This is a genomic window from Afipia dichlorophenoxyacetatis (assembly GCF_055386385.1).
Genome location: NZ_AP029250.1, coordinates 5,337,991 through 5,395,146 on the forward strand (window position 1 = coordinate 5,337,991; position 57,156 = coordinate 5,395,146).

General features: G+C 60.2%; 53 protein-coding genes (2 of these 53 cut by a window edge). 23 read left to right on the forward strand and 30 right to left on the reverse strand.

Annotated elements, in window-relative coordinates; all coding sequences use genetic code 11:
- The 6 genes from ACZ5C3_RS25020 to uvrC all read right to left on the reverse strand — a co-directional run.
- On the reverse strand, positions 1-783 hold the 5' portion of the coding sequence (locus ACZ5C3_RS25020; RefSeq protein ID WP_464033824.1) for an MATE family efflux transporter. 615 nt of this gene lie to the left of the window's left edge; only the first 783 of its 1,398 coding nucleotides appear in the window; its start codon is at positions 781-783; its stop codon lies beyond the left edge, outside the window.
- A 94-nt stretch (positions 784-877) separates the two neighbouring features.
- Positions 878-1,891: a 50S ribosomal protein L3 N(5)-glutamine methyltransferase gene (prmB, locus tag ACZ5C3_RS25025; RefSeq protein WP_464033825.1), complete on the reverse strand. Its 1,014-nt coding sequence runs from the start codon at positions 1,889-1,891 to the stop codon at positions 878-880.
- Between the two features lie 24 nt (positions 1,892-1,915).
- A complete protein-coding gene (locus ACZ5C3_RS25030; RefSeq protein ID WP_464033826.1) occupies positions 1,916-2,380 on the reverse strand; it encodes a molybdenum cofactor biosynthesis protein MoaE in 465 nt (154 codons plus the stop codon).
- Between the two features lie 7 nt (positions 2,381-2,387).
- Complete coding sequence (moaD, locus tag ACZ5C3_RS25035; RefSeq protein WP_464033827.1) at positions 2,388-2,639, reverse strand: molybdopterin converting factor subunit 1; 252 nt, start codon at positions 2,637-2,639, stop codon at positions 2,388-2,390.
- A complete protein-coding gene (gene pgsA, locus ACZ5C3_RS25040; protein WP_464033828.1) occupies positions 2,636-3,250 on the reverse strand; it encodes a CDP-diacylglycerol--glycerol-3-phosphate 3-phosphatidyltransferase in 615 nt (204 codons plus the stop codon). The genes moaD and pgsA overlap by 4 nt, the downstream gene beginning before the upstream one ends.
- A gap of 273 nt (positions 3,251-3,523) precedes the next feature.
- Positions 3,524-5,608 carry an excinuclease ABC subunit UvrC gene (gene uvrC, locus ACZ5C3_RS25045; RefSeq protein WP_464033829.1) on the reverse strand — a complete coding sequence of 695 codons (2,085 nt, stop codon included), beginning with the start codon at positions 5,606-5,608 and terminating at the stop codon, positions 3,524-3,526.
- Between the two features lie 322 nt (positions 5,609-5,930).
- Here uvrC and ACZ5C3_RS25050 point away from each other — a divergent pair, with 322 nt between their 5' ends.
- The gene (locus tag ACZ5C3_RS25050) at positions 5,931-6,560 is read left to right on the forward strand and encodes an outer membrane protein (RefSeq protein WP_464033830.1); all 630 of its coding nucleotides are present in this window, start codon (positions 5,931-5,933) and stop codon (positions 6,558-6,560) included.
- A 181-nt stretch (positions 6,561-6,741) separates the two neighbouring features.
- Here the strand turns inward: ACZ5C3_RS25050 and ACZ5C3_RS25055 are convergent, their stop codons facing one another.
- The 4 genes from ACZ5C3_RS25055 to ACZ5C3_RS25070 all read right to left on the reverse strand — a co-directional run bounded on the left by ACZ5C3_RS25055 (position 6,742) and on the right by ACZ5C3_RS25070 (position 9,641).
- Entirely contained in the window at positions 6,742-6,957 is a 216-nt protein-coding gene (locus ACZ5C3_RS25055; RefSeq protein ID WP_424628048.1) for a cold-shock protein, read from the reverse strand.
- Positions 6,958-7,230: 273 nt separating this feature from the next.
- The gene (locus ACZ5C3_RS25060) at positions 7,231-8,094 is read right to left on the reverse strand and encodes a 23S rRNA (adenine(2030)-N(6))-methyltransferase RlmJ (RefSeq protein WP_464033831.1); all 864 of its coding nucleotides are present in this window, start codon (positions 8,092-8,094) and stop codon (positions 7,231-7,233) included.
- 161 nt (positions 8,095-8,255) lie between these two features.
- Entirely contained in the window at positions 8,256-9,026 is a 771-nt protein-coding gene (locus ACZ5C3_RS25065) for a ribonuclease T2 family protein (protein WP_464033832.1), read from the reverse strand.
- A gap of 144 nt (positions 9,027-9,170) precedes the next feature.
- A complete protein-coding gene (locus ACZ5C3_RS25070) occupies positions 9,171-9,641 on the reverse strand; it encodes a hypothetical protein (RefSeq protein WP_464033833.1) in 471 nt (156 codons plus the stop codon).
- Positions 9,642-9,906: 265 nt separating this feature from the next.
- Here ACZ5C3_RS25070 and ACZ5C3_RS25075 point away from each other — a divergent pair, with 265 nt between their 5' ends.
- Positions 9,907-10,224, forward strand: coding sequence for a hypothetical protein (locus ACZ5C3_RS25075; RefSeq protein ID WP_464033834.1), 318 nt, complete (start codon positions 9,907-9,909; stop codon positions 10,222-10,224).
- A gap of 70 nt (positions 10,225-10,294) precedes the next feature.
- A complete protein-coding gene (locus ACZ5C3_RS25080; protein WP_464038430.1) occupies positions 10,295-10,795 on the forward strand; it encodes a DUF3617 domain-containing protein in 501 nt (166 codons plus the stop codon).
- A 59-nt stretch (positions 10,796-10,854) separates the two neighbouring features.
- Here ACZ5C3_RS25080 and ACZ5C3_RS25085 read toward each other — a convergent pair whose 3' ends face one another.
- The 4 genes from ACZ5C3_RS25085 to hisS form a co-directional block, all read right to left on the reverse strand.
- A complete protein-coding gene (locus ACZ5C3_RS25085; protein ID WP_464033835.1) occupies positions 10,855-11,076 on the reverse strand; it encodes a hypothetical protein in 222 nt (73 codons plus the stop codon).
- A 100-nt stretch (positions 11,077-11,176) separates the two neighbouring features.
- Positions 11,177-11,542 (reverse strand): thioesterase family protein, encoded by a 366-nt coding sequence (locus ACZ5C3_RS25090; protein WP_464038431.1) that lies wholly within the window; start codon positions 11,540-11,542, stop codon positions 11,177-11,179.
- Between the two features lie 47 nt (positions 11,543-11,589).
- Positions 11,590-11,784 carry a 2-hydroxymuconate tautomerase gene (locus ACZ5C3_RS25095; RefSeq protein ID WP_464033836.1) on the reverse strand — a complete coding sequence of 65 codons (195 nt, stop codon included), beginning with the start codon at positions 11,782-11,784 and terminating at the stop codon, positions 11,590-11,592.
- 209 nt (positions 11,785-11,993) lie between these two features.
- The gene (gene hisS, locus ACZ5C3_RS25100) at positions 11,994-13,526 is read right to left on the reverse strand and encodes a histidine--tRNA ligase (protein ID WP_464033837.1); all 1,533 of its coding nucleotides are present in this window, start codon (positions 13,524-13,526) and stop codon (positions 11,994-11,996) included.
- Positions 13,527-13,820: 294 nt separating this feature from the next.
- Between hisS and aptA the strand changes: the two genes are divergently transcribed.
- From aptA to ACZ5C3_RS25115, 3 genes are all read left to right on the forward strand, one after another.
- Complete coding sequence (gene aptA / locus ACZ5C3_RS25105; RefSeq protein ID WP_464033838.1) at positions 13,821-15,164, forward strand: omega-aminotransferase AptA; 1,344 nt, start codon at positions 13,821-13,823, stop codon at positions 15,162-15,164.
- A 222-nt stretch (positions 15,165-15,386) separates the two neighbouring features.
- Positions 15,387-16,835, forward strand: a complete 1,449-nt coding sequence (locus tag ACZ5C3_RS25110; protein WP_464033839.1) for an EAL domain-containing protein — start codon at positions 15,387-15,389, stop codon at positions 16,833-16,835.
- A 9-nt stretch (positions 16,836-16,844) separates the two neighbouring features.
- Entirely contained in the window at positions 16,845-17,720 is an 876-nt protein-coding gene (locus tag ACZ5C3_RS25115; RefSeq protein WP_464033840.1) for a TIGR01459 family HAD-type hydrolase, read from the forward strand.
- A 123-nt stretch (positions 17,721-17,843) separates the two neighbouring features.
- Here ACZ5C3_RS25115 and ACZ5C3_RS25120 read toward each other — a convergent pair whose 3' ends face one another.
- The gene (locus ACZ5C3_RS25120; RefSeq protein WP_464033841.1) at positions 17,844-18,239 is read right to left on the reverse strand and encodes a response regulator; all 396 of its coding nucleotides are present in this window, start codon (positions 18,237-18,239) and stop codon (positions 17,844-17,846) included.
- Between the two features lie 231 nt (positions 18,240-18,470).
- Between ACZ5C3_RS25120 and ACZ5C3_RS25125 the strand changes: the two genes are divergently transcribed.
- The 7 genes from ACZ5C3_RS25125 (at position 18,471) to ACZ5C3_RS25155 (ending at position 27,398) form a co-directional block, all read left to right on the forward strand.
- Positions 18,471-19,445, forward strand: a complete 975-nt coding sequence (locus tag ACZ5C3_RS25125; protein ID WP_464033842.1) for a bifunctional riboflavin kinase/FAD synthetase — start codon at positions 18,471-18,473, stop codon at positions 19,443-19,445.
- A complete protein-coding gene (locus ACZ5C3_RS25130; RefSeq protein WP_464038432.1) occupies positions 19,442-20,002 on the forward strand; it encodes a sugar O-acetyltransferase in 561 nt (186 codons plus the stop codon). Before ACZ5C3_RS25125 ends, ACZ5C3_RS25130 begins: the two co-directional genes overlap by 4 nt.
- A 74-nt stretch (positions 20,003-20,076) precedes the next feature.
- Complete coding sequence (gene ileS, locus ACZ5C3_RS25135; RefSeq protein ID WP_464033843.1) at positions 20,077-23,052, forward strand: isoleucine--tRNA ligase; 2,976 nt, start codon at positions 20,077-20,079, stop codon at positions 23,050-23,052.
- A 104-nt stretch (positions 23,053-23,156) separates the two neighbouring features.
- Positions 23,157-23,657, forward strand: coding sequence for a signal peptidase II (gene lspA / locus ACZ5C3_RS25140; protein ID WP_464033844.1), 501 nt, complete (start codon positions 23,157-23,159; stop codon positions 23,655-23,657).
- An 86-nt stretch (positions 23,658-23,743) separates the two neighbouring features.
- Positions 23,744-24,502, forward strand: a complete 759-nt coding sequence (locus ACZ5C3_RS25145) for a hypothetical protein (RefSeq protein ID WP_464033845.1) — start codon at positions 23,744-23,746, stop codon at positions 24,500-24,502.
- 137 nt (positions 24,503-24,639) lie between these two features.
- Positions 24,640-26,034, forward strand: coding sequence for a M16 family metallopeptidase (locus ACZ5C3_RS25150; RefSeq protein ID WP_464044346.1), 1,395 nt, complete (start codon positions 24,640-24,642; stop codon positions 26,032-26,034).
- Positions 26,031-27,398: a M16 family metallopeptidase gene (locus ACZ5C3_RS25155; RefSeq protein ID WP_464033846.1), complete on the forward strand. Its 1,368-nt coding sequence runs from the start codon at positions 26,031-26,033 to the stop codon at positions 27,396-27,398. The genes ACZ5C3_RS25150 and ACZ5C3_RS25155 overlap by 4 nt, the downstream gene beginning before the upstream one ends.
- Positions 27,399-27,402: 4 nt before the next feature.
- On the opposite strand, the gene ACZ5C3_RS25160 is transcribed toward ACZ5C3_RS25155, so the two are convergent.
- The gene (locus tag ACZ5C3_RS25160; protein WP_464033847.1) at positions 27,403-28,035 is read right to left on the reverse strand and encodes a LysE family translocator; all 633 of its coding nucleotides are present in this window, start codon (positions 28,033-28,035) and stop codon (positions 27,403-27,405) included.
- Positions 28,036-28,259: 224 nt separating this feature from the next.
- On the opposite strand from ACZ5C3_RS25160, the gene ACZ5C3_RS25165 reads away from it, so the two are divergent.
- Complete coding sequence (locus ACZ5C3_RS25165; RefSeq protein ID WP_464033848.1) at positions 28,260-28,700, forward strand: GNAT family N-acetyltransferase; 441 nt, start codon at positions 28,260-28,262, stop codon at positions 28,698-28,700.
- A 3-nt stretch (positions 28,701-28,703) separates the two neighbouring features.
- Here the strand turns inward: ACZ5C3_RS25165 and ACZ5C3_RS25170 are convergent, their stop codons facing one another.
- On the reverse strand, positions 28,704-29,651 hold the full coding sequence (locus ACZ5C3_RS25170) for an alpha/beta fold hydrolase (protein ID WP_464033849.1): 948 nt from the start codon (positions 29,649-29,651) through the stop codon (positions 28,704-28,706).
- 283 nt (positions 29,652-29,934) lie between these two features.
- Between ACZ5C3_RS25170 and ACZ5C3_RS25175 the strand changes: the two genes are divergently transcribed.
- The gene (locus ACZ5C3_RS25175; protein WP_464033850.1) at positions 29,935-30,402 is read left to right on the forward strand and encodes an Hsp20 family protein; all 468 of its coding nucleotides are present in this window, start codon (positions 29,935-29,937) and stop codon (positions 30,400-30,402) included.
- A gap of 91 nt (positions 30,403-30,493) precedes the next feature.
- Positions 30,494-30,901 (forward strand): hypothetical protein, encoded by a 408-nt coding sequence (locus tag ACZ5C3_RS25180; RefSeq protein ID WP_464033851.1) that lies wholly within the window; start codon positions 30,494-30,496, stop codon positions 30,899-30,901.
- Between the two features lie 44 nt (positions 30,902-30,945).
- Here the strand turns inward: ACZ5C3_RS25180 and ACZ5C3_RS25185 are convergent, their stop codons facing one another.
- Positions 30,946-31,821 carry a hypothetical protein gene (locus ACZ5C3_RS25185; protein ID WP_464033852.1) on the reverse strand — a complete coding sequence of 292 codons (876 nt, stop codon included), beginning with the start codon at positions 31,819-31,821 and terminating at the stop codon, positions 30,946-30,948.
- A 447-nt stretch (positions 31,822-32,268) separates the two neighbouring features.
- On the opposite strand from ACZ5C3_RS25185, the gene gltB reads away from it, so the two are divergent.
- Both gltB and ACZ5C3_RS25195 read left to right on the forward strand, forming a co-directional pair.
- Complete coding sequence (gene gltB, locus ACZ5C3_RS25190; protein ID WP_464033853.1) at positions 32,269-36,990, forward strand: glutamate synthase large subunit; 4,722 nt, start codon at positions 32,269-32,271, stop codon at positions 36,988-36,990.
- A gap of 43 nt (positions 36,991-37,033) precedes the next feature.
- Entirely contained in the window at positions 37,034-38,491 is a 1,458-nt protein-coding gene (locus tag ACZ5C3_RS25195; protein ID WP_464033854.1) for a glutamate synthase subunit beta, read from the forward strand.
- A 53-nt stretch (positions 38,492-38,544) separates the two neighbouring features.
- On the opposite strand, the gene ACZ5C3_RS25200 is transcribed toward ACZ5C3_RS25195, so the two are convergent.
- The 5 genes from ACZ5C3_RS25200 to ACZ5C3_RS25220 form a co-directional block, all read right to left on the reverse strand.
- The gene (locus ACZ5C3_RS25200; RefSeq protein WP_464033855.1) at positions 38,545-38,715 is read right to left on the reverse strand and encodes a hypothetical protein; all 171 of its coding nucleotides are present in this window, start codon (positions 38,713-38,715) and stop codon (positions 38,545-38,547) included.
- A 166-nt stretch (positions 38,716-38,881) separates the two neighbouring features.
- Positions 38,882-39,268: a DUF1236 domain-containing protein gene (locus ACZ5C3_RS25205; RefSeq protein ID WP_464033856.1), complete on the reverse strand. Its 387-nt coding sequence runs from the start codon at positions 39,266-39,268 to the stop codon at positions 38,882-38,884.
- A 128-nt stretch (positions 39,269-39,396) separates the two neighbouring features.
- Complete coding sequence (locus ACZ5C3_RS25210; protein ID WP_464033857.1) at positions 39,397-41,082, reverse strand: SGNH/GDSL hydrolase family protein; 1,686 nt, start codon at positions 41,080-41,082, stop codon at positions 39,397-39,399.
- A 189-nt stretch (positions 41,083-41,271) separates the two neighbouring features.
- Positions 41,272-42,675 carry a lytic murein transglycosylase gene (locus ACZ5C3_RS25215; RefSeq protein WP_464033858.1) on the reverse strand — a complete coding sequence of 468 codons (1,404 nt, stop codon included), beginning with the start codon at positions 42,673-42,675 and terminating at the stop codon, positions 41,272-41,274.
- A gap of 155 nt (positions 42,676-42,830) precedes the next feature.
- Complete coding sequence (locus ACZ5C3_RS25220) at positions 42,831-43,856, reverse strand: aldo/keto reductase (protein ID WP_464033859.1); 1,026 nt, start codon at positions 43,854-43,856, stop codon at positions 42,831-42,833.
- 330 nt (positions 43,857-44,186) lie between these two features.
- On the opposite strand from ACZ5C3_RS25220, the gene galU reads away from it, so the two are divergent.
- Complete coding sequence (galU, locus tag ACZ5C3_RS25225; protein WP_464033860.1) at positions 44,187-45,059, forward strand: UTP--glucose-1-phosphate uridylyltransferase GalU; 873 nt, start codon at positions 44,187-44,189, stop codon at positions 45,057-45,059.
- A gap of 187 nt (positions 45,060-45,246) precedes the next feature.
- The gene (locus ACZ5C3_RS25230) at positions 45,247-46,236 is read left to right on the forward strand and encodes a DUF4118 domain-containing protein (protein WP_464033861.1); all 990 of its coding nucleotides are present in this window, start codon (positions 45,247-45,249) and stop codon (positions 46,234-46,236) included.
- A 10-nt stretch (positions 46,237-46,246) separates the two neighbouring features.
- On the opposite strand, the gene ACZ5C3_RS25235 is transcribed toward ACZ5C3_RS25230, so the two are convergent.
- Positions 46,247-47,833: an outer membrane beta-barrel protein gene (locus ACZ5C3_RS25235; protein ID WP_464033862.1), complete on the reverse strand. Its 1,587-nt coding sequence runs from the start codon at positions 47,831-47,833 to the stop codon at positions 46,247-46,249.
- A gap of 338 nt (positions 47,834-48,171) precedes the next feature.
- Between ACZ5C3_RS25235 and ACZ5C3_RS25240 the strand changes: the two genes are divergently transcribed.
- Positions 48,172-49,182: a KpsF/GutQ family sugar-phosphate isomerase gene (locus tag ACZ5C3_RS25240; RefSeq protein ID WP_464033863.1), complete on the forward strand. Its 1,011-nt coding sequence runs from the start codon at positions 48,172-48,174 to the stop codon at positions 49,180-49,182.
- 13 nt (positions 49,183-49,195) lie between these two features.
- Here the strand turns inward: ACZ5C3_RS25240 and ACZ5C3_RS25245 are convergent, their stop codons facing one another.
- The 6 genes from ACZ5C3_RS25245 to ACZ5C3_RS25270 form a co-directional block, all read right to left on the reverse strand.
- Entirely contained in the window at positions 49,196-49,639 is a 444-nt protein-coding gene (locus tag ACZ5C3_RS25245) for an NfeD family protein (protein WP_464033864.1), read from the reverse strand.
- Between the two features lie 14 nt (positions 49,640-49,653).
- Positions 49,654-50,637 carry an SPFH domain-containing protein gene (locus ACZ5C3_RS25250; RefSeq protein WP_464044347.1) on the reverse strand — a complete coding sequence of 328 codons (984 nt, stop codon included), beginning with the start codon at positions 50,635-50,637 and terminating at the stop codon, positions 49,654-49,656.
- A 161-nt stretch (positions 50,638-50,798) separates the two neighbouring features.
- Entirely contained in the window at positions 50,799-51,836 is a 1,038-nt protein-coding gene (gene hemH, locus ACZ5C3_RS25255) for a ferrochelatase (protein ID WP_464033865.1), read from the reverse strand.
- A 118-nt stretch (positions 51,837-51,954) separates the two neighbouring features.
- On the reverse strand, positions 51,955-53,148 hold the full coding sequence (locus ACZ5C3_RS25260; protein ID WP_464044348.1) for a nickel/cobalt transporter: 1,194 nt from the start codon (positions 53,146-53,148) through the stop codon (positions 51,955-51,957).
- The gene (locus ACZ5C3_RS25265) at positions 53,148-53,804 is read right to left on the reverse strand and encodes a DUF1007 family protein (protein ID WP_464033867.1); all 657 of its coding nucleotides are present in this window, start codon (positions 53,802-53,804) and stop codon (positions 53,148-53,150) included. The genes ACZ5C3_RS25260 and ACZ5C3_RS25265 overlap by 1 nt, the downstream gene beginning before the upstream one ends.
- Position 53,805: 1 nt before the next feature.
- Positions 53,806-55,887, reverse strand: a complete 2,082-nt coding sequence (locus ACZ5C3_RS25270) for a M3 family metallopeptidase (protein ID WP_464033868.1) — start codon at positions 55,885-55,887, stop codon at positions 53,806-53,808.
- Between the two features lie 130 nt (positions 55,888-56,017).
- Here ACZ5C3_RS25270 and ACZ5C3_RS25275 point away from each other — a divergent pair, with 130 nt between their 5' ends.
- Positions 56,018-56,278, forward strand: a complete 261-nt coding sequence (locus tag ACZ5C3_RS25275; protein ID WP_464033869.1) for a hypothetical protein — start codon at positions 56,018-56,020, stop codon at positions 56,276-56,278.
- A 619-nt stretch (positions 56,279-56,897) separates the two neighbouring features.
- Positions 56,898-57,156, forward strand: the beginning of a protein-coding gene (locus tag ACZ5C3_RS25280; protein WP_464033870.1) for a type III PLP-dependent enzyme. Its footprint extends 884 nt past the window's final position; only the first 259 of its 1,143 coding nucleotides appear in the window; the start codon lies at positions 56,898-56,900; its stop codon lies off the right edge, out of view.

Sequence of the window (57,156 nt, forward strand, 5' to 3'; positions counted from 1 at the left end):
AATCGTGGCGCCGATCGGCAAGCCAAGCCGCCACAGCGCCACAAGGCGTAGCCAATCCGGCCGCCACCAGCGCCCAAACAGATGATATCGCCGTAGCCGTCTGTTCAGGATCACCACCAGCGCAAGCCCGCAAAACAGAAATGTATTCGAGAGCGAGGTGGCGATGCCCGATCCCTTCAGCCCGAGCGCCGGAAAACCAAAATGCCCGAATACAAGTATCCAGTTCGCGGCGATGTTGAAGGCGATCGCCGTGGCGGTCACGATCAGTGCCCAAACCGGATGCTCCAAGGCCGAGACAAAGGCGCGCAACACGATGAAACCGAGAAAGGGCAGAAATCCCCACTGCAGATGGCGTACGAATATTTGCGCGTCGGCCGCGAGCTGCGGCTCCTGACCGAACCAGAGCAGGATTCTTTCGCTGTGCCAGAGCACGAGCCAGCTTGGCAGCGAGATGATCACCGCCGTCCACAATCCCTGGCGAAACGTGCGGCGCACCTCACGTACAACGTGGAGCTTGCGGCCGAACACCTCCGCCATCATCGGTGATGTTGCCGTGACAAGGCCAATGGCAAAAATGTGGAGAGCAAAATAAAGATTCACGCCAAGCGCTGCCGCCGCAAGCGCGGATGATCCCAACCGGCCGATCATGATGATGTCGGTGGTGGTCAAAGCAATCTGCGCGAGGTTGGTGAGAACCAGTGGCCAGCCGAGCGACAGCATCGCCCGGAACTCACCGAGCCATGCAGCACGCGACAGGGCATCCTGGCGGGGATTGAACAGCATCCTGACCGGTTACACCGGTAGAAGTCGATTGGCCATGACGATTGTCGGGTCGCGAGGTGGTGCATGGACACCGACCTCGGGGATGGATTGCGGCCTATTGGAGTGCTTCGGCCGGCACCCAGAATACTTCGCCCTCGGAATCTTCCGTATCGAGCCAAAGCAATGGCAATTGCGGAAATGCGTCGTCGAGCAGTTCGCGGCCACGACCGATCTCGCACAGCAAGCCGCCGTCCGGCGTGAGATGCCGGCCAGCCTCGCTCAAGATCCTGCGCACGATGTCGAGACCATCCAGGCCACCATCGAATGCCATCGCCGGCTCGTGACGGCATTCACGCGGCAAGCCCGCCATGCCCTCCTCATCGACATAAGGCGGATTGGTAATGATCAGGTCGTAGCGCGCATCACTGACCGCCTCGAACAGATCACCCTGATAGAGCGAGACCCGGTCCTCAAGTCCGTAATCGGACACGTTGCGTGCAGCCACCGCCAATGCATCCTTGGACAGATCCACCGCATCAACACTGGCGTTGTAGAACTTCTGGCTTGCGAGAATGGCGAGGCATCCCGAACCGGTGCACAAATCAAGGACGCGTTCGACCGAGCCTGGATCGTCGATCAACGAGCCGCCTTCATCTTCGGTCTGGCCACTAAAATGCGAATCCAGCAGTTCGCCGATAAAGGAACGCGGAACGATCACCCGTTCATCGACATAGAACGGCAAGCCACGCATGTAGATCTTGTTGACGAGGTAAGCAGCTGGCTTCCGCGTCTTGGCGCGCTGCGCGATGAGATCCAGAATTCGGCCGGCTTCATGCGAGGTTACTCGCGCAGTGGCAAACATCTCGAACTGATCGGGATGAAGATGCAGCGCCTCACACACCAGAAAGGCTGCTTCGGCCAGCGGATCGGTGGTGCCGTGGGCAAAGACGATTTGCGCCTCCGAGAAACGGCTCACGGCGTAACGGACCAGATCCAGCAATGTCAGCAATTCGCCCGGGGCGGCCCTAACTGGCTTCGCAACCTTTAGAGGCTTTTTGGCTGCTTTCTTCGTAGCGACAGAGCGCTTGGCAGACGACTTCGCGCTAATGGATTTCGATTTTTTTGCCATCAATATCTTCAGTATCTTTATGCCTTACGGCTTCCAGCGCGCCGCCGCTTCATCATCATGGCTCTGCGCCTCGACCCATGCATTGCCGCCCACTCGCTCCTCGGATTTCCAGAACGGGGCATTGGCCTTCAGGTAATCCATTAAAAATTCCGCAGCCTGAAACGCGGCTTGCCGGTGCGCGGACGCAGTCAATACCAGCACGATGTTGTCACCAGGGACAACACGACCGTAGCGGTGGATCACTGTGATCCCCGTCAACGGCCAGCGCGCCTTCGCCTCATCCACGTGACGTGCGATCTCGGCCTCGGCCATGCCGGGATAATGCTCAAGGGTCATTGCGGCGATGGCGTCGCTGCCCTCACCGCCGCGGCAGATCCCTGAGAAACTCACCACCGCGCCAATATCAGTCCGGCCTTTGGTCATCGCCGCCGTTTCCGCGGCGATGTCAAAATCGGCGGTCTGAAGGCGGATGGTCACCGGGCAAGTCATGGAGAATTCAGCCGCCCGTCATCGGCGGAAAGAACGCGATTTCACGCGCGCCTGCGATCGCAGCATCAGACTTCACGTGGCTGTGGTCGATCGCCGCGCGAATCGTACGTGGCGAGGCAAAGGCGTTGGCGTATTCTTCACCGCGGGCCACCAGCCATTGCATCAGGTCGGAAACCGTACGCACGCTTGCCGGTGGATCGATCGTCTCTTCGGCCTTGCCGACGCGCTCACGCACCCACGCGAAATAGAGAACCTTCATCGGTCCTCCTCAGTGAGATGATGGATACCTGCTCGGAGGTAATCCCATCCTGTATAGATGGTGAAGATCGCCGAGATCCACAACAGTGTGATTCCGATCAGGATCGTCTGCGGCAGAATCTGTTCTCCCGCTTCGCCCGCGATCAGAAAACCAATGGCCACAAGTTGCACAGTGGTTTTCCATTTGGCCAATTGGGAGACCGGCACGCTGACGCGGATCGCTGCAAGATATTCACGCAGGCCCGAGACCAGAATCTCGCGGCAGAGAATCACGATGGCAGCCCACAATGACCATCCTCTGATGGTTTCATCCGCCGCCAGCATCAGCAGGCACGACGCGACCAGAAGCTTGTCCGCAATCGGATCGAGCATCCGGCCAAACGCCGATTGCTGGTCCCACATCCGCGCATAATAACCGTCAAGGAAGTCGGTCACGCCGGCGGCAATGAAAATAAACAACGCGACCCAGCGCAGCCACAGCGGCGCCCCCAAGATGGACTGGGCATACATGCAGCCGATCACCACCGGGACCGCCACGATCCGGGAGTACGTGAGGATATTGGGCAAGGACAGCGATCGTTTCGCTGGCTTTCTGGCGGCGACACTGGTCATGGGTGTTACCAATACTGCGAAAGCTCCCGCGTCAACAGTCCGCAACGGTATTTTGGACAGGCCGGAATGCAGAATTCATCTACACGCAAATTCCTGCCGGAAAATGATCCGCTAGCACCCGCTTTCCGAAGTTCGTAACACGTCGCAGCATCCGCTTTGCGAACTTCGGAAAGCAAAGGGTACTAGCAAGCCTATGATTCTAGAGCCGCTTTTGGATTTGAAGTTCTTCATCGAACTTGCGGCTTCACTCGGAAGAACTTCAAATCCGCGGCTCTAGCCGTTGTTGGGGTGGAAAAAATCGAAAATCTTGCGCGCGCTCTCGGCGCTGACACCGGGAACTTTGCCGAGATCGGCCAGCGAGGCCCGCTCGATCTCCTTTAAGGTCCCGAAATGATGAAGCAGGGCTCGCTTGCGGGACGGCCCGATCCCGGGAATTTCCTGCAAACCGGCCTCGCGAATGTCCTTCTTACGCAGCTTGCGGTGCGATCCGATCACGAAACGGTGCGCCTCGTCGCGCAGCCGCTGGATGAAATACAGCACCGGATCGCGAGGTTCGAGCTTGATCGATGGCCGATCCGGCATGAACAAGGTCTCGCGCCCCGCATCGCGGTCTGGCCCCTTGGCCACGGCGATCAGGGAGACCTGGGTCAGGTTCAATTCTGTGAAAATTGCACGTGCCGCATTCAGCTGGCCCTGTCCGCCGTCAATGATGACGAGATCAGGCCATCGTGGCGCCGTATCATCAGTGTCCTCCGACGAATTCGATTCGTTGCCCTGAGGTGCTTCATTGAGCAGCCGCTTGAACCGGCGCTCCAGCACCTCACGCATCATTGCGTAATCGTCGCCTGGGGTCAGTCCTTGCGACTTGATGTTGAATTTCCGGTACTGGTTTTTCAACAGGCCATCGGGTCCGGCAACGATCATCGCGCCCACCGCGTTGGTGCCTTGAATATGACTGTTGTCGTAGACCTCGATACGACGCGGCACGCTCGGCAGACCGAGTGTCGTAGCGAGCCCCTGCAACAGCCGCGCTTGTGTCGCAGTGTCAGCCAGCTTGCGTCCCAGTGCCTCGCGCGCATTGGTCAATGCATGCGCAACAAGCTCTTTCTTCTCGCCACGTTGCGGTGTTGCGACCTCGACCTTGAAACCTGCCTTTACACTTAATGCTTCGGCGAGCAGCTCCTGATCCTCGACACGATGCGAGAGCAGAATTTGCCTCGGCGGCGGCTTGTCATCGTAGAACTGCGACAGGAACGAACCCAAAACTTCTTCGGGCGACAACGATTTGTCCGCACGCGGGAAATAAGCCCGGTTGCCCCAATTCTGTCCGGTGCGGAAGAAGAAGACTTCGACGCAGGTGTATCCACCTTCCTGATGGATGGCGAACACGTCAGCCTCTTCCACGGTGCGTGGATTGATGCCCTGCTGCGATTGAATCGCCGACAGCGCAGCAAGACGATCACGATAAAGCGCTGCGCGTTCGAATTCGAGTTCGTGCGACGCCTTTTCCATTTCGGCCGCAAGCAACTCCTTCACGGCGCGGCTACGCCCCGAAAGAAAGTCGCTCGCCTCGCGCACCAGTTCCGTATAGCCGGGAAAATCGACCTCGCCTGTGCAGGGGCCGGCACAACGCTTGATTTGATACAACAGGCACGGCCGCGTCCGGCTCTCGAAGAACGAATCCGTGCATGAGCGCACGAGGAACGCACGCTGCAAGGCTGTGATGGTGCGGTTCACCGCTCCGACCGATGCGAACGGCCCGAAGTAACGGCCTGGCCGCGTTTGGGCGCCGCGATGCTTGAGAATCTGAGGAGCCCAGTGATCCCCCGTGATCAGAATATAGGGGAACGACTTGTCGTCCCGCAGCAGCACGTTGAAGCGCGGACGCAGTTGCTTGATCAGATTGGCTTCAAGCAGCAGAGCTTCGGTTTCTGTCGCGGTCGAAATAATTTCTACAGCGACGGTCGCTGCAATCATTCGTGCGATTCGCGCGGGATGACCGGTCGGCCGCGCATAGGATGACAGCCGCTTTTTGACGCTCTTGGCTTTGCCCACATAAAGCACGTCATTCGCAGCATTCAGCATGCGATAGACGCCGGGAGATGTCGGCGCGAGTTTCACCGCGCGTTCGATCGCCGCACGGCCGGCCGCAAGCGTGCCCTCCGACGCGGGTTCATCGGATTCGTCGATCTGCTCCGGAAGACTGCCTTCAACGTCCTCATCAGGGGAGGTTGAATCGGGAGTGAGCGTGGCGGGGTCAACGTCCTGACCGCCCAAGTTCCCTGACGAAAGGTCCCGCGGGTGTGCTTGGAACGCCGGATCCTTCGGCTGTGACGGGTCAGAGGTATCGTGAGTCATGAGCGGAATTTATGCACTGCGAGCGGATTCATCCAGCGCGAGACGTGCACGGAAAAGCCTATGTCATGCCCAACGCCGGTCAAAGACAGATTGCAAAGACACGGCGCGAACCGGCTGGGACGGAACAGCTTTTAACACTTTCTTAGGGACGTTAATGGGGCGGCAACCCGCGTTAACGAGCGCTTAACGTAAAACTCTCGATAAATTTTACACAGAAAAGGTGGAATTCCGTAACCATGACGGACCCGCCACGGCAGCCTGGCTGCGCCTGCAGATGAACGAAACCCGGCGATTCCGGGCACGTGCGTGAGGGAAGTGAGTTATGAGTAAAACGGCATTTGGCGGAGTGATCCTCGCCGCAATTTGCATGTCTGCATCTGCACAGGCAGCGGACGTTTATGGCAACCGGCCTTATGCCCAGCAGCCTTACACCGTCAACCAACCCCTCTCGAACAGCTGGATGGGCCCCTATATCGGCGGCAACCTCGGATACGGCTGGGGTGACATAACTAACAATCCTGCCAAGCCGTCAGGCGTGCTCGGCGGTATTCAGGCCGGCTATAATTGGCAATCGGGCGCACTGGTCTTCGGTATCGAAGGCGACCTTCAGATCAATAGTGCGGACGACACCTTCGCTCCCTGGAAGTTTTCGAACCCGTGGTTCGGCACCGCGCGCGGCCGCGTCGGTTATGCCTTCAACAACATCCTGCTTTACGGCACCGGCGGTCTCGCCTTCGGCGGCCTGAAGGGCGAGAACTATTTCCTCTCGGAGAGCCATACGGGACTCGGCTGGACCGTGGGCGTCGGTGCAGAAGTTGCCCTCACCGACCGTTGGTCTGCCAAGATCGAATATCTCTATGTGGACTTGTCCGACAGGAATTTCTCGATCACCGGCCTGTCTAACGGCTACGAATTCAACACACTGCGTGTGGGCGTGAACTATCGGTTCTGATCGAGCCAACTTGATTTCACGATCTTCCGATCCCGGGCTTTTGCCCGGGATTTCTGTTGGAGCCGCAGCATTCGTGCTCCAACGCGACAATGTCGGATGAATGCCATTGAACGGATGCCATGCGTCAGCATCGACGCGACGACGCGACAATCAACTGAATCGTATCCGCGTTAGTCCAGGCTTAGGACGAAACCACCAGATCAACCGCTTTCGGTCCCTTACCCTTTTTATCGGGCTCGACCTCGAAAGTGATGCGCTGTCCTTCCGCCAGATTCTTCAGTCCGGCACGCTCGACTGCCGTGATGTGCACAAACACATCGCGACCGCCGTCATCCGGCTTGATGAATCCATAACCACGTTCCGCATTGAAAAACTTGACCGTCCCCGTCATGGCCATCGGGAAACTCCTCCCCGCATTGCTCCGCCGTTGCGCTAACACGCAGCAGCCTGACCGGACATTCACCTGCCGGAAGGCATCGGCCTGGGAGCAGCCCGGAAAAACCGGAGTACGCTCGAAGCCTCGTCATTCCGCCGCCCCCATTTGCGGGCGCGGGACGTAAAGCCAGCCATCACATGAACAGCATAGTACGGTTCGTATCAGATTGACTACGACGCTTTTGTCCCGTTTTAAGCGCGCATCTCCGGGCATACCCAAAATGGGTGATGCCGGTCAGCCCCGAAGCGCGTCCACTCGGAAACGCCCCGCACCGCCTTGTCCCAACGGCTTTTCCAATTCGTGGAGAATCGCCTTCAATTCAGCAGCCAGCGTCCATGGCGGATTGACGATCAAGAGTCCGGTCGAGACCAGCCCCGAGTCCCCAGTTTGCGGTGCCACACTAAACTCCACGCGCAGGCATTTCGCGTCGCTTCCTGCCCCCGCATTCGCAATCTTCGCCACACGATCGGCGAGCGTCTCGACCGCGCGGCGCTCCTTGATCGGATACCACAGCATGTAAATACCGGTCGGCCACTTTCCGTGCGCCGCCGCAAACCCGTCAGCCAGCCGTGTAAATTCATCGCGGCTCTCAAACGGCGGATCGATCAACACCAGCCCGCGCCGTTCATTCGGCGGCACAAAAGCAGGCAAGGCCATCCAGCCATCGAGATCAACCACGCGCCCCTGAAGATCGTTATGCAAGGCGCGGATCAACTGCTTTCGTGCCTTCGGTTCAAGTTCGCAGGCGACGAGACGATCCTGTGGGCGCAGCAACGCCCGCGCGATCAACGGCGAGCCAGGGTAAGCGGTGAGATCACGTTGGGGATTGAAGGCGCGCACAATATCGAGATAGGGCGCAACAAGCGCCATCACGGCATCGGTCAATCGCGCCTGCATCAGCCGCGCGATACCCGTTCGCCATTCACCGCCGCGTTCGGCCTCCTCACTGGTGAGATCGTAAAGACCTGCTCCAGCATGGGTATCGATCACGCGAAACGCGGCAGGCTTCTCGTGCAGATAGGTCAGAATGCGAACCAGCACGATGTGCTTGATCACATCAGCGAAATTTCCGGCGTGAAAGGCATGGCGATAATTCATGCCACAACAGTTACGACATCAGCACGCGAAAGTAACGTCAGATGACAGGCTTTTGCGTTCCCACAGATAGCATCGGAGAACGTTGATCCAGTATCTCCGGACGAACCGCGAAATACTGGATCAAGGTACTGCACCAAAAGCAAAGTGAGTTGGAGCCGCGCCTAGCCGCCACGCACAGGCGGCATCACCACATTGTCGCGCCTGCAAGCGCGTCGATCGATTTCCTCGCAGGCGCGAAACTGCAGATCCTTGCTCATGCAGATGCGCACTTCGCTGAGGCGGCGGCTGTCACAGGTCACAGAGATTGCCGTACTGCTAAGGCCGGGATTGACCTTGATGAAGGCTTCCTCGATCGCGGCAGGAGCGACCGTGAGCGGATCCGAGAGATTCAGATATTCGGTTGGAATTTTCACCGCCGCACGAGCCTTGCGGATCGTTTCGAAATACGCGCGCGCACCAAGCCCGGAACACGTGCCGTGTTTGTCCCATTCGTTATAGATCAGCCCAGGCGCGGGCATGAGATCGAGCATCGACGTCATCAAGTTGCGCGCCAGTCGCGGTGCAGGCCTCTGGCAGTAATTCGGAAATCCACGCTCGTATTGCGGCCACAGCCCATGGACCACAAACGAATAGGGCCGCCCTTTGCACTGGGCTTGAACACCGCGGCTGGAATTACCCTGCTCTCCTGCGGCCTCGCAGAACGAGGGCGACCATGACAGGGACAACACGTAAAAATCGAATTCACCCGGCGCGTTCTGGCGATAATCCTGGGCTCGGGCGACGCCGCCGCCCGCCACACCCGCGAGGACCAGCCCCAGGGCTGCAATGGTCACCGGCCAAAGCACCGCCGACAAAGCCGCTCTGAGAAATCGCGGTATGGGAAGCCAGCGCCTGTCGTTATCCGCGGCATTGGCGGCCATTGATCCGGTCATTTTTGTACGCCCCCTACCTGTAAGCCTTGGTCGCAAGCCTAATCAGCCCCGGAACAATTTTCAAGAACATTTCAAGAACAAAAAAAATCGCCGCACCATGGATGGCGCGGCGACTGCGTGTCGTCAAAAATGCAGAGGATTAGCTTATGGCCTAGCGGCCTTGCAGGACGGGTTGTAGGCCCAGTTGCGGTCAAGACCGACCACACACCATTCGACCCCCGAATCGAACCCGGCGAAACCACCATCCTCGATCACGGAATAGTGTACCTGGCGCGCCCGGCCGTCATTCAGCATGGCGCTAGCGGAGCAGAAGCGGCGGGGAATGGTATCATTCGCCCATGGATGAAAAGCCGTCTCGCGCACATTCGCATAGCCGGTGATTTCGAGATTGGAATTCCAGAACTTGCTCTCTTTTTCCGCAAACTGCCGGGAGACCGTCTGGAGGGCCTGGTAGCAGTCGCCCACCACGCCATCGTAGCGCGGGCCGGACAGCCAGAAGCCCTTTTCGAAGATATTCGCTGCCTGTACAGGCTGGCTAAGTGTCATGAAACCGACAACAACGCCAAGAATGGCGGCGAGGCTAAATTTCCGGACTGTCGAGAAAAACTGGCGCATGGCGCATCCACTGAATGTTGTTGCGGCGGAAAGTGCCGCGAAGCCGTCATGGGGTCAAGTGCAGCGCGGCAACACTTGTCGGTCATCCCCTGTTGAACAGCGCTCGTGTTCTTTCCATGTCGGCCCGGTGGCCTTATGGTCCGTGCGCGTGTTGCGCAAAGCCGGGTGCCGGTTTTGTTGTCATATGACGCAACCGGTATTTGGGGCATGACGGCATGCCTGCCGTTTGCAGAAAGTGCTCGGGCAGATGCGATTGGAGAAGACGATGCGAACCATTGGATTGGCGATTTTGGCTGCGGCATGCGTGCTCACTGTGTCTGGTACGGCGCAGGCGCAGTCAGACTTATTCAGCTGGGTCGACAGGGTCCCTCCCTTCAAGGGCAACGACACCGGCGGCATCATTTCTTACTCGCTGTACCAGCAAGGCGTGGACATCAAGGGCCTTGCCGTCAATCACTGCGCTCAGTACGGCAAAGCCGTGAAGCTTACCGGTTCGGATGCGCGTTACGGCGGCTACATTTCCTTTTCATGCGTGTGGGTGCGCCCGGGCCATCTGAGCCATCCGCTGCGCGTTGCCTACTAAGTTTCCGGAGACCCCGGTGATGATACGAAAACAGATTCGCATCGCCGGGATCAGCGCCGCACTCTCGGCCATGTTTCTGACCGCGCTCGCACAGTCCACAACGGCAGAACCGTTCGAGATGCCGAACCGCAAGCCGGGTTTGTGGGAGATCACGGTCAACCTCGGCCCACAGATGCCGGCAATGGTCGTGCAGCAATGCACCGACGCCACAACCGACAAGGACATGGCCACATCATTCAGCCCGATGGCAAAAGAGATGTGCGCCAAACAGGACATGCAGAAGACGGCGACCGGGATGGTTGTCGACGCGACCTGCGCGGTCAACGGCATGACGTCGGTGTCGCATACCGAAATCAATGGCGACTTCAATTCGGCCTACACAGTGAAAGTGTCGTCGAAAAACACCGACGCCCCGGCGGGTGTCCCGGCTGAATCCGTCACGATGATGGAAGCCAAATGGGCCGGTGCCTGCAAGGCGGATCAAAAAGCCGGCGACATGATCATGCCCGGCGGCGTCAAGATCAATATCAAGGACATGCAGGCGCTGAAGGGCATGCTACCGAAGAAGTAGCAGCCGATGGGGAAGATGGTGACTAAACCCCGTCTGCCGCCAGCACTACTTCCCGATTTTTATTTCCCAATTTTCCACGGGTCGTACTTCTCTTTCGAGTCCGGCACCGTTTTCATCGCGGCCTTGGCCGCGGCTTCTTCCTTCGCCATGCGCTTCTGCTTGTCCGCGTCACCAGCCGACGTCTGCCCGCCGCCGCCGCGATGCTTGCCGCCACCGCCCATCTGGGCATAAGCCGGCACCGACACCAGCGTGATAGCGAGAGCGATCAATAACTTTCGCATAGAAAACCTCGTCCAAGCCGCGCAACCTCGGCGCACTATCGGAAGTTTCTACAATTACCGCCCGATCAAAGCGATCAGATATCCGTGAAATTGCGGATTTTTAACGCGCCCCCAGGCGCTTTTCGAACGCGGCGACATTCACCACCCCACGACGATGGGTGCCATCGCCGATCTTGCGGTCCCCATCCCAGGCTTCCACCTCGAACAGCACGCTCCTCGGATCGACCTGAACGACGCGCGCAGCGACACGCACTTGCTGCCCAACCGGCGTTGCCGCGAGATGCCGAACATTCACTTCCATGCCGACGCTCACATAGCCATCCGGCAGGTGCGCCGCGACAATATCTGTCGACGCCATCTCCATATGCAGGATCATGATTGGCGTAGCGTAGACGGCCGGCATGGTCGACAGAAAATGCGCCACCGTCATATCATGCGTGACGGTGACGATCTTTTCGCCGGTCATACCGACCGAAACGTGGTCAAGCACACCCGGACTGGTTTTGTCCGCACTCACTTCTTCTGTCGTTCGATGAAGGTTTTGCCACCTTTCATCTTATTGTTGAGCGCTGCTTCGTTGATCTGGATGACGACAGCTTCGGCATCGACGCCGAGGTTCTTCACCAGCGCCTGGGTGATGTCGAGCATCATACCCTTCTTCTGCTCGTCAGTACGGCCGGCTGCCAAATTGATCGTTACCTCGGGCATCATGTCCTCCAGTTGAATGCGGTTACTTCATGTGACCGCTTGAACGTAAAACTTCAGGTCATCGCGAAACTTGTCAACTCTCCTGCGCGCAACTCACTTCGGCGTGAGATTGGCGCGATCTTGATTTGCGCCTCGCGCAAAATCTGAACAGATCACGATTATGGGCGCCACGCATCGAATGGCATGGCACGTCATTGGTTTTCGGGCGGCTAATTCTTTGCCCAGCTGACATTATGTCGTGCGAGAACCTTACGTACTGCATCCACCAGTTCGCTTTCCTTCGCGGCGAATTGCGCCTCGGCCTGCTTCTGGCGATAGTCGTCGCGGTCGCTGGAGAGACCGGCAATCTCGGCGCCGAGGATCAAATCCTTGACCTGCACTTCGCCCTTCGCCTTCTCGTCACCGCCCTGAATGACGACGCAAGGGGAATTGCGCCTGTCGGCGTACTTGAACTGTACGCCCAGATTATTTTTCGGATTACCGAGATAAAGTTCAGCACGGATGCCCGCGTTGCGAAGCGTCGCAACGAATGCCTGATACTGCGCGATCTCGTTACGGTCCATGACCACCACGACGACCGGACCATGTTCGGGCGTCGTGTCAATCTTCCCCAGCAGCGTCAGCGCGGCTTGCAGACGTGATACGCCGATGGAAAACCCTGTCGCCGGCACCGGCTCACCACGGAAACGTGAAACGAGCCCATCATAGCGGCCACCGCCGCCCACCGAGCCGAAACGCACGGGGCGGCCCTTCTCGTCTTTTGTCTCGAGCAGCAGCTCAACCTCGTAGACCGGACCAGTGTAGTATTCGAGGCCGCGGACGACGGACGGATCAATCTTGATCCGGTCGGCATGATACCCGGCCGCTGTGATGAATTTTGCGATCTCGTCGAGTTCGGTGCGTCCCTGACGATAGGCTTCACTCTGGAACAGGAGCGAGGCGGGCGAGCGATCAGCCTCGGACTCGGCGAACTCCGCCTGGGCGCTGTCCGCATTGAGGCTTTCGAGCACAATCGCACTCTGCTCCGCGCTCAGGCCCGCACCTTTCGTAAAGTCACCGCTCTCGTCCTTGCGGCCTTCGCCAAGCAGCAGCTCCACCCCTTCGACACCCAGGCGATCGAGCTTGTCGATGGCCCGAAGGACCGTGAGACGCTTCCCGGCATTATCAGTTCCGCCAAGGCCGATGCTCTCCATCACGCCGTCAAGCACCTTGCGGTTATTGACCTTCACCACATAGGAGCCACGCGGAATCCCCAGTGCCTCCATGGTGTCGGCCGCCATCATGCACATCTCGGCATCGGCCGCAGGCGACGCACTGCCCACCGTGTCGGCATCGAACTGCATGAACTGACGGAAGCGGCCCGGACCCGGCTTCTCGTTGCGATAGACGTAGCCATGACGATAGCTGCGATAGGGCTTCGGCAGCGTATCGAAATTCTCGGCAACATAACGCGCCAGCGGCGCGGTCAGATCGTAACGCAGTGATATCCACTGCTCGTCGTCATCCTGAAACGAGAATACCCCCTCATTGGGCCGATCCTGGTCTGGCAGGAATTTGCCCAGAGCATCGGTGTATTCCATGGCCGGCGTTTCCACCGGCTCGAAGCCATAGCGCTCATAGACCTCGCGGATTTTCTCCACCATCTGCCGCGTGGCAGCGATTTCGGCCGGGGTGCGGTCCACCAGCCCGCGCGGCAGGCGAGCTTTCAATTTTTGCGGCTTTTTGGCTTTGTTTTCGGACATGGTGCTCGATGATTGCGGCGCCCTGCGCCGACCCTGAAAATTGATATCGGGTTATCAGCCGTGTGCCGGAGCGGCAAGCATCCCGGTATTTCTCTGGAGTCTCTCCATGAGATCAGCGTTGGACCGCTGATTTCCTAGGACGCCCTATATTCAACTTATAGTTGCGCAGAACTTCTATGCTGTTTTTGCATTTTGATCTGGCCCGATGTGATGCATCAACGCGTTTCGATCCTCGAAAGAAGCTGCTACGGTCCGCGCCGTGGCCACCCAAAAGTTCTTCGGAAGGAAGACCTCGTGAATATTCAGCACCCCCGCCCGACTGTCGCGACACCCAACGATCTTGACGCATTTTGGATGCCGTTCACCTCGAACCGCTCCTTCAAGCGCAAGCCGCGCATGCTCGCCGGTGCGAAGGATATGCACTATTTCACCACCGACGGTCGTAGCATCCTCGACGGCACCGCGGGCATGTGGTGCTCCAACGTGGGCCATGGCCGCGCCCCAATCACAGAGGCGATCGCAAAGCAGGCTGCGAACCTCGACTACGCGCCGCCCTTCCAGTTCGGCCATCCGCAGGCGTTCGAACTGGCGAGCCGCATCGCCGGTATCGCGCCGAAAGGCCTTGAGCACGTTTTCTTCTGCAACTCAGGCTCGGAGGCCGTCGATACAGCGCTGAAGATTGCGCTGGCCTATCACAATGGCCGCGGCGACGCAGGTCGGACCCGGCTGATTGGCCGCGAGCGCGGCTATCATGGCGTGGGCTTCGGCGGCATCTCCGTCGGCGGCATGGTCAACAACCGCAAGATGTTCGGCTCGCTGCTCACCGGCGTCGATCACCTGCCGACCACCTATGACCGCGAGAAGCAGGCTTTCAGCAAGGGCGAGCCGGAATATGGCGCTCACCTCGCCGATGAGCTGGAGCGCATTGTCGGCCTCCATGGCGCCAACACCGTCGCCTCCGTCATCGTCGAACCGATGGCCGGCTCGACCGGCGTGCTGCCCACACCGAAGGGCTACCTCAAGCGGCTCCGCGAGATCTGCGACAAGCATGGCATCCTGTTGATCTTCGACGAGGTCATCACGGGCTATGGCCGTCTCGGCTACGCTTTCGCTGCTGAACGGTACGGCGTGTTGCCGGACATGATCACATTCGCGAAGGGCATTACCAACGGTGCTGTGCCGATGGGTGGCGTGTTGATCCGCGACACCATTTATGACTCTTTCATGAAGGGCCCCGATCACGCGGTCGAGCTCTTCCATGGCTACACCTATTCTGCACACCCCTTGGCCTGCGCGGCAGGCCTTGCAACGCTCGATATCTATCGCGACGAGGGACTGTTCGAGCGTGCGAGGGCAATGGAGCCGAAGTGGGCTGACGCCGTGATGGAGCTGCGGAAAGAACCGAACGTCGTCGATATCCGCACGGTCGGCATCACTGCAGGCATCGATCTGGCACCGAAGAAGGATGCGCCGGGACTGCGGGGCTATGAAGCACTCGAAAGCGCCTTCCATGACCACGACCTGATGATCCGCATCGCTGGCGACACCATCGCGCTCACACCGCCGCTGATCGTCTCCGAGAGCCAAATCGGCGAGATCATGGACAAAGTCGCCAAGGTGATTCGCGCGGTCGCATAAAAACCCATCAGAAGCGCCTCAAATACGAAATGCCCAGCTGCAAAGCTGGGCATTTTGCATTGTTGGCAACAAACAAAGATGTGGATGATTGGAACACGATCGGCGTTAACCCGCAAAACCTCAACGACTGGAACCGAATTCGTTCCCGCACCGGGCAAATAAAATTTCGCGTCGAATCCAACTAGTGGTAAACATATGATGTACGAGGTTCAGGCGCACATCATGATTCGCATTTCGACGATTTTCATCGCCATCTGCATGGTGTTGATCGCTGCTTCGTTTGGCATGTTGCTCTACGGGGTCGCTGGCCTCAACGTCACCGAATCAGCCGTTGTGGCGCTCGCCGCCCTCACATTCCTGATCCTCTACAATGCTGTCTCGATGCGGTTGCGCGACCGCAGCGATGTCGGCGGCCAGATCGCGGACCTGTCCCGCGGCACGGCTGATCTTGCCCGTCAGGTCGGCGAGGTTGGTCGTCGCATAACCGCGATGGAAAGCCGTCTCATCGCAGCGGACACGAGCGGTCAGGAACGCATCAACACGGTCTCTAACGAGATCGGCGAGCTCGCTGCATTGATGAATGAGCTGGCAAGCTCCATCGCAGCTCATGAAGATATTCTGGCGAATGTGCCGCCCTCGAATGCGGCCAGGAGCTTCTCCTCACCGACGTCGGCATCGGACACTCCACGCGCCGAGATCACCAGACCGACCGAGACATCCAAGCCCGTCGAACCGTCCAAGCCGGCGAGCACACCGCCGGCACCAGCCAATGTCAACAATGCCCAGATGCTGGTGGCGGTCAAAAGTGCGATCGAGGCCAACCGTCTCGATATCTATCTCCAGCCGATGGTGACGCTGCCTCAGCGCAAGATTCGCTTCTACGAGGCCATGTCGCGCCTGCGCGACGACAAGGAACAGGTCCTCACCGCGGGCGATTTCATTGGCACCGCGGAAGCTGCCGGCCTTATGGGGCAGATCGATAACCTCGTGATGCTGCGTTGCGTGCAGGTGCTGCGACGGCTCATGGTCCGCAACAAGGATGTTGGCATCTTCTGCAACCTGTCCGCCGCGACCCTGAGCAACACATCCGCCTTCAATCAGTGCCGCGACTTCCTCGATGCCAATCGCGCGCTTGCGCCGTTCCTCATTCTTGAGTTCAAGCAGAACACCTTCCGCCATCTTGGACCGCTGGAAAGCGAACACCTGGCAACGCTGAAGCGCCTTGGTTATGGCTTCTCCATCGACAACGTCACCGACCTCCGAATCGATGGCCGTGACCTTGCCGACCGCGGCGTGCGCTTCATGAAGGTTCCGGCCAACCTGTTGCTCGATCAGAAGCAATTGTCATCCGCAGATATTCACGCGGCCGATCTGTCCAATCTGCTTGGCCGTTTTGGCATCGATCTCGTCGCGGAGCGAATTGAGGCTGAGCGTTCGGTCGTTGACCTGCTCGACTACGACGTTCGTTTCGGCCAGGGCTTCCTGTTCTCGCTGCCGCGCCCGCTGCGTCCGGAGGGAACCGCTCCGGACGTCGCCACGGAGACCACGCAATCATCCTCGCCAAAGAACGAGAAGGCTGGTACGGAAAAGGCCAGTGAGCCGGTCGCAGCAGACCATCCTCGTGTGACCGGCAACGCCGCGCTGGTGCGCCGCGCCTCTGCCCTCACTTGATTGGATTACATGACTGCACCTTCCGTCAGCACGTTGCGTTTCGTTGACCATCTGCAAGAACTCACCGCCAACACCGACGTCATCCTCAGCGACATCTGGGGCGTGATTCATGATGGGCTGAAGGGTTTTCCTGGCCCCTGCAAGACGCTGGAGACCTTTCGCAAACAGGGCGGTACGGTGATCATGATCACCAACGCCCCGCGGCCTGCAGATTCTGTGCAGCGCCAGTTGCGGAAGATGAACATCTCCGACGACACTTACGATGCCATCGTGTCGTCCGGCGATCTGGCGCGGAATTACGTTGCATCTCACCTGAACAAGTCGGTGTTTCAGATCGGCCCTGACCGCGACAACCCCATCTTCCGGGAGCTCGATGTCACCTTCTCTTCCCTTGAGGAGGCTGACTACATCGTCTGCACCGGACCGTTCAACGACGAGGTCGAAACCGCCGAAGATTACCGGGACATGATGATCCAGGCGCGCGCGCGAAACCTGACCTTCATCTGCGCCAATCCCGACATTATCGTCGAACGCGGCGACAGACTGATCTACTGCGCGGGCGCCATCGCGGAGCTTTATCGTGAACTTGGCGGCGACGTGCTGTTCTATGGTAAGCCGCACCGTCCGATCTATGACCGTGCGCTCGAACTCGCGGCGACGAAGCGCGGGACAACAACCCCTCTTGATCGCGTCCTCGCCATCGGCGACTCGGTACGCACCGACTTGACCGGTGCGAACGCGATGGGACTCGACTGCCTCTTCGTCACGCGCGGGATTCATTCGGCCGATTTCGCCGATCTCAAGGAGATCGACGAATTCGCAATCAAGCGACTGTTCGGCGAGGTCACACCACCGCGCGCTCTGACGCGGGATTTGCAATGGTAAATCCCTGAGCGGAAATCCTGTCCCCTCGGTTACCACCAAGACACCCAAAAAAATGCCCGGCACGAGGCCGGGCATCAGGCACCTTGAGCAAAGTGCAACGCTTGGAGGCGTCTCTGGGAGCGGTTACGCCGGAACATTGTCCGGGAACACGGCTTCGATCTTGGTCTTCAGTGTCGCCGCATTGAACGGCTTCACGATGTAATTGTTCACGCCGGCTTTCTTGGCCGCGATCACGTTCTCGGTCTTGGACTCCGCCGTGATCATGATGAAAGGCGTGGTGGCGAGATTGGGGTCGCCGCGAACTTCCTTGAGCAGGTCGTAACCGGTCATCGGCTCCATGTTCCAGTCGGAGATCACCAGGCCATACTTCTTGGTGCGCATCTTGGCGAGCGCCGCCGAACCATCGCTGGCGTCGTCGATATGCTCGAAACCGAGCTGCTTGAGCAGATTGCGGATGATGCGGATCATGGTGTTGTAGTCATCGACCACCAGAACCGACATCGATAAATCCATGGCCATCGCTGTTTTTCTCCCTCAAACGCAGCAACCGGCTTGCGTCTTGAACACGTCACAAATCGGCTTCTGCCGACCCGTCTTGATTGCTGGACCGTAGCAGCCGGGCTTAAACAGCCAGTTAATCGGCTCTGTCAGAAATCCAGTAAGTTGCACCAAGTTGAGCCATCTCTTGACACCAACTGCACCACCGGGTCACGGTCTCCGCCAATCGTGCTTCAAAACATCCTTTCCAATATGCAAACGACGACATTCAAAATCATTCGCGACACCACGCCCACAAGCGAGATTGTGAAAGGCAGCGTTGTTGCGCTTGGCAATTTCGATGGCGTGCACCTCGGTCACCGCGCTGTGATTGCGGCCGCGGTTGACATGGCGCGCAAGCTAAAAAAGCCCGCTTTCGCAGTTACGTTTGAGCCTCATCCGCGGCATTTTTTCAGCCCGCACACACCGCAATTCTGGCTGACGGACGAGACCGCCAAGTTGCGGCTGCTGGCAAAGACCGGTCTCGATGGCGCCATCGTTATGACGTTCGATGCCGCGCGCGCCGGCACCACGGCGCAAGACTTTATTAATCACGATCTCATTGGCCGTCTCGGAGTGAGCGGCATATCGGTCGGATACGATTTCCATTTCGGCAAGGGCCGCAGCGGTTCGCCCTCGTTGCTCGCCAGCGAGGCCCCGCGCTTGGGGATCGAAGTCCACATCCAGCCACATATCGATATTCTCGATCGTCCGGTCTCATCAAGCGCTATTCGCATGGCGTTGGCCGAAGGACAGATCGACGACGCGACTGCAATGCTGGGCGAGCCATGGTTTATCACCGGCGAAGTCATTCATGGCGAAAAGCGCGGACGCGATCTCGGCTATCCGACCGCCAACATTCGCCTCGACAAGAATTGCGGGCTCCAACATGGCATCTATGCCGTTCGCGTCGGCCTTGGATCGCAGCGCTTCGATGGGGTGGCAAGTTTTGGCCGGCGTCCGACATTCGACAATGGTGCGCCGCTGCTCGAAATCTTTTTGTTCGACTTCAAGGGTGATCTTTACGGCAAGCGACTCGACGTTGCGTTCATCTCCTACATTCGCGACGAGCTGAAGTTCGACGGTATCGAACCGCTCATCCGCCAGATGGACGATGACAGCGTTAAGGCCCGCGCTGCTCTGGCGGCGGAACCGGATGCTTTTCCCAATCTCGGAGAGATCGGCTGAGCAAGACCGAAAAACAGAAGATGCTTGCAGGCGAATTATATCGCCCTGACGCCCCCGAGATCGTTTCGGATCAGGCGATTACGGCTAAGTGGCTGGCGCGTTATAATTCGGCGGCGGGATCAGCTCCTGATGTGATGCGGATGATCCTCGCCGAACGTCTGGCCGCTATAGGCGCAAATGTCGTGATCCGGCCGCCGTTCTTCTGCGACTATGGTACCAACATCCGTCTTGGGGATGGTGTTTTTCTGAATTTCAACTGCGTGATCCTCGACGTGGTCGAAGTGACCATCGGCGACCGCACGCAGATCGGCCCGGCTGTCCAGATTTATGCCGCCGACCATCCAAGGGACGCCAAGACACGGCGAGCTGGTCTCGAATTCGGGCGTCCGGTGCGGATCGGCAGCGATGTCTGGATCGGTGGTGGCAGTATCATTCTCCCAGGTGTCACCATCGGTGACGGAGCCGTGATCGGCGCCGGAAGTGTGGTGACCCGCGACATCGCGGCCAACCAGACGGTGGCGGGAAACCCCGCCCGCCCCATAGGCCCCGGCAGCTAAAACCATCGCCCAACCCCGGCATTTTACCCGAACCGGGTTTCCACTTCCCGCCAAAACGCGCTATTCACCCCGCCATGACCGAAAAGCCCAAATCCGACGCCGCCGATTACTCCAAAACCCTCTATCTGCCGCAGACGGACTTCCCGATGCGCGCGGGCCTGCCCCAGCGCGAACCGGAAATTCTGGCGCGATGGAACGAGATCGACCTTTACAAGCAGCTCCGCGAGACCGCGAAGTCGCGCCCAAAATTCGTGCTGCACGACGGCCCGCCCTATGCCAACGGCAACATTCACATCGGTCACGCGCTCAACAAGATCCTGAAAGACGTGGTGACCAAGAGCCAGCAGATGCTGGGGCATGACTCTAATTATGTGCCCGGCTGGGACTGCCACGGCCTGCCGATCGAATGGAAGATCGAGGAAGAATACCGCTCCAAGGGCAAGAACAAGGATGCGGTTCCCATCATCGAGTTCCGCCGCGAGTGCCGCGCCTTCGCGCAGAAGTGGATCGACATCCAGCGCGAAGAGTTCAAGCGGCTCGGGGTGATTGGCGACTGGGCCCACCCCTACACAACGATGAACTATTTTGCCGAAGCGCAGATCGCTCGCGAACTGATGAAGTTCGCAGCCAATGGCACGCTGTATCGCGGCTCCAAGCCCGTGATGTGGAGTGTCGTGGAAAAGACTGCGCTGGCCGAAGCGGAAGTCGAATACGAGGATTACACCTCGGACACGGTTTGGGTGAAGTTTCCGGTCGCGGCTGCCTTTGGCCGGCTCGCCAATGCATCGGTCGTCATCTGGACGACCACGCCGTGGACGCTGCCCGGCAACCGCGCCATCAGCTTCTCGCGCAAGATTTCCTACGGTCTGTACAAGGTCACCGATGCGCCAGCCGACAATTGGGCGAAAACCGGCGATCTTCTCATTCTCGCGGACAAGCTTGCTGAGGACGTGTTCAAGCAGGCACGCGTCACGGCCTTCGAGAAGGTCAGTGATGTTTCCGCCGACATCCTCGACGCAGTTGAGTGCGTGCACCCATTAAAGGGTCTCGATGGCGGTTACGAGTTTACCGTACCGCTGCTTGCTGGCGATCATGTCACCGACGACACCGGCACCGGCTTCGTGCACACGGCGCCGGGCCACGGACGTGAAGACTTCGATATCTGGACGGCGAATGCACGCGAGCTCGACGCACGTGGGATTAACGTCACAATCCCCTACACAGTCGACGCCAACGGCGCGCTGACCGAACAGGCACCGGGCTTCACAGGCAAGCGTGTCATCAACGACAAAGGCGAGAAAGGCGACGCCAACGAAAGCGTCATCAAGGCGCTGGTCGAGCGCGGCATGCTGCTCGCGCGTGGCCGTCTCAAACACCAATATCCGCATTCGTGGCGCTCGAAGAAGCCGGTGATCTTCCGCAACACGCCGCAATGGTTCATCGCGATGGACAAGGACATTGCAGTTGCCGGCAAGGCGAAATCCGACGACACGCTGCGCGCCCGTGCATTGCAGGCGATTTCCGTCACGCGCTGGGTGCCCGAGCAAGGCCAGAATCGTATCACCGGCATGATCTCCGGCCGTCCGGACTGGGTGGTGTCGCGCCAGCGCGCTTGGGGCGTGCCGATCACCGTGTTCGTCCGTGAAAAAGGCGACGGCTCGGCAGAAATCCTGCAGGACGAGGCCGTCAACAAGCGCATCGCCGATGCTTTCGAACAGGAAGGTGCCGACGCATGGTACGCGGAAGGCGCGCGCGAACGTTTCCTCGGCTCCCATGCCAACGAGGAATGGAAGAAGGTCGACGACATTCTCGACGTCTGGTTCGATTCAGGTTCTACGCATGCGTTCGTGCTGGAAGATCCGGTTCATTTCCCTGGGTTCGCCGGCCTGAAGCGCAAGGTCGATGGCGGCCAGGACACAGTGATGTATCTCGAAGGCAGCGACCAGCATCGTGGCTGGTTTCACTCCTCACTGCTTGAGAGCTGCGGTACGCGTGGCCGCGCGCCCTACGATGTGGTGCTGACCCATGGCTTCACGCTCGATGAGCATGGCCGCAAGATGTCAAAGTCTCTCGGCAACACCATCGAGCCGCAGAAGGTCATCAAGGACTCCGGCGCCGACATCCTGCGCCTGTGGGTGTGCGCTACCGACTATGCCGACGACCAGCGCATCGGACCGGAGATCCTCAAGAACACGATCGAGACTTATCGCAAGCTGCGCAACACCCTCCGCTGGATGCTGGGCAGCCTCGCGCATTTCAGCGATGAAGATCGGATCAAGGCCGACGACATGCCGGAGCTCGAGCGGCTCATGCTGCATCGTCTGTCGGAGGTCGATGAGGTGGTTCGGCAAGCCTACGCCGATTTCGACTATAAGACCGTGGTCGCAACGCTTTCTGCATTTATGAACACCGAATTGTCGGCGTTCTACTTCGACATCCGCAAGGACACGCTGTATTGCGATCCGCCGTCATCGATTGCACGCAAGTCAGCCCTGACGGTGATCGATTATCTATTCCGCGCCATCGTCACATGGCTCGCGCCCATTCTAAGTTTCACGACGGAAGAAACCTGGATGTCGCGCTATGGCCAGTCCGCCAAATCGGTGCATCTTGAGTTGTTCCAGCATGTTCTCGCCGCCTGGCGCAACGATGCGCTCGCGAAGAAATGGGAAACCATCCGCGACGTCCGCCGCGTGGTGACGGGAGCCCTTGAGATCGAGCGCGCCGCCAAACGGATCGGCTCGTCCTTAGAAGCCTCGCCGCTGGTGTACGTGTCGGACAAGGCAGTCTTTGCGACGCTATTCGATGTGGATCTCGCTGAAGTGGGCATCACCTCCAACGCGATGGTGTCGACCGATGAAGCGCCTGCAGGTGCGTTCAGATTGAACGACGTCCCGGGTGTCGCGGTGGTGGTTGAAAAGGCTGTCGGCACCAAATGCGCCCGCTCGTGGAAAATCCTGCCAACGGTCGGCGACGATCCGGAATATCCCGACGTGACACCGCGTGATGCCCAAGCCCTGCGTGAGCGGAAGGCATTGGGACTCGTCTGACACTTCAAGCCCGACCCGTCGCGGGCCGCCGCGACGGAAAAAAACCGTAGAACCAGGCCGGGCATGACGGCGGACGATCTCCTGTCGTGAATTTGAGGCGTTTGATGTCTCCCTTCTTCCGATCCGGGCTCATCGCAGCCATTGCTACGCTGATCCTTGATCAGGCGTCGAAGCTATGGCTGCTCAACGTGTTTGAGCTCGGCCGCCGGGGGGCCGTGACGGTGACCTCGTTTTTCGATCTCGTGCTCGCCTGGAATACGGGCATCAGCTACGGCTGGTTCCAGGACTCAGGCCCCGTCGGTCAGGCTATTCTGCTTGCGATCAAGGTCGTGGCAGTGATCGTGCTGGCAATTTGGATGGCGCGCTCCGGCACCCGTCTCGCGGTGATCGGCCTGGGGCTCATTATTGGAGGGGCAATCGGCAATGGAATCGACCGGCTGGCCTACGGCGCTGTGGTCGATTTTGCCCTTTTCCACATCGAAATCGGTGGAAAAACCTACAACTGGTACGTGTTTAACCTTGCCGATGCCGCCATCGTTGCCGGGGTCGCGGCCCTCCTGTATGACTCATTTGTGAGCCCCAGCGCCGCAAAAAGGCCCTCATAACAACGGATAGGGCGTGCTAGACAACACAGGCGTGCCTCATGGCAGTGTCTGGCAGCCATACGAGACAACGGATCAGGATGAACGCAATGCGTGAGACCGACAGCAACGGTTCAGGTGCGATGTCATCAGGAATTTCTCTCCTTCTCCGCCCCAAAATGTGGGCCGGTGCAATCCGGCTGGCCGCGGTCCTGTTGGGCGTGGGTCTGGTGCTGAGCGCAGGACCCGTCCGCGCACAGGACGACGAGGACGAAGATAGCCGGACCTTCGAACAGAAGTTCATGGACAACATCATGAGCGGTCTGGGCGCGAAGCGGATGGAAGACGCCGGAATTGACTACCGCGAACGTTCGCCGCTGGTGGTTCCTTCAAAGGTTGATCTGCCGAAGCCGGAAACGGGCAAGCCGAAGCTCGCTCCGAACTGGCCGAAGGATCCGGACGAGAGGGAACGCAAAGCCGCGAAGGAAGCGCGTAAACAGAAGGCTGTCAGCCCCGAAGAAGCTCGCATGCCATTGATGCCGAGTGAACTCGCGTCGAAAGCTTCGCAAGGCAGCAGCCGGACCCCCGACAGCACCAGCCCGGGAAGCAACGGCTCGGACAAGCCGTTCATGATGATGCCATCTGACCTTGGTTACGTTGGCGGGATATTTTCGAATCCGTTCTCCAGCAAGAAGCAGGAAGCTGCGAAATTCGATAAAGAACCCGATCGCGATGAGCTGACCCAGCCGCCGGTAGGCTATCAGACACCGTCGCCAAACTACGCCTACGGTGTGGGAGACGGTAAGCAAAAGGCTCCGAAAGAGACATGTGACCCCAGCTCCGGAAGGTGCGAGAAGACCTGGGATTAATTCCGATCGTCTCCAGCTGGTTGCTGTGACTGAATGACCACGATCCAGCTGAATGAGATCGTTTCAGGGCCCTGTAATGCCGCCTCTTGCAGCCCTGAGCTTGTCCCAGCGGTGTGTCCGCAGCCCGGGAACAAGATATGACATCCTCTCGCCGTTTCCTCGTCCGAGCCGCTGCAGCGGTCGGTCTTTTGTTGTCCCCTGTGGCTGCGCAGTCCGTCACAGCGCAAACAGGCACCCGCCCCGCGACGTTCACGCTCGATAACGGGTTGAACGTCATTGTCATTCCGGATCACCGGACGCCGGTGGTGACGCAGATGATCTGGTACAAGGTCGGGTCCGCTGACGAGACGCCTGGCAAATCCGGACTGGCGCACTTCCTCGAACACCTGATGTTCAAGGGGACCGAGGCTCATCCCGCCGGCGAATTCTCAGGCGTCATTTCGCGGATCGGCGGCAATGAGAACGCCTTCACGTCCACGGATTACACGGCCTATTTCCAGCGCGTGCCCCGCGATCAGCTCGCCACCATGATGACATTCGAGGCGGATCGGATGACCGGCCTGGTCCTGAAGGACGAAAACGTCCTGCCTGAACGTGATGTTGTGCTGGAGGAGTACAACATGCGCGTCGCCAACAATCCCGATGCGCGGCTGACCGAACAGATCATGGCGGCGCTGTATCTCAACCATCCCTATGGCCGCCCGGTCATTGGATGGCGTGGAGAAATCGAGAAGCTCAATCGCGAAGACGCATTAGAATTCTACAAACGTTTCTACGCGCCCAACAACGCCACGCTGGTGATTGCTGGAGACGTCGAAGCAGACGATATCCGGCCAGTCATCGAGGCCACCTACGGCAAGGTGCCGCCGCAGCCATCCATCCCTGCGCAGCGCGTCCGTCCACAGGAGCCGGCCCCCGCCGCCCCGCGCACCGTGACACTCGCCGATCCGCGCGTCGAACAGCCCACTATGAGGCGCTACTATCTGGTCCCGTCCGCCGTATCGGCTGCGCCCACTGAGAGCGCTGCACTGGAAGTCCTTGCGCAATTGATGGGCAGCGGCAGCAATGCATATCTTTACCGTGCGCTGGTGGTGGACAAGCCGCTCGCGGTGAGTGCGGGTGCCTGGTATCAAGGCACTGCAATCGACCCCTCGCAATTCGGCATCTCCGCGTCACCGAAGCCCGGCGTGGAATTTTCGCAGCTTGAGCAAGGCATCGACGAGGTTATCGCCGAACTGGCGAAAAATCCGGTGCCCGCTGCCGATCTTGAACGCGTGAAAACGCAGATGATCGCTGAAGCGATCTACGCGCAGGACAGCCAGACCACGCTGGCGCGCTGGTACGGCGCAGCCGTGACCGTCGGTCTCAGCGTCGACGATATTAGAAGCTGGCCGGATCGCGTACGCGCCGTCACCGCCGAGCAGGTCCGTGACGCAGCGCAGACCTGGCTCGAAAAGAAACGTTCGGTCACCGGTTACCTGATCAAGGATACCTCTGCGACAGCGGCCAAGCGTGAGGAGAAGCGTTCGTGATCACCACACGCCGGGACCTGCCCCGCATCGCAGCTGCACTTGTACTCGCCGCAACATCGCTTTTCACGGCTCCCCAACCTGCGTCCGCCGCGACGAAAATCCAGCGACTGGTCTCGCCGGGCGGCATCGAAGCATGGTTCGTGCAGGACGCCACCGTGCCGCTGGTGGCGATGGAATACGCCTTCACTGGCGGATCGACGCAGGACACCGCCGACAAACAGGGCATCGGCAGTTTCACTGCCAACATGCTTGACGAAGGCGCCGGCGATCTCGACACCAAGGTCTTCCACGAGCGGCTTGAGCGGCGCGCCATCACGATGAACTTTTCGGTGACTCGCGACTATTTCCGCGGGTCCATGCGCATGCTCAAGGAAGACAGCGGCGAAGCCTTTGACTTACTGCGATTGGCGCTCACCTCTCCGCGGTTCGATGCCGAGCCGTTGGAACGCGTTCGCTCGCAGATGATCTCGAACGCGCGCCGCGAGACCACGAATCCCGTTGCCATCGCGGGTCATCGCTTCTGGGAAGAAGCCTTTGGCACGCATCCCTATGCATGGCGGCCAAATGGCTCGGTGGAGAGTCTCTCAGCCATTCAGGCTGCTGACCTCAAGAATTTTGCGCAGCGCGTATTGGCGAAAGACACGCTGAAGGTTGCTGTCGTTGGCGACATCGATGCTGACACCCTCGGCAAGTTGCTCGATAAGACATTCGGAGCGCTGCCCGCCAAAGCCAACCTGAGGCCAGTCCCCGTAACTGATGCGACAAAGCCGCCGAAGCATGCATCCGTCGTGCTGGACGTGCCGCAGAGCTCCATCAATTTTGGAGGTCCCGGCATCGCGCGTAACGATCCGGACTTCATGGCCGCCTATATTGTGAACCACATCCTGGGTGGCGGCTCTTTTTCGTCGCGGCTTTACAAGGAAGTGCGCGAGAAACGCGGCCTTGCTTACTCCGTGTCGCAATCCTTGATCTGGATGAACAAGTCGTCGATCTTTGCCGGCACGACGGCCACCCGCGCAGACAAGGCCACCGAGACACTCGATACCATCACGAGTGAGATCGCGCAGATGGGCCGTGACGGCCCGACGCAGCAGGAACTGGACGAGGCGAAATCCTATCTCAAGGGATCGCAGATGCTGGCGCTCGACACGTCGTCAAAGATCGCAAGCGTGCTCGTGCAGTACCAGCTCGATAACCTCGGCATCGATTACATCGAAAAACGCAATGCGATCATCGATGCCGTAACGCTGGATGATACCAAGCGCGTCGCGAAGCGCATTTGGGGCCAGGGCATCCTGAGCGTTAGCGTCGGCCGTGCGTCGCAGGCTGCTGCCGAACCGGCCGCGCCTGCCAAAGCCAACTAGAGCTCTAGCGCACCTCGATCATCGCCACGCGAACACCGAGATAGACGAACAGTGCGCCAAGCGAGCGGTTGACCCAGGCGACCGCTCGCTTGGCCCTTCTTGCGCGATGCGCGGCTTTTGCTGCCGCCACAGCGACGGCGGCATTCCAGAGCGTGCCGTTGATGTTGAAAATGATCCCCAGGACCGCAAAAGCGACCGCCTTGTGAGGTGAATCGGCGGCGACGAACTGCGGCAGAAACGCCAGGAAGAACAGCGCCACTTTCGGATTCAGCGCATTGGTCAGCGTGCCCTGCCAGAACACGGTCCGCAGACTGACGGGCCCTTCGCGATCCGACACCTCATCTGCTGCTCCGGTGCTAAGCAACATCCGGACGCCCATCCAGCAGAGATAAATGGCACCGACCAGCTTCACCACCGTAAAGGCTGCGGATGAGGCGGCCAAAAGTGCGGACAAACCGATGGCAGCTGCGAAAACATGCACGAGGCAACCGCAACAAATGCCGAGCGCCGCAGCGATGCCACCACGCCAGCCGAGCTGAACGCTGCGGCCGACGATATAAGCCGTGTCAGGGCCTGGCGTGACATTCAGCAGGACGCCGGAGAGAACGAACAGCCAGAGATCATGAATACCGAACATCTTTCACCTGCGCCCTGATGCGGTAAGCTGCACATTACATACGAGTGGAGCAGATTTGACGTTCGCTACACTGCTTGCCGCAAATTCGTTATGCGAAGTCAAATCCCAAGCTCCGCTAGAATCTTATCTTTACGAGTGGTCTTTCGATTCTAACGTTCGCTAAAGTGCCTACCGAGATAGGATGCGAACGTTAGAATCGGACCACTAGCAAGCAGGTACCCGTCATGATTCGTCTCGCCCGCGCTCAAGAGGCCGCCGTTGTAGCAGCCATCGTTCATGCGGCCTACGTGGTCTATTTGCCGCGCATCGGGCGCGAGCCGGGTCCTATGCTCGACGACTACGACGAACTGGTCGCCGAGGGCAGTGTGTACGTTCTTGAAGAGGGCGGGGAGATCGAGGGTCTCATCGTGCTTATTCCTGAAGACAGGACGATGCTGCTCGACAACGTCGCCGTCCGCCCCGAGGCGCAGGGCAAGGGATACGGCAACCGACTTATCGCTTTCGCTGAAGACGAGGCACGGGCCGCAGGCTACGATTCCATTCGCCTGTTCACCCACGAACTGATGACGGAAAACCAGGCGCGCTACAAATACCTTGGATTCGTCGAGACCCATCGCGGCGAAGAGAAGGGTCTGAAACGCGTCTATATGACCAAGGCACTTTGATAGCTAGCCGAATAACGGCGTGCCTGGAACGAACGCATCGAACGCGGCCCAGAACTGCTGGCGATAACGATCCTGCTCCTGCAGGATTTCGTGTTTGGAGCCGGCAATGACGAGGTGCGATCCGGCGCGCAGGTGATAGGCGAACTCCTCGATCGCCGCGGTGGACACGACCGTATCGTTGCTGGCGGCAAGCATCAAAATCGGCTGACGAATGCGGGAGGGATAGTCCAGCGCGCGGAAGTCCATCATCGCCTTGAATGCGGTGTCCGCCCACGCCACTGTGGGAGATGCGATACCGAGCGTGGGGTCCTCCTCCAGGATCGCGATATTGCGCGCGTAGCGGACTGGATCGGATGTCAGAGGATTGCCGACAAAGCCGTTCGTTCCCATCAGCTTGCCGTTGCCACCGGGCACATAGGTGCCACCCATGCCGAGCCAACGCAGTCCACGCACCAGCATTCGTGTCGGTACCTTCATGCTGAGACCGGGCAGATCGATCATCGGCGCTGTGAGGACAATACGATCGAACCAGCGCTTGCCGGACCGTGCCACGCGCAACAGCACCGCGCCGCCCATCGAGTGCGCCAGCGCGAAATAAGGTGGCGGGCAATCCGGCAGCATGATCTGCTGCACGAAAGTCTCGACGTCGATTTCAAAATCGGAAAATCGGCGCACATAGCCCTTCCGCGGATCGCGCAGTTGCCGCGACGAATGGCCCTGCCCGCGCCAGTCGATCATCGCAACGGCGAAGCCTCGCTCACGCAGGTCCCGCACCGTCTCGAAATATTTCTCAATGCTTTCGGCGCGGCCGGTGAAGACGCAGACCGTGCCTTTGCGGTTGGCAGGTGGCTGCCAGCGCGCAAATCGCAATTCGGCGCCATCCGGCGTCTTGATGGTGCCGCTCACGACATTGTCGGGCACGGGATTGGACGGCGTGGAAACGAGCGTCATGGGCGGGACCAACAGTGCAAATAAATCGGAAAAACCGGCAGGAGACGGGGAACAAAAAAGAGAGGCCGAATCCCTCTTGAACACCCGGAACCCCCTCCCATATCAGTTTCGTGCAGGCCTCTCTAGGCTGCACGCAGAACGAAAACCCGGCCCAATGGCGGGTTGTCTGCTCTTTAAATCAAAGAGTGGCGCGTTGTGCATGTGCGACGGTTTCTTGGCCAAGTTTCTTGGACGAAGCGTCACGCCTGAAAACGCGCTAGTCGCTCATTAGGAGGACTACACCATGCGTACTTTCGATCTCACTCCGTTTCATCGTTCCACCGTTGGTTTCGACCGCCTGTTTTCGCTGCTCGATCAAGTGAACGGCGATGGCGCGCCGGGCTATCCGCCCTACAACATTGAGCGCACCGGCGAGAACGACTTCCGAATTACCGTTGCAGTATCCGGCTTCTCCCAGAACGAAATCTCGATTGTCGCGAAGGAAAATACGCTGACAATCAAGGGCGAGAAGGTTGCGAACGAGAACACCAAAGGCCACGCCGAGGTGCTCTATCGCGGCATCGCGTCGCGTGCTTTCGAGCGTCAGTTCCAGCTTGCCGACTTCGTGCAGGTCAAGAACGCCTCGCTTGAGAACGGCCTGCTCCATGTCGATCTCGTCCGCGAGATTCCGGAAGCCGCCAAGCCTCGCCAGATTCCGATCACCACATCGGCTTCTGCTGGCTCTCAGGTGACTGAGAAGGCTGCGGCCTAAGTTACCAGCTCATAACCTCCTGCAAACTACGAAGCGCCCCGATCCCCCGGGGCGCTTTTTTCTGCGCCGCGCGTTATCGAACCGCGGCTCGATGCCCGCCGACAAAACCACCATGAGCGATTCCTATTCACCTGCAGCCAAGCATCGCGAGGAGATTGGTTATCTCGCAATCGTTGCTGCGCTGATCGTGAGCCTCATCATGGTCACCTGGATCGTCGGCTACACCCATCGCGTCACGTATCTCGGCCCGGACAACGGCGCGGCTCAGACGGCGAGCGAAGTACGGTTGAGAACCGAGCCTGCGGCCGATTACAGGATCGTGCGCAATGAGATCTATGCGGGCTTGAAGGCCGGCTGCCGCTATGACTTCAACTACAGTCCGGAGTTCGGCACCAGCCGCGGCGCCAAATTCAATTATATCCGCTACGTCCGCAACGCGACGCTGGTGGATTGTCCGGAACAGCTGCCTCTGACGACAACGTCGCCCTCACCGAAGTGAGGACGACGCGCCGCACCTGTCTTCCCCGTCCCAGAGCGGAAAAATCAATCCAAGGGTTGTACCGGAGGCAACGCCTGCGTGGGCCAGAGCTTCAGTGTTGAAGCCGTTGCTGGCGCAGCAGGTGGCGAGGCAATGGCACTGACTGTGGCTGCCGGCTTTACCTCCGCGGTCTTGTCCAACGGAGCTGGTGCTGGGGACCGCTCGGCCGCCGGCGCTCCAGCGGCAGAATGCTCCGCCGGTGTTGCCACAGCTTTTGGCGTCTCGGATGAAGCAGCCGGGTTGGCGGCAGGAACCGGACCAGCCGATGGCGTCTGGCTCGCAACCTTCGGGGCGGCGCCACCCTTGGCAACACGCGGAACCGGCGCCGGTGGGCGCGGCGCACGGCGGAAATCCTGCTGATAAAGCGGCGGCCCCGGAGGGGGTCCGTAAGCGAGACTATCACCCACAGCGAGAGCCGGAACGAAGCGCATGATCCGGCCAGTCCGGGCATCGATCACCAGCCTGCCCTCAATCCCTCGGGGACCGGCCGCAGCCATGGTGTAAACCCAGCCTCGCCGGGCGACCGGACCAAGCGGCATATAGCCTGAAGAGCGAACGACGCTCACAACCTGATAGGGCGGCAATACAGGCCGAGGATACGGCGCACCCCGCTCCACTCGGATCGGAGGCAGCGCCGCGTCGGAATCCCGTTCGTACACGTCCGGCGCATAGGGCCCCTGCGCACGAGGCGCCGGTGCGTAATATCGCGGCGGTGGCGGCGCGACTTCATCCTCTATCGGTGGCGGCGCAGGCCCGCGGACATCCTCCACCACCGGGAGATCATCCACAGCCAACGCAGGCTGTGCAGCGAAAGACACGGAAGCCACCACGCCGACGGCGAAAGCCTGCCAAACCAGCCTTTTCCCCGAGAACAACGCCATTACATAACGCTCCCTTAGTGCCCCCCAAGAACCGTTCCAGACCGTCAGGTCGGTGACGAATGTCGTGTCGGATTTGGGCGGAGCTTGGGCCGCACAGCGGCGGCTTTATCTCATTCGCGAGGCAAGCGGATGGGGAAGATGTCTGCGTTGACCTATCCTGGCGGGGACTCACGCGCGCTTGTGTGATAGTAAAAAGTTTGGCAATCTCGTGGTTAGGACAGTATCACTGTCCCAATTTTCCGGGGAGACCCGGCACAGTTTTTGCGAATCTTTCGCAAGACTGACCTGAAGCAGGCCGCGTGTGAGCCGGAAACGGCACTAGCGAGCTGCACTTTCGAAAGCAAGGCTCGTCAGATGCGAGCGGTGGCCTTCAGGGTGCCGCAAGCGTCGAAGCTGCGGCCAAAATGGGTTTAAATAGACAGCTTCTAAGGAAGCGTGGGGATAAGAATGAGCGGGTCAGAGTTTGAACGTGACGACATCAAGGTGGATGCGCCCATGGCGGACCAGGCCTTGAAACCGCGCGAACATACTTGGCGCCCGGCAGCCGAAGGTCTGTACGATCCCGCACTGGAAAAAGATTCTTGCGGTGTCGGCTTCATCGCCAACATCAAGGGCAAGAAATCGCATCAGATCATCAGCGATGCCATCAGCATTCTTTGCAACCTCGAGCATCGCGGCGCTGTGGGCGCCGATCCACGCGCCGGCGACGGCGCAGGCATTCTCGTGCAGATTCCGCACGCTTTCTTCGCGCGCAAGGCCAAGGATCTCGGCTTTACGCTGCCGAAGCCCGGCGACTACGCCGTGGGATCGCTCTTCATGCCGCGCGAAAAGCCATGGCGTGAAGTCATCCAGGGCATCATCGCGGATCAGATCAAGAAAGAGCATCTGACGCTGATCGGCTGGCGCGAAGTGCCGACCGACAACTCATCGCTTGGTGAAACGGTCAAGCCGACCGAGCCGAACGTAATGCAGGTGTTCATCGGCCGTGGCCCGAACACCAAGTCGGAAGACGATTTCGAACGTCATCTCTACATCCTGCGCAAGGCGATCTCGAACGCGATCTATCAGCGTCGCGAGCGTTCGCTTGCGGGCTACTATCCGATGTCGCTGTCGTGCCGGACTGTCGTCTACAAGGGCATGTTCCTCGCGGACCAGCTCGGCAAGTACTATCCCGACCTGCATGAAGCGGATTTCGAATCCGCGCTGGCGCTGGTTCACCAGCGCTTCTCCACCAACACGTTCCCGGCGTGGTCGCTGGCGCATCCCTATCGCATGATTGCGCACAACGGCGAGATCAACACGCTGCGCGGCAACGTCAACTGGATGGCCGCACGTCAGGCATCGGTGAGCTCGGAGCTCTACGGCGAAGACATCACCAAGCTCTGGCCGATTTCCTATGAAGGGCAGTCCGACACGGCCTGCTTCGACAACGCGCTCGAATTCCTGGTGCAGGGCGGTTACTCGCTGTCTCACGCCGTGATGATGATGATTCCGGAAGCATGGGCCGGCAACCCGCTGATGGATGAGAAGCGGCGCTCGTTCTATGAATATCATGCGGCCCTGATGGAGCCATGGGACGGCCCGGCGGCGATTGCCTTCACTGACGGCCGGCAGATTGGCGCGACGCTCGATCGCAATGGCCTGCGTCCTGCGCGTTATCTCGTCACCAAAGATGACCGCATCGTCATGGCGTCCGAAATGGGCGTGCTGACGATTCCGGAAGACCAGATCGTCACCAAGTGGCGCCTGCAGCCCGGCAAGATGTTGTTGGTCGATCTTCAGCAGGGCCGCCTCATCCCCGACGACGAGATCAAGGCTGAATTGTCTAAGAGCCATCCTTATCGCGAATGGCTCGACCGCACGCAGATCGTGCTCGAAGACATGGCTGAATCGCCGGCCAAGGCTGCGCGTTCCAACTTGTCGCTGCTCGAACGTCAACAGACGTTTGGCTACAGCCAGGAAGATCTGAACATCCTGATGACGCCGATGGCGGCCACCGGTGAAGAAGCCGCGGGCTCCATGGGCACCGACACGCCGCTGTCAGCGCTGTCGAACAAGCCGAAGTCGCTGTTTACTTACTTCAAGCAGAACTTCGCACAGGTGACGAACCCGCCGATCGATCCGATCCGCGAAGAACTGGTGATGAGCCTCGTCTCCATCATCGGTCCGCGCCCGAACCTGTTCGACCTTGAAGGCCTGTCGAAGACCAAGCGCCTCGAAGTGCGCCAGCCGATCCTGACCGACGCAGATCTGGAGAAGATCCGCTCGATTTCGGAAGTGGGTGACAATCACTTCAAGTCGCGCGCGCTCGACACCACCTTCCACGCGGGCCTCGGAGCCTCGGGTATGGAGCAGGTGCTCGATGAGCTGTGCGGACGCGCCGAAGCAGCCGTGCGTGAGGGCGTCAACATCATCATCCTGTCGGACCGCGCTGCCGGCTCCGATCGCATTCCAATTCCGGCGCTGCTGGCCTGCGCCGCCGTGCACCATCACCTGATCCGCGTCGGTCTGCGCACCTCCGTCGGTCTCGTGGTCGAGTCCGGTGAGCCGCGCGAAGTGCATCACTTCGCCTGTCTCGCGGGCTATGGCGCTGAGGCGATCAACCCGTATCTGGCGTTCGAGTCCGCCATCGCGATGAAGGACCAACTGCCGGCCAAGCTCGACGACAAGGAAATCGTCAAGCGCTACATCAAGTCGATCGGCAAGGGCCTGCTCAAGGTCATGTCGAAGATGGGCATCTCCACCTATCAGTCCTATTGCGGCGCGCAGATTTTCGACGCCGTCGGCCTGAAGGCGGATTTCGTCGCCAAGTATTTCGCGGGTACGCATACGCGCATCGAAGGTGTCGGCCTCGCCGAGATCGCCGAAGAAACCGCGCGCCGACACAGCGAAGCCTTTGGCGACGAGCAGGTCTTCAAGACTGCTCTCGATGTCGGCGGCGAATACGCTTTCCGCTCCCGTGGCGAAGAGCACGCATGGAACGCAGAAACCGTCTCGCTGCTTCAGCATGCCGTGCGCGGCAACTCGCAGGAGCGCTATCGCGCATTCGCAAAGGTTCTGAACGAGCAATCCGAGCGCTTGCTGACGCTGCGTGGCCTGTTCCGCATCAAGACTGCCGAGGACGACAAGCGCAAGCCGGTGCCGCTCGATGAAGTCGAGCCGGCGAAGGACATCGTCAAGCGCTTCGCCACCGGCGCGATGTCGTTCGGCTCCATTTCGCGTGAAGCGCACACCACGCTTGCGGTCGCCATGAACCGCATCGGCGGCAAGTCCAACACCGGCGAAGGCGGCGAGGAATCAGACCGCTTCAAGCCGCTTCCGAACGGCGACTCGCTGCGTTCGGCGATCAAGCAGGTGGCTTCGGGCCGTTTCGGCGTGACGACGGAATACCTCGTCAACTCCGACATGATGCAGATCAAGATGGCCCAGGGTGCGAAGCCCGGCGAAGGCGGTCAGTTGCCCGGCCACAAGGTCGACGCGACCATCGCCAAGGTGCGTCACTCGACCCCGGGCGTCGGCCTGATCTCGCCGCCGCCGCACCATGACATCTACTCGATCGAAGACCTCGCGCAGCTCATCTACGACCTCAAGAACGTCAATCCGGACGGTCAGGTGTCGGTAAAGCTCGTCTCGGAAATCGGCGTCGGCACGGTTGCCGCCGGCGTTGCCAAGGCACGCGCCGACCACGTCACCATTTCGGGCTTCGAGGGCGGCACCGGCGCTTCGCCTCTCACCTCGATCAAGCACGCCGGCTCTCCGTGGGAGCTCGGTATCGCCGAAACCCACCAGACGCTGGTGCGCGAACGTCTGCGCAGCCGCATCGTGGTGCAGGTCGACGGCGGTTTCCGTACCGGACGCGACGTCGTGATCGGCGCCCTGCTCGGCGCGGATGAAATGGGCTTTGCCACCGCTCCGCTGATTGCGGCCGGCTGCATCATGATGCGCAAGTGTCATCTCAACACTTGCCCGGTCGGCGTTGCGACACAGGATCCTGTGCTGCGCAAGCGCTTCACCGGCCAGCCTGAGCACGTGATCAATTACTTCTTCTTCGTTGCCGAAGAAGTGCGCGAGATCATGGCTTCCCTCGGCTTCCGCACCTTCCAGGAGATGGTCGGCCAGAGCCAGATGCTCGACCAGACCCGCCTGGTGGCACACTGGAAGGCAAAGGGCCTCGACTTCTCGAAGCTGTTCTACAAGCAGCAGGCGCTGCCCGGGCAGAAGATCTACCACGCGGAATCCCAGGATCATCACCTGGACAACGTGCTCGACCGTACCCTCATCAAGGAAGCTCGTGCGGCCATCGACCGCGGCGCACCGGTGAAGATCTCTGCCGAGATCCACAACACCGACCGCAGCGCAGGCGCGATGCTGTCCGGCGCAGTGGCGAAGGCCTACGGTCACGAAGGTCTGCCGCTCGACACCATTCATGTCAGCCTCAAGGGCACCGCAGGTCAGGCGTTTGGTGCTTGGCTGGCGCGTGGCGTCACCTTCGACCTCGAAGGCGAAGGCAACGACTATGTCGGCAAGGGCCTCTCCGGCGGACGCATCATCGTGCGGCCGCCGCGGATCTCGGGCATCGTGCCTGAGGAATCCATCATCGTCGGCAACACCGTTCTCTACGGCGCGATCGAGGGTGAAGCCTATCTGCAAGGTGTTGCGGGTGAGCGTTTCGCCGTACGCAACTCCGGTGCGGTTGCCGTTGTCGAAGGTGCAGGCGATCATTGCTGCGAATACATGACCGGCGGCATCGTCGTGGTGCTCGGCCGTACTGGCCGCAACTTCGCTGCCGGCATGTCGGGCGGCGTCGCCTATGTCATCGACGAGGACGGCACGTTCGAAAAGCGCTGCAACCTGGCGATGGTCGACCTCGAACCGGTCCTGTCCGAAGAGCTCATCAACGAGAACGCGTTCCACCAGAGCGGCGACCTCGAAGCTCATGGCCGTGTCGACGTGTTTGCGAACCTGCTCGGCGCCGACGTCGAGCGCCTCCATGTTCTGATCTCACGTCACGCCAAGCTCACCGGCTCGGCGCGGGCGCAGCACATTCTCGCGAACTGGAAGACGTATCTGCCGATGTTCCGCAAGGTCATGCCGGTCGAATACCGTCGCGCGCTGAAAGAGATGAAATCGCGCGAGCCGGAAGAGCCGAAAATCGCAATCGGCGCATGAGCAAATCGGTTTTTGAATTCTCCTTGTCGGGGCTTCGGGTTTAATGGGTAAGGTTACAGGTTTTCTCGAGATCGAGCGCAGCGACCGCCAATACACGCCGGTCGCGGAGCGGGTGAAGCATTTCAACGAATTCGTCATCCCGCTGAGCGAGAAGGACGTTCGCGATCAAGCCGCGCGCTGCATGAATTGCGGCATTCCGTATTGCCATGGCACCGGCTCGGTTCAGCCCGGTACGCCAGGCTGCCCGGTCAACAACCAGATTCCGGACTGGAACGACCTCGTCTACACCGGCAACTGGGAAGAAGCGTCGCGCAATCTGCATTCGACCAACAACTTCCCGGAGTTTACCGGCCGCATCTGCCCGGCGCCGTGCGAAGCGTCCTGTACGCTGAACATCAACGACAATCCGGTCACGATCAAAACCATCGAATGCGCCATCGTCGATCGCGCCTGGGACAACGGCTGGCTCAAGCCGGAGATCGCCGCGCAGAAGACCGGCAAAAAGGTCGCCGTGGTTGGCTCCGGTCCCGCAGGCCTCGCCGCTGCACAGCAACTCGCACGCGCTGGCCACGAAGTGCACGTGTTCGAGAAGTTCGCCAAGGCCGGCGGCTTGCTCCGCTACGGCATTCCGGACTTCAAGATGGAAAAGGGCATCATCGACCGCCGCGTGGCGCAGATGGAGGCCGAAGGCGTGGTCTTCCACTACAACACCGTGGTGGGTGGTGCTTATGCGGGCGCGACCGATCCGCAGGATCTCCTGAAGAATTTCGATGCCGTGGCGTTGACCGGCGGTGCGGAAGCGCCGCGCGATCTGCCGATCGCGGGCCGCGATCTCGACGGCATCCACTACGCGATGGATTTCCTGCCGCAGCAGAACCGCCGCGTGAGCAACGAGCCTCTGAACGGCACCCGCGAGATCCTCGCCAAGGGCAAGGATGTGGTCGTGATCGGCGGCGGTGATACGGGTTCAGACTGCATCGGCACTTCGATCCGTCAGGGCGCGTTGTCGGTCACTCAGCTTGAAATCATGCCGGCTCCGCCCGAGCGCGAAAACAAGGGCCTGAGCTGGCCGAACTGGCCGCTGAAGATGCGCATCTCGTCGAGCCAGGCGGAAGGCGCGAAGCGTGAATACGCCGTGCTGACCCAAAAGTTCTCCGGCGAGAACGGCAAAGTGACGAAAATGCACTGCGTGCACGTGGACGAGAAATTCCAGCCGGTGCCAGGTACAGAGTTTGAACTGAAGACTGAGCTCGTGCTGCTGGCCATGGGTTTCGTGCATCCCGTTCACGAAGGCCTGCTCAAGAAGCTCGGCATCGAGCTCGATCCGCGCGGCAATGTGCGCGCCTCGACCAACGACTACCAGACCTCGATTCCGAAGGTGTTTTCGTCGGGCGACATGCGCCGCGGCCAGTCGCTTGTCGTCTGGGCAATCCGCGAAGGCCGGCAGTGCGCAGCATCGATTGATCAGTACCTGATGGGATCAACCACCCTGCCCCGCTGATCTCCGGTGACAGACAAAACGAAAAGCCCCGCCATCGTGCGGGGCTTTTTGATTCACGACTTACGCGACGCTCGCCATTCAAGAACAGCGGCCACCAACCCGAACAAAGCGGTGGCATAGAGCACGTGTCGGTCGACGCCGAACACATAGACCAGGATCGCAACAAACCAGATCGATCCGGTGAACCAGATCGCGATGGCGAGAGAAGGTGGAAGACGGCTCATTGAACGTTCTTTTCATCTGCGCGGTTCCTTTGGCAGATCCGCGCAGCGCCGTCGTCTCACTGCGCGCAGAAGCTCAAATGCTTTTGCGAATGGCGAGATTTTATCGCCCCCAAAGAAAAAGGCCCCGTCCGGTGACGGGGCCTTTTCTCCGCATTAGCGAGTCGGATTACTCGATCACGCGAATGACGCGGCGGGTGCGCGGCTCAACGATCACGCGCTGATTGTTCACCACCGCATAGCTGTATTCTGCATGGCGAGGGACGGGTTGAAGTTCGACGTAAGTCGGCAGCGGCTCACCCACTACGACGCGCTCACGTACGACCACTGAACGCGCAGGCGCGCCTGTGACCGACGAAATCACGGCCGTTGGAATATCCACGGCCGCACCAACTGCCGCGCCCACCGTACCACCAACCGCTGCACCGACCGGGCCGCCGACTGCGCCACCGGTGGCCGCACCGTTGTTCGCGCCTTCAATGGTGGCCGCTTGCGCAAACGCCAAACTCGGCGACAAGGCAAGGACGGCAACGGTCACTGCTGTACGAATTCTCATGTCATCCTCCAGTACGAATTCAGAGGATGACCAACGGCCCGTTGCCGGGACCGTTCCGGAAAAATGATGTTGGAACCGCGCAGAATTTCATTGATGGAACGGAACAAGAAGTCCGCTCACAGAAACACTCAGCGCGAAAACCACGGGAAGAAAGAAGATATTCCACTCTGCTGGGGACGAGGCGCATCGCGCGACACGCGTTGTTGGCGCGGCGAACCAGCCTGTGCTTGTCCACCTGCATCCACAAAACCTTGCGCGACCGGTTGCGACGCGGGCTTCTTCGTCGCCTTTGGCTTTTGTGCAGCGGCTGCGGTGCCGTCCGATGGTGCAGCGGCGACAGCCGGATCTCCCGCAGGGGCGCTCAATGATCCGACTTCGCGCCGCGGCCAGGAAAAATCATCCGCGCGACCGGCGGGCGCACTGAGCGGTTCGCCTTTCACCATGGTCTTTGCCGCGAGCTGATCAACCGATGTGGGGCGAGCTCCCGCACCACCCAGCAATTCATCACCACCGACCGATGATGCCACCAACGGCACAATCGGGCCGACCAGCGGACGCTGCCGTCCGGCAGCATCCGGAGTAACACTAGGACTGACATTCGCTTCCGGCTCTGTCGGCAGTTCAACCGGCGCAGCACGCGATCCCAGCACGCGGCGAATTTCGCGCTCCGTGTAGTGCGCAAGCTTGCGCGCACCGGCCTTGGTGAAGAACACGCCGTCTGAAGCGCGCAGCCGGCGGATCTGACCTTCGAAGTCCGGTCCCTGCTGTGCGAAACGTCCCACATCGTCGACGAAGCCATCCCACACATCGACATAAGTGATCCCGGCCTTGCCGGCCGCATCGCGATAAAGGGCATCGAGGAACAGCATGTCCGACGTAGCCTTGGGGCCGCGCACCGCAGGCAGGCCCACCCACAGTATCGGCACGCCTTTGGTTTTCAGGACCGCGATCATCTCCTCGATCTTCTTCGAATAGAGTTCGACCCAGCGGTCGTCACGGAATTCATAGGAACCGCCTCCCGAACGCCCGGCCTTCTCCGACGCGATGATGCTCGGTTGATCGTCATCGTCGGGTGCAACTTCGTTGTCAGCAGGCTTGGAGTCAGCTGGTTTAGTGTCCGCGGGCTTGTTCTCCGTCGTCTTGTTGTCTGCAGGCTTGCCATCGGTGTTGGTGTCGGCTGCCTTGTCGCCGGGCTTCTTCGCGCCCTTGTTGTCGGCTTTGTCAGCGCCCTTGGCGTCAGCCTTCTTTTCCGGTTCGCGGATCGGAATGCGGTCATGAAGGCCGAGCATGACGACGATCACATCCGGCTTCTCTGTGGCGAGAATGCCCTTGGCTGCCGCAGCCCAGTCGGCTGGATCGCCCTTAGGCTGATATTTGATCAGACCGGATACGGTCTTGTGTTTGCGGATCACGCCGAGTTCTGGCGTTTCCGACAATGCATCCTCGAGACCATAGGCCAGCCAGTCGGCCATGGCGTCGCCGAGCACCAGAACGTTGCGATCCGCCGGCGCTTCCCGCTTTGCAGGTGGTGGCGCGCGCGAAAAATCCTGCGGGCGTGGAGCCTGCTGTTGCTCTGACGAGCGGGGACCAAACACATCGCCGAACGGCGAGGAGAAAAACCCTCCCCCACCGCCGCGTTGTTGCTGCTGTGGATGTTGCGGCGCTGGACGGCGACCGAAACCACCGAAGCCGAAATCGAAAAACTGCGCGGAGGCCGGCGCGACGATGCCGAACATCATCGCTCCCGCGACCGCTAATACGATGAGCGGACCGCGTTCAGGGAACAAGCGCAGGAAAGGCTTCCGTTTCGACATCTGTCTCACAGGGTGGAGAAAACCGTCACACCAAAATAATAGCAGATTCAGGCCCGAAGGGGGCGAAATCGGGCGTCATAAACGGTGCCGCCCAGGTCTTCGTCAAGGGCTTTCGACGACATGGCCGGGGTTGTTCCCGGCCTCCGCCTGAATCCGTTCCAAACGGCGCAAAAACGTTTGCGCTAACCGTCAGCGCTGCCGCAGCCTGTCCAGAACGCCGGCTGACGCGAAGCCATCCGCCGGTGCGCCGATGGAGGCCTGAAAATTACGCAAGGCCTGGCGGGTCTGGCCGCCGAGATTGCCGTCGGGTTCACCGCGATAAAAGCCACGCTGCGCCAGCAAATCCTGCAACTCAAGTCGCTCCGCGCGTGACAGCACGCGCTCCTGGCGCGGCCATGCCTGCACCAGCGGGCCGCCGCCGCGCAGCCGGTCGGCGAAGTGACCGATGGCCAGCGCATAGGCTTCCGCCGGATTATACTTGGTGATGGCGCGGAAGTTACCGAGCATCAGGAAGCCAGGACCTTCAGCCCCCGCGGGCGCCAGCAAAAATGCCTTGTCGTTGGTGTGCGGGAATCCCTTGCCGCCAGCGCGGCGAATGCCGAGGTGCTCCCACTGCGCAATCGTCATGACCTTTGAGCGATCTGCGAACATGTAATTGAAGCCCGGAGGCACTTCGACCTCGTAGCCCCATGTCTGACCCGGCACCCAGCCGTTCTTCCTGAACATGTTCGATGTCGAAGCCAGAATATCCGGCACGTCATCAACGATGTTGCGCTTACCGTCGCGGTCGAAGTCCACCGCGAAACGCTTGAATGCCGATGGCATGAACTGCGTCGCGCCGAACGCGCCTGCCCACGAGCCGCGCAATTGCGCTGGCGTTAGATCGCCGTGATGGAGAATTTCCAGCGCGTCGAGAAACTCTTCCCGGAAATAGGCCTGACGCCGGCCGACGCAGGCGAGCGTCGCAGTCGAATTCAGCACGCTGCGGTCGCCGCCCTGCGTCGAATAATTCGATTCAATGCCCCAGATCGCCGCCACGATGTAGCGATCGACCCCGTAGGTCTGTTCGACCGCGTCGAATGTGGCTTTGTACTTTGTGAGCATCTCGCGGCCGCGGGCGAGACGCGTGTCATTGACCAGAACGTCAAGATAATCCCACACCGCCTTGGTGAATTCCGGCTGGGAATCCACCAGATCCATGATGCGCAGGTCCGGTGAAAGGTCCGCCGTAAATTGCTGGAAGCTCTCCTGCGAGATGCCGCGGCGTGCCGCGTCCGGCCAGAGCCCTGCGACACATTGATCGAAATTCGCCGCCGCCTGCCGGATGGCATCGGCGGTCATATCCGGATGGCCAGAGGCGCCGTCCTCGCCGCTCCATTCCTTTGCGGACCCCGCCTGCGCCATACGGCGCGGCTGCCCAGTCTGCCGCGCAGGACCATTCGGCTGCGTGATCGAGCCGGTGACATCGCCATTGGACGGCGCAGGACCACCGCCGGCCATCATGCATGCGGATACCGACACCGCCAGCACGCCCAGCGCCAGCATTGTTGCACCCGCAGACAGTGTTCTGCCGATTATTTCCGAAACCCGCATGTCGGCCTATATCCCCGGAAAATACCCCGGCGACTAGAAGGCCCAGACGGGGTTTCCACCGTCTTAACAAGTGTGCACTTTTTCGCGTCCAATCAATGACAGGGGCGACCGCAAAATCGTCGCGGCCTCTTTACCGTGCTGTCACATGGGGACCGTCAGACAGGGGGCGGATTGCGCTCCATCGACGTGCTCCGCTGATGCCAATAAGGATATGGCAGCGTCACCTTGCTGGCTTCATCCAGCCTTGCGACCTGCTCCTTGGTCAAAGTCCAGCCGATGGCGCCGAGGTTCTGCTTCAGCTGCTCCTCGGTGCGTGCACCGACGATCACAGTCGACACCGTCGGCCGGTGCAGCACCCAGTTGAGGGCGATCTGCGGCACGGTCTTGCCGGTCTCCTTGGCAATTTCGTCGAGCGCATCGACCACGCGGTACACGTACTCGTCAGGCACCGGCGGACCCATCTCCGCCGTGCTCGGAAGCCGGCTGACCTCCGGCCGCGGCTGTCCGCGCCTGATCTTGCCGGTGAGGCGGCCCCACCCCAATGGCGACCACACCACCGCACCGATGCCTTGATCCTGTCCGAGCGGCATCAGCTCCCACTCGTAATCGCGTCCGACCAGCGAATAGTAAGTCTGGTTGGCGACGTAGCGCGGGTATCCATATTTGTCCGCAACGGCGAGGGATTTCATCAGGTGCCAGCCGGAGAAATTCGAGGCACCGACGTAGCGGATCTTGCCCGCCCGCACGAGCATGTCGAGGGTCGACAGCACTTCGTCAGGTGGCGTCATCGCATCGAAGCCGTGAAGTTGGAACAGATCGATATAGTCCGTGCCCAGTCGTTTGAGCGAACCCTCCACCGCAGAGATCAAATGATAGCGTGATGAGCCGACATCGTTCGGCGTATCGCTGAACCGGAATGTGGCCTTGGTCGAAATCAGGGCCTTGTCACGCCGGCCCTTCAGCGCTTCGCCCAGCACGCGCTCGGATTCACCGCGCGAATAGACGTCCGCAGTATCGAACATCGACACGCCTGCGTCGAAGCAGATGTCGAGCAGCCGGCGGGCTTCGGTCGCGTCGGTATTTCCCCAGCCGGCCAAGCGTCCTACGCCGCCGAAGGTGCCTGTGCCGAATGACAGTGCGGGGACGGTGAGGCCTGAGGCGCCGAGACGTCGGTATTCCATTCATTGCTCCTGAATGATGCAAGCGGTTGCGGCTCCTGCGCGGAGCCAGAGGCGGGGTGCGGCAACAGATTAGGCACAGCACGCGCACCGCGCCAGACAACCAAACAGCATGGGTGGTGCGCCTCTGATTTCAGACGCGAAACCAGTCGAATTCCTGCGCCCGGTCGCTCAGCGATCGCGGAAACCATGATCACACATCCGCCGCTTTGCGCCTTTGTTCTACCTGTCAAACACGCTACCAACGGAACATACTCAGCCCCGAAATTTTAGAACGTTAACCATTTTGGATACCCGCCCTTTGTCCTCTCTCACGCCACACAAAAGAGCCTCATGAAAATCCGCAAAGCTGTCTTCCCGGTCGCCGGTCTCGGCACTCGCTTCCTGCCTGCCACCAAGGCCATGCCCAAGGAAATGCTCACGGTCGTCGACCGCCCGCTGATTCAGCACGTGGTGGACGAGGCACTGGAAGCCGGCATCGAACATCTCGTTTTCGTGACCGGTCGCAACAAGGGCGTCATCGAAGATCACTTCGACCGCCCTTACGAGCTTGAGGACACGCTGAAGGAACGCAACAAGCTCAAGGAAATGGACATCCTCGAGCGCGACCAGCCGGAAGCTGGCTCGACGTCATTCACCCGCCAGCAGGCGCCGCTCGGCCTCGGCCACGCGGTGTGGTGCGCGCGCGATATCGTCGGCAACGAACCGTTCGCCGTACTGCTGCCGGACGTGTTGGTGAAGCACAAGCCGAGCGGCTTGAAGCAGATGATCGACGCCGCGAATGCAGCCGGCGCCCAGAAGGCCAACATTGTGGCCGTGGAAGAAGTGCCGATGGACCAGGTCCACATGTACGGCGTGGTCGGCGTCGGCAAAACCAAAGGCGATCTGTTCGAACTGGCCGGGATGGTGGAAAAGCCGAAGAAGGAAGTCGCGCCGTCGAATCTCTCGATCACCGGCCGCTATATTCTGCAGCCGGAAATCTTCAATGTGCTGGAGACGCAGGAGCGTGGCGCGGGCGGCGAAATTCAGCTCACCGACGCCATGCTCGGGCTCGCCAAGTCGCAGCCGTTCTACGGCTTCAAGTTCAAGGGCAAGAGCTATGACTGCGGCTCGAAGTCCGGCTTCCTCGCCGCCAACATTGCCTATGCAATGGACCGCGACGATCTGCGTGACGATCTGCGCGCGGAAATGAAGAAGTATTTCTGACCTTCCTGCAATGTCTGAACGGCTGAGGTCTTAAACCACCAACAGGTTGATCGCCTGTCGTCGATGCGACGGGCGACTGTCCGATTGCGGACATAAATTCGTCATGCGCGACGATTGATCGCTACATGCCGAACTACTCACTCCGCCTCTCTCATTTCTCGCCGGTTCAATGCGCCTGCATTGTTCCATGTTTCTGTGGCCCGCGTTCCAATTTTGTGGAAAGCTCCGCGCAGGGCAGGTCGTCGTGAAGAGCTGGCGTTTTCTATATCGGCGGGTCGAACCCGGTTTTGTAGGCTCACTGGCGTTGGCACTCACATGTGTCGCGGTCGCTGCGGTCGCGCGCGTTTTGCTGGGCTTCATCGGATCGACGCTCTATTTCGCGAGCTTCTTCCCCGCGGTCCTGATTTGTGCGCTCATTGGCGGTCGCACGGCCGGCCTGCTGACAATCCCTTTGTCCATTATTGCCGTGTGGTGGGCCTTCATTCCACCGGCATACGCGTTCGGCCCGCTCACACCGGTGAACCTCGCGAACTTCGTCTTGTTCGGGCTATCGAGCCTGCTGGTGGTGTGGCTCGCGGTCAGGCACCGGCGCACCGTGTTCGATTTGCAGGACCGGGATCAGCAGCGCGAACTGCTGGTGCATGAGATCGAACATCGCGGCAAGAACATGCTCGCCGTGATGACGTCGCTTGTGCAGCAGACGGTGCAGGACAAGGATGACGCCGACACGCTGATCAATCGCATGCGCATCGCGGCCGACAATCGCGACCTGCTTCATGATCCGGCGGACAACGCAATGTTGCTGCGCGACCTGCTGACAGCGACGGTCTATGAGCCCTACGGAAAAGATCGCGTCGTACTGACCGGCCCGAATGTACGGCTGAACGGACGCGAAGCCCGCAGCCTGCGCATCGTGTTTCACGAAATGACGACCAACGCGGTGAAATACGGCGCACTGTCCGAACCGAGTGGCCACATCACCATCGACTGGTCGATCGAAGGCGACAAGCTCGCCATCGCCTGGTGCGAACGCGACGGGCCGAAAGTCTCAGCCCCGAGCAAATTCAACTTCGGCTCCAAGTTGATCAACGTCACGCTCAAGCAGATGAACGCCGTGCTCGAGCCGACGTTTGCGGAGACGGGATACTGCTACAAGATTTCGTTTGAGTTGGGGTGAAAGCAATACCCTACCGCTGCACGCGCACGCCCAGCATCACCACCGTCGCCGTTGAGCTTGCATCGGCGATCGAGCTTTTCAGCCAGTCCTGGCGCACCTGCGCCTTGATCTGGAATGTGCGGGACAGCTTGTAGATCAGATCGCCTTCGACAAAGTAGCGGCGGTCGAAGCGCGCGCCGTCATAATCGGTGGTGCCAGTGCCAGCTTTGGCCGTGCCGATCAGCCAGCGGCGGAAGGCGTGGTCCACCTGCAACGAATAGTCATGAGAGAGTGAGCCGGAGACGCCGGGCAGCGTGGTTTCATCAATGGACGATGTCGCGGCAAGCGTCACGGTTGTTAGACCGGTCGCCGTCCACACCAGCGAAGCACTCGTCAGCAATCCACTCAGGTCGTTGAGGCGAGGATCCTGATAGGTGCGCATCGAATAGCCGATGGCGGCTTCACCGGTCAGCAGCCGCGAGAATTCAAATGTTGTACCCGCCTTGACGTAACCGCCGTTTGAATCGCGCTGGAAGCCGGACCGATCGAACTTTGTGTCGTGCACGCGCGTGTCGGCCTCAACCTCACCAAACGGCTTCAAACCAGGCATCAGATCGTAGCTGACGCGCGCGAGAGTGCCGAACTGGTTGAAGTTGCGGTCGTCGTTGGTGGTCGACGTGCCATCAGTGAGCAACGACTGCTGATAGGTGGTGCGATCCGCAAGTCCCGCGACATTGACCTGCAGACGATTGAAATCGTGCTCGACACCTGCAGTCACGCCGACGTCCGTCGCCAACGGATATTTCGCAAGCCCGACCTGGATGTTCGGCGAACCTGGATTGTCAGTGAAGACCCGCATACGCAATTGCGTGTTGATGCGGGTGTCGCGCTGGACATCGATGCGGCCATCGATCTTGCCATCGAAACTCGGCGTATCGAGGTTGGTTGGCACCGGCGAAGGTCCGCCGCTGGCGGGCGGCGGGAAGGTCGAGCCATAGCCGGTGAAGGAGCCGCGTAGATCGGCGATCAGCGAATGCCGCTCCCAGTCCGACGCGATCAGCAGCTCAGGCGCCACGGTGTAGAACCCCGAGCCCTTGGGCGTGTCGATGCGGCCGGGATTGGTGTTGTAACCGCCCCAGACTTCAACAGCCGCCTTGCTCAGGAAGCTGCCGGTGTGGAAGCCAACATTGGCGAACGGATCGTCGTCGACCTTCAAGGGGCGGCGCTGCGGCTGTCCGGGCACGTTACCCGCGACGGACGGCGACACCGGCGCAGTCACTTTCGCGTTGCGATTGGGCGTGGTCGATGCCGGAGGATTGCCAGGGCCGACATATTTCGGCTTCGGCGCGCCGGGATAGAGCTTCGGCTTCTTCCGCGTGCGGTTGAGGGAATCGAAACCCATGTCGGATGCGCCGGATGCGGGCGGAATGTCGTAGGTCGGGATCGCCCCGATGCGTGACGACGCCGGCGCGGAGCGGCGACGCTGATCCTGGTCGTCGTCAACTTCGCCCGTTCGCCGCAAAGGCGACAGTTCCGGCGGGGCAAAACCACCCTGCACGGGGCTCATCATGTTCGAGGTCAGCGTCTGTGCGTGCGCGACAACAGGAGCGGCAGCCATCAAAAGGATTGAGAGGCCCAACGCGCGGCAGGCCGGAAGCACGCGCCACTCGGGCGCGCGCCAGCAATGGTCCCCCAACCCCAACGGTTGCTGCCAACCTGGCACTTCCAAAACCTCTCCAGCCCCGGAACGGCCGAGGCCCACTTCCAAAAACGCAACAAATTCATTGGATTGCGGCGAGGTATGCCGCCGCCGGCGCCCGCAAACGCCGTTAACAGAGTTAAAACAAGTATGGTTAATGAGGAGTTGAGAGGTGGAGGTGCGTCGCATTGGAGGCTGCGGCGTGCTAAGCAACGCCCAACGCGGCGCCCGTGGCGCCCCCTCCTCTGGAACGTATCATGGCTACTTCAAAACCGCGGGCAGCAGCTTCCGTGACCCCTTCTACGTCGGCCGCGACCACATCTGCCCTTCGCACTCTTGAGGCAGAAGCGAGCGGGGTCGCCGCCCTCGCCGCCGCGCTCGAAGCCGATCTCGGCGCGCCTTTTACGGCGGCGGTCGACCTGATCCGCAACGCCAAGGGCCGCCTGATCGTGACGGGGCTCGGCAAGTCCGGCCACATCGGCAAGAAGATGGCCGCCTCATTTGCCTCCACCGGCACACCGGCGTTCTTCGTTCACGCGGCGGAAGCGAGCCACGGCGATCTCGGGATGATCACCACCGATGACGTCATCATGGCGCTGTCGTGGTCCGGCGAGACCGCTGAACTGAAGAACCTCATCACCTATTCGCGCCGCTTCCGCATCGGCCTGATCGCCGTGACATCTGAGGCGACATCGACGCTCGGCGCGGCGGCCGACATCGCGCTGACGCTGCCGAAGGCGCGCGAAGCCTGCCCGCACAATCTCGCGCCGACCACGTCGTCGCTGATGCAGCTCGCGCTTGGCGACGCGTTGATGGTGGCGCTGCTGGAGAGCCGCGGCTTCACCGCACTCGACTTCAGCACGTTGCATCCGTCCGGCAAGCTCGGCGCGATGCTGAAATTCGTGCGCGACCTGATGCACAAGGATACCGTCGTGCCGCTGAAGCCGCTCGGCACCAAGATGTCCGAGGCGTTGGTGGAAATGACCTCGAAGGGATTTGGCTGCGTCGGCATCGTCGATGCGCGCGGCGACATCGTCGGCATCGTCACTGACGGCGACCTGCGCCGTCACATGCGGCCCGATCTCATGACGGCCAGCGTCGACGAGGTGATGACGAAGAATCCGAAGACGATCAGGCCCGACCTGCTGGCAAGCGAAGCCCTGGAAATCCTCAACTCGTCAAAGATCACGGCGCTGATTGTGACCGAAGGAAAAACGCCGGTCGGCATCGTGCATCTGCACGACATCCTCCGTGCGGGTGTCGCCTAAAGTTAAGAGCGCTCTACACCAGCTCGACTGTCAGGCTCGCACCGTCCGCCTGAGTCACCTTCACTCGGCTGCCGGAGGGCGCATCCGGCCCGGCGACGCGCCAGATGGTGTCATCCACCCGCACTGCTCCGACACCGTCGACAATCGGCTTATCAAGCGTAAAGACACGACCGACCAAGCCTTCCGCCCGCCGATTGAGGAATGGTGCGTCGGTCGGCTTCTCGTGTTGTCGCGCGAAGTGCCGCCATAGCGGCACCATGGCAATGGCGAGTGCCGCGAACGCGATGACCTGAACCTGCCATGACCATACGACACCGAATGACAGCAGCCCGACGATCAGCGCCGCCAGCCCAAGCCACAACATGAACACGCCAGGCGCGAAGGTCTCGACGGCCATCAACAGGACACCTAGGATCAGCCAATTCCACGTCCCTAACTGTGTCAGCAGGTCCATCATGGCATTGGTCTCTCTCAGGCCGGCTTGGTCGGCGTTGTGTTCGGCACGGTCGACGGACGGCGGGGAGCGGCGGCGGTACCACCGCCGTCACCAAATGTCGCCTTGGCGATCTCAGCGATGCCGCCAAGCGATGACAGGATGCCTGTGGCTTCCATCGGCAGCATGATAATCTTCTGGTTCGGCGAATCCGCCAGCTGGCCGAACGCCTTGATGTATTTGTCGGCGATGAAGTAGTTCAGCGAGGCGACATTGCCGCTGGCGATCGCGTCACTGACCATCTGCGTGGCTTTGGCTTCCGCTTCGGCCGAGCGCTCACGCGCCTCAGCGTCGCGGAATGCGGCTTCGCGGCGACCTTCGGCTTGCAGGATCTGCGACTGCTTGGCGCCTTCCGCGCGCAGGATTTCGGACTGCCGCTGGCCTTCGGCTTGAAGAATATCCGCGCGCTTGACGCGCTCGGCCTTCATCTGCCGGCCCATGGCCTCGACCAGATCAGCCGGAGGCACAATGTCCTTGATCTCGATGCGGTTGACCTTGAGGCCCCATGGCGACACCGCGGCATCGACCACGCGTAACAAGCGCTCGTTGATCTCGTCACGATGCGAGAGCACCTGATCGAGATCCATCGACCCCATCACCGAACGGATGTTGGTCATGGTCAGGGTGACGATCGCCTGATTGAGGTTTGAGACCTCGTAGCTCGCCTTTGCGGCATCGAACACTTGATAGAACGCGACACCGTCGACCGTCACCGTCGCGTTGTCCTTGGTGATGACCTCCTGCTCGGGAATGTCGATCACCTGCTCCATCATGTTCACCTTGCGGCCGACACGATCAAAAAACGGGACGATAATATTGAGGCCCGGCTCCAGCGTGCGGGTGTATTTTCCGAACCGTTCAATGGTCCAGTCGTAGCCTTGCGACACTGTCTTCACACCAGCGAATAGTGTGAAAATGACAAGCAACACCAGTGCGATCGCGAAAATATCAAAACCGGACATGAACAACTCCCAAAGGGCGGCAAGCCATGACGGCAATACGACTCGTCACGGCGATCTTAGCACGGACGTATGACCGCTGCTCTGTCCTTGGTCTGCCGGGAGATCGAAAGGGTTCGAAAATAAGGGCAATCGCGGCCGACGGTGCGGCCATAAGGCTTCGCTCAGACCCAGCCCTGCAGCTCCCGCAGCACAAGCTGGCGGATCATGTCCATGCCTTCGTCGCTGTCATTGAGACAGGGAACGGCGGAAAACTCCTGGCCGCCGGCTTTATGGAAAATCTCGGCATTTTCCTGGACGATTTCTTCCAGCGTCTCAATGCAATCCGCCGAGAAGCCCGGGGTGACGACCACGACCCGATTGACGCCTTCCTTGGCAAGCCGCTCGACCGTCTTGTCCGTGTAGGGCTGCAGCCACTCCTGATAGCCGAAACGCGATTGGAAGGTCAGCATCAGGCCCTTTTCATCCAGGCCCATGCGCTTGCGGAGTGCCTCGACCGTCGCGACGCACTGCGCTTGGTAGGGATCACCCTTCGCGATGTAGGACTGTGGCATACCGTGGAACGACGCGATGATGGTGTCAGGCTTGTAAGACAGCCTCGTCAGATGCTTCTCGATCGAGATCGCAAGCGCATCGATGTAGTCCGGCTCATCGTAGTAAGGCGGCGTGAAGCGGATGGTCGGCTGCGCTCGCATGTCCTTGAGCGCGGCGGCAACCTTGTCCACCACCGTCGCCGAGGTGGACGCCGAGTACTGCGGATACATCGGCATCACCAGAATGCGATCGCAGCCTTGCGCCATCAACGCTTCGAGACGCGATTTGATCGACGGATTGCCGTAGCGCATGCCCCAGTCGACGACGACATGCTTGTGATCGGCAATCGATGCGGCAAGCTTATCCGACTGCGCACGCGTGATGGTCTTCAGCGGGGACTCGTTCTTTTCGGTGTTCCAGATCTTCAGATAATCCTTTGCCTTGCGCGCAGGGCGAACGCGCAGGACGACACCATTGAGGATCAACTGCCAGAGCAGACCCTGGTTTTCGATCACCCGCGGGTCCGACAGAAATTCGCGCAGATACACCCGCACGCCCTGGGCATCGGCCGTATCGGGCGTGCCGAGATTGACCAGCAGCACGCCGACGCGCACCTGCGCTGCTTCGGTTGCTGGACGTCGCGTGTCGAGTGGAATGACCGTTGTCATGATGGCTGTGGCATCGCGCTTTGAGGCACCGATGTCAAGCTAGCGTCCTGTCTTCGAATAACCGACCAATTTGCCGCACGTCCGCACGGTTATTCGGAGACAAAAGGACACTGCGCGATCAGAAGCAGGTGGCGCGCTCCGCGGCAATGTAGCCCAGCAAAAGGCCGACACCGAACAGCAGAACAAGCCCGGCTGCGGCGAACTCGACCCCGCGCAGGAAAATCGCCCCGCCGCCGTCCCGGCCCGCCGCCATACGCGCCGCGATCCCCTTGGCGGAAACCGCAACGAGCGCGATGGCCGAAACCGTGATCGCGGTTCCAAGTCCCATCACAAAGGTGGCGGCAACGCCGGCCCAGAACATGCCCTGCGCCAATGCAAACACGAGAACCAAGATGGCGCCAGAGCACGGCCGGATACCAACCGTGAGGATCGCGCTCAGGCCGCGCGACCAGCCGCCTGGGCCGGCAAGTTCACTTGGCTCCGGACCATGGGAGTGACCGCAATGCTCGTCATGAACATGACCGGCGTGGTCGTGGCTGTGATCATGATGGTGATGGTCATGCTCGTGATGATGATCATGTCCGTGGTGATGCCCATGATCATGATGCACGTGGTCGTCGTGAGCATGGGCGGCCCGCGCATGCGAATGCCCATGATCATGATCATGATCGTGATGCGCGTGGTCATGACCGTGCCCCGCCATAGCCGGAACAAGCTGAGGCATCGACGCGCCACGCAACGAGCGCAGCGCCCGGATGAAGCCGCCACCCTTGCTCCAAACGAGCCGTGCGCCGAACGCCGCGATCAAGCCATAGCTCGCAATCTCTATGACACGTTCCGCACCACACATGCTTTTCGCCGTGGCGTTGAGCAGCAAGGCACCGACGCCGACAATCGCCACCGCGACCAGCGCCTGCATCAAAGCCGACGCAAACGACAGCACGATCCCGCGGCGCGCTGTTTCCTCGTTGGCCACGAGATAGGACGAGATCACCGCCTTGCCGTGACCAGGACCCGCGGCGTGAAAGATGCCATACGCAAACGAGATGCCGAGCAGCGTGAATACCGCGGTGCCGTCGGATTTTGCCGCACGAATGGTCGACGACATCTGGCGATAGAACTCGGACTGCTTGGCAAGCAGCCAGCCGATGATGCCGCCCACCTGCGAATCCGGAACAGCCCCACCTTTCGGCGCACCGAACGGATTCTGCGCGGACGCAATATGCATCACACAATCAATCACCATCACCGCAACGACAACACCCAAGCCCAAAGCCGCAATGCGCGCGGGCGTCCAACGAGAGGCACTCATCAGGGACAATCCACCATGATCCTATTGGCGAACATCGCGCCATAATTCGAGTTGTCGCCGTTCAGGAAGGTCTGCTCATTCATCGTTTGCGCCTGCGCGCTGCCGTCGGTCGGACGATCGATGCTCAGCTTGCAGTTCGCCGGCGCGCCGACCAACTTGACCGGATCTTTGTCGTTCAGGGTGAAGTCGATGAAATAGGATGGATCAAACACCTCGAGCGCGAGCGCATTCGCCTTGAACGGCGTCTTGAACGGCAAGGTGAAATGCAGCGTCAGCGCTGCATCTTTGTATTCGAGGTAGTAGTCGACCGGATCGCCGAACTTCTCTTTCTTCTGACTGCCCTTTGGCCCGACCTTGGCGTACGTGAAGTAGGCGTACTCCTTCAGCGACTCGACGTTGGTCTGAGCCAGCGGCGCGAGTTCTTCCCGCGTATAGGCGCCCTTTGTCTTGCTCTCGATCCCTTGCAGCGCGTAGGTCGAGAACATGTCGTCGAAGGTCCATGCATGACGCACACCGGTGGCCGAACCATCGGGACCGTAAATCAGTTCGCTTTTGGCGGTGATCCAGACGTGAGGATGGGCTTCCGCAGCCTCCACGCCAAATGCCGTCGCCGCAACAACGAATAGAAGCTGGATCAGCCGGCGCACAGTGGTCATCTCAAGCTGCCTCGGGTTCGTCGAGCAGGCCGCGACCGCGCAGCAGCGCATCGGGCTCCGGCTTTCTGCCACGGAAAGCGATGTAAGCCTCTTCAGGATCGCGTGATCCGCCTGACGAATAAATGTCATCATGAAGCCGCTTGGCGACAGCCGGATCGAAGATGTCGCCGGCCTCTTCGAACGCACCGAACGCGTCCGCATCCATCACTTCGGACCACATATAGCTGTAATAGCCGGAGGCGTAGTGATCGCCGGAGAAAATGTGACCGAATTGCTGCGGCCTGTGGCGCATGGCGATCTCCGCAGGCATGCCGATCTTCTCAAGCTCGCGCTTCTCGAAAGCTCGCACATCCGTGATCGAAGCTGCGGGCTGAGAATGAAATTCCAGATCGACAAGTGCGGATGATACGAACTCGACAGTCGCAAAGCTCTGGTTGAACTTGCGTGCAGCGATGAAGCGCTTGAGCAGATCGTCGGGCAACGGTTCGCCGGTTTTGTAGTGCGTGCCGAATTTCTGCAGCACCTCGGGCCGCTCCTGCCAATGCTCGTAGAGCTGCGAGGGCAGTTCGACGAAATCCGTGAACACGCTGGTGCCCGACAGTGATGGATAGGTGACGTTCGATAGTATGCCGTGCAGACCGTGCCCGAGTTCATGGAACAGCGTGCGCGCGTCGTCCGGTGACAGCAACGCGGGCTCGCCGTTCGCGCCCTTGGAGAAGTTCATCACGTTGATGATGAGCGGGTAGATATCGCCGTCGAGCTTCTGCTGATCGCGCAGCGACGTCATCCATGCGCCGGAGCGCTTGGAGGGACGCGCGAAGTAGTCGCCGTAGAACAGCGCCTTGTGGTTGCCTGCGGCGTCCTTGACCTCCCAGACCCGCACATCCGAATGCCAGACCGGAACGTCCTTGCGCTCGTTGAAGCTCAGCCCGAACAGCCGGTGTGCAACATCGAAGGCGGCGGCGATCATATTGTCGAGCGCGAGATACGGCTTGATCGCGGCGTCGTCGAAATTGGCCCGCCGCTGACGCAGCTTCTCGGCATAGTACCGCCAATCCCAGGCGGCGAGTTTGAAATTGCCGCCCTCCTCAGTGATGAGCCCCTGCAACGCATCCCGATCCGCCATCGCGCGGGCGCGGGCCGGCTTCCAAACCCGCTCCAGCAGGCCGCGCACCGCCCCCGGCGTCTTGGCCATGGAATCCTCCAGCCGGTAGGCCGCGAAGCTCTCGTAGCCGAGCAGCTTGGCGCGCTCCTCGCGCAGCCTAAGCACGTCGAGGATCGTCGCGCTGTTGTCGTTGGCGTTTCCATTGTCGCCGCGCGCGGTGAACGCCTTGAACACCTTCTCCCGCAGGTCGCGGCGGGCGGACTCCTTCAGGAACGGTTCCGCCGAGGAGCGGGACAGCGTCACCACCATCTTGCCCGCCATGCCACGATCCTCCGCCGCAGCCTTAGCCGCGGCAACGAAGCTCTCCGGCAGACCTGCGAGGTCGTCTTCGCCGAGCTCCATCATCCAATCCTGCTCATCACCGAGAAGATGGTGGCTGAAGGTCGTGGAGAGTTGAGCCAATTGTTCGTTGATGTCCGCCATCTGCTTTTTGGCGGTCTCGTCGAGGCCCGCGCCGGCCCGGTGAAAATTGGTCCAGGTCCGCTCCAGCAGCCGCGTCTGCTCAGGCGTCAGCTTCAGCGTCGCCGCCTTGTCACGCAGCTTGCTCACGCGGGCGAACAGCGCCGCATCCATCGTGATCGGATTCCAGTGCCGCGCCTGCTTCAGCGCCACCTCGGAATCGATCTTGAGCAGCTCCGGGTTCGAATGCGCGCCAACCAAGTCGTAGAACACGGCAGACACCTTGGAGAGCAGCTTGCCCGAGCGCTCCAGCGCCGCGATGGTGTTGTCGAAGGTGGGGTCGGCCGGGTCGTTCTTGATCGCCTCGATCTCGGCGGTGTGATCGGCGAAGGCCTTGTCGAAGGCTGGGAGAAAGTGCTCCGGCAGAATTTGGTCAAAAGGCGGCGTCTCGAACGGGGTTTTCCAGGCTGACAGCAGCGGATTGGCGGTACCAGGGGCCGATTGAGACACGTCTGACATGAGCAGCCTTATTTGCAGCGATTTCTGATGTTCTCTCTATACCATCCGGTGGGGCTTTTTTGCGCCCATCTGGGCTTGATCAGACGCCCAATTTCGCAGAGATTGCGGCCTCAAACTGGATCCTTAAGACATGAACGCCCAAAAGCTCGAAGCCAACGCCCGCACAATCGCCTGGCCCAGCGTCATCACCGTGATCAGCGCGGCCATCCTGATCGGCGCCGAGGTATTTGGCGCCGCCTTCGCCGGCGGCTGGGCTCTCGCGATCTTGTTCGGCCTCAGCGACACCGCCGCTCACATCGTTCAAATCGTGCTGTTCGTGATTGGCGTCGTAATCATGGTGGGCTTCGTGCGCGGCGCACAGCGCGTCGAGCCGTTCACGCGTCGCGTCTGACAGATTTTTGCGCGAGAAAACTTAACGCGCATTCATCTTCCTCAACGTCTGTTCATGCTCGCCCGACTTTTCCATCGCGCCGCTGAGAATCTTCGCGCGGTGGCAAAAAAAGTCTTGCACCACCGAGTCAAAACTCATATTTGCACCCTTGCCCAATTTCGCACGTGCCTGTGGTCGTGTGTCAGTCGGTAGGTATCCGGACAAGAGGCCGGACAGCCGCCAAGGGGACGAAGAACCGAGGGTCTCACGATCTCTGATCAAGAGGCCAGCATCTCTCTCAAGGGATGCCGTTGAAGGTGACTTCCCTCCTTGCAACCGTGACTGACAGCCGGAGGCGAACCGGCGCACCTCGCTCTCAACGGGGGACGCGACTTAAAGCAACGACGGATCGGGCTTTTTTGGTCTCTGCTGGCTTTCCATCAGCTGGCGCGAATACCGAAGAGGCTTGTCCTTCATTGCCAGGTGTGCGGGCGGGAGCTTTCCCAACCAATCCACGGCAGCACAGTCTGGTCTGAGTGTTGGCTATTGCCGCGCCTCCATCGCGCGTCATGGCTTAAGCGCTCATATCCGGCGTCATTTTTTTGGACGGTCCGTCGCAGGGCCGTTTGGGGAGAGTGCTATGACCGAACGTATCCAGGAATTCCTGCGCGCCCGCCGCAACCAGGGTCTCGACACCGAGCCGTGCCTCGTCGTCGACCTCGAAATCGTGCGCGACAATTATCAGACCTTCGCGAAGGCGCTGCCTGACTCCCGCGTGTTCTACGCGGTGAAGGCCAATCCAGCGCCGGAAGTTCTGTCGCTGCTGGCTTCGCTCGGTTCATGCTTCGACACCGCGACTGTCGCCGAGATCGAAATGGCGTTGGCCGCCGGTGCAACGC

Coding starts and splice junctions, on each gene's coding strand:
- ACZ5C3_RS25120 (WP_464033841.1), bottom strand. CDS start 18,239: ATGGCCATGGATTTATCGATGTCGGTTCTGGTGGTCGATGACTACAAC.
- lspA (WP_464033844.1), top strand. CDS start 23,157: ATGTCTCCCTTCTTCCGATCCGGGCTCATCGCAGCCATTGCTACGCTG.
- ACZ5C3_RS25095 (WP_464033836.1), bottom strand. CDS start 11,784: ATGCCCGAGGTAACGATCAATTTGGCAGCCGGCCGTACTGACGAGCAG.
- ACZ5C3_RS25260 (WP_464044348.1), bottom strand. CDS start 53,148: ATGAGTGCCTCTCGTTGGACGCCCGCGCGCATTGCGGCTTTGGGCTTG.
- ACZ5C3_RS25050 (WP_464033830.1), top strand. CDS start 5,931: ATGAGTAAAACGGCATTTGGCGGAGTGATCCTCGCCGCAATTTGCATG.
- moaD (WP_464033827.1), bottom strand. CDS start 2,639: ATGAAGGTTCTCTATTTCGCGTGGGTGCGTGAGCGCGTCGGCAAGGCC.
- ACZ5C3_RS25175 (WP_464033850.1), top strand. CDS start 29,935: ATGCGTACTTTCGATCTCACTCCGTTTCATCGTTCCACCGTTGGTTTC.
- ACZ5C3_RS25195 (WP_464033854.1), top strand. CDS start 37,034: ATGGGTAAGGTTACAGGTTTTCTCGAGATCGAGCGCAGCGACCGCCAA.
- ACZ5C3_RS25060 (WP_464033831.1), bottom strand. CDS start 8,094: ATGAATTATCGCCATGCCTTTCACGCCGGAAATTTCGCTGATGTGATC.
- ACZ5C3_RS25110 (WP_464033839.1), top strand. CDS start 15,387: ATGATTCGCATTTCGACGATTTTCATCGCCATCTGCATGGTGTTGATC.
- ACZ5C3_RS25030 (WP_464033826.1), bottom strand. CDS start 2,380: ATGACTTGCCCGGTGACCATCCGCCTTCAGACCGCCGATTTTGACATC.
- ACZ5C3_RS25180 (WP_464033851.1), top strand. CDS start 30,494: ATGCCCGCCGACAAAACCACCATGAGCGATTCCTATTCACCTGCAGCC.
- ACZ5C3_RS25205 (WP_464033856.1), bottom strand. CDS start 39,268: ATGAGAATTCGTACAGCAGTGACCGTTGCCGTCCTTGCCTTGTCGCCG.
- ACZ5C3_RS25215 (WP_464033858.1), bottom strand. CDS start 42,675: ATGCGGGTTTCGGAAATAATCGGCAGAACACTGTCTGCGGGTGCAACA.
- ACZ5C3_RS25170 (WP_464033849.1), bottom strand. CDS start 29,651: ATGACGCTCGTTTCCACGCCGTCCAATCCCGTGCCCGACAATGTCGTG.
- ACZ5C3_RS25265 (WP_464033867.1), bottom strand. CDS start 53,804: ATGACCACTGTGCGCCGGCTGATCCAGCTTCTATTCGTTGTTGCGGCG.
- ACZ5C3_RS25065 (WP_464033832.1), bottom strand. CDS start 9,026: ATGACCGGATCAATGGCCGCCAATGCCGCGGATAACGACAGGCGCTGG.
- ACZ5C3_RS25250 (WP_464044347.1), bottom strand. CDS start 50,637: ATGTCCGGTTTTGATATTTTCGCGATCGCACTGGTGTTGCTTGTCATT.
- ACZ5C3_RS25080 (WP_464038430.1), top strand. CDS start 10,295: ATGTTTCTGACCGCGCTCGCACAGTCCACAACGGCAGAACCGTTCGAG.
- ACZ5C3_RS25150 (WP_464044346.1), top strand. CDS start 24,640: ATGACATCCTCTCGCCGTTTCCTCGTCCGAGCCGCTGCAGCGGTCGGT.
- ACZ5C3_RS25115 (WP_464033840.1), top strand. CDS start 16,845: ATGACTGCACCTTCCGTCAGCACGTTGCGTTTCGTTGACCATCTGCAA.
- ACZ5C3_RS25165 (WP_464033848.1), top strand. CDS start 28,260: ATGATTCGTCTCGCCCGCGCTCAAGAGGCCGCCGTTGTAGCAGCCATC.
- ACZ5C3_RS25075 (WP_464033834.1), top strand. CDS start 9,907: ATGCGAACCATTGGATTGGCGATTTTGGCTGCGGCATGCGTGCTCACT.
- ACZ5C3_RS25125 (WP_464033842.1), top strand. CDS start 18,471: ATGCAAACGACGACATTCAAAATCATTCGCGACACCACGCCCACAAGC.
- ACZ5C3_RS25240 (WP_464033863.1), top strand. CDS start 48,172: ATGGCTACTTCAAAACCGCGGGCAGCAGCTTCCGTGACCCCTTCTACG.
- prmB (WP_464033825.1), bottom strand. CDS start 1,891: ATGGCAAAAAAATCGAAATCCATTAGCGCGAAGTCGTCTGCCAAGCGC.
- ACZ5C3_RS25085 (WP_464033835.1), bottom strand. CDS start 11,076: ATGCGAAAGTTATTGATCGCTCTCGCTATCACGCTGGTGTCGGTGCCG.
- ACZ5C3_RS25200 (WP_464033855.1), bottom strand. CDS start 38,715: ATGAGCCGTCTTCCACCTTCTCTCGCCATCGCGATCTGGTTCACCGGA.
- ACZ5C3_RS25090 (WP_464038431.1), bottom strand. CDS start 11,542: ATGACCGGCGAAAAGATCGTCACCGTCACGCATGATATGACGGTGGCG.
- ACZ5C3_RS25070 (WP_464033833.1), bottom strand. CDS start 9,641: ATGCGCCAGTTTTTCTCGACAGTCCGGAAATTTAGCCTCGCCGCCATT.
- ACZ5C3_RS25160 (WP_464033847.1), bottom strand. CDS start 28,035: ATGTTCGGTATTCATGATCTCTGGCTGTTCGTTCTCTCCGGCGTCCTG.
- ACZ5C3_RS25270 (WP_464033868.1), bottom strand. CDS start 55,887: ATGTCAGACGTGTCTCAATCGGCCCCTGGTACCGCCAATCCGCTGCTG.
- ACZ5C3_RS25230 (WP_464033861.1), top strand. CDS start 45,247: ATGTTTCTGTGGCCCGCGTTCCAATTTTGTGGAAAGCTCCGCGCAGGG.
- ACZ5C3_RS25145 (WP_464033845.1), top strand. CDS start 23,744: ATGCGTGAGACCGACAGCAACGGTTCAGGTGCGATGTCATCAGGAATT.
- ACZ5C3_RS25220 (WP_464033859.1), bottom strand. CDS start 43,856: ATGGAATACCGACGTCTCGGCGCCTCAGGCCTCACCGTCCCCGCACTG.
- gltB (WP_464033853.1), top strand. CDS start 32,269: ATGAGCGGGTCAGAGTTTGAACGTGACGACATCAAGGTGGATGCGCCC.
- ACZ5C3_RS25245 (WP_464033864.1), bottom strand. CDS start 49,639: ATGATGGACCTGCTGACACAGTTAGGGACGTGGAATTGGCTGATCCTA.
- ACZ5C3_RS25055 (WP_424628048.1), bottom strand. CDS start 6,957: ATGGCCATGACGGGGACGGTCAAGTTTTTCAATGCGGAACGTGGTTAT.
- hemH (WP_464033865.1), bottom strand. CDS start 51,836: ATGACAACGGTCATTCCACTCGACACGCGACGTCCAGCAACCGAAGCA.
- ileS (WP_464033843.1), top strand. CDS start 20,077: ATGACCGAAAAGCCCAAATCCGACGCCGCCGATTACTCCAAAACCCTC.
- ACZ5C3_RS25185 (WP_464033852.1), bottom strand. CDS start 31,821: ATGGCGTTGTTCTCGGGGAAAAGGCTGGTTTGGCAGGCTTTCGCCGTC.
- ACZ5C3_RS25235 (WP_464033862.1), bottom strand. CDS start 47,833: ATGGCTGCCGCTCCTGTTGTCGCGCACGCACAGACGCTGACCTCGAAC.
- hisS (WP_464033837.1), bottom strand. CDS start 13,526: ATGTCCGAAAACAAAGCCAAAAAGCCGCAAAAATTGAAAGCTCGCCTG.
- galU (WP_464033860.1), top strand. CDS start 44,187: ATGAAAATCCGCAAAGCTGTCTTCCCGGTCGCCGGTCTCGGCACTCGC.
- uvrC (WP_464033829.1), bottom strand. CDS start 5,608: ATGACTCACGATACCTCTGACCCGTCACAGCCGAAGGATCCGGCGTTC.
- ACZ5C3_RS25210 (WP_464033857.1), bottom strand. CDS start 41,082: ATGTCGAAACGGAAGCCTTTCCTGCGCTTGTTCCCTGAACGCGGTCCG.
- pgsA (WP_464033828.1), bottom strand. CDS start 3,250: ATGACCAGTGTCGCCGCCAGAAAGCCAGCGAAACGATCGCTGTCCTTG.
- ACZ5C3_RS25275 (WP_464033869.1), top strand. CDS start 56,018: ATGAACGCCCAAAAGCTCGAAGCCAACGCCCGCACAATCGCCTGGCCC.